Annotated in this window: 43 protein-coding genes (1 of these 43 running past the window's edge); 34 read left to right on the forward strand and 9 right to left on the reverse strand. The window is 32.6% G+C overall.

The annotated features are described in order from the left end of the window. The 5 genes in view from GWR14_RS22740 to GWR14_RS22760 are tightly spaced (at most 46 nt apart) and all read left to right on the forward strand, a layout consistent with a single transcriptional unit that may run on beyond the window. On the forward strand, window positions 1–182 hold the 3' portion of the coding sequence (locus GWR14_RS22740) for a porin family protein (RefSeq protein ID WP_163411436.1). It extends 460 nt beyond the left edge of the window; the window shows 182 of its 642 coding nt (coding positions 461–642); its start codon lies off the left edge, out of view; its stop codon occupies window positions 180–182. Window positions 183–221: 39 nt separating this feature from the next. Continuing rightward, on the forward strand, window positions 222–374 hold the full coding sequence (locus GWR14_RS22745) for a lmo0937 family membrane protein (protein ID WP_163411437.1): 153 nt from the start codon (window positions 222–224) through the stop codon (window positions 372–374). 46 nt (window positions 375–420) lie between these two features. After that, window positions 421–705 (forward strand): YtxH domain-containing protein, encoded by a 285-nt coding sequence (locus GWR14_RS22750; RefSeq protein WP_163411438.1) that lies wholly within the window; start codon window positions 421–423, stop codon window positions 703–705. Between the two features lie 33 nt (window positions 706–738). Next, complete coding sequence (locus tag GWR14_RS22755; protein WP_163411439.1) at window positions 739–1,104, forward strand: hypothetical protein; 366 nt, start codon at window positions 739–741, stop codon at window positions 1,102–1,104. 21 nt (window positions 1,105–1,125) lie between these two features. Then, window positions 1,126–1,497: a hypothetical protein gene (locus GWR14_RS22760; RefSeq protein ID WP_163411440.1), complete on the forward strand. Its 372-nt coding sequence runs from the start codon at window positions 1,126–1,128 to the stop codon at window positions 1,495–1,497. Window positions 1,498–1,904: 407 nt separating this feature from the next. Here the strand turns inward: GWR14_RS22760 and prfA are convergent, their stop codons facing one another. Beyond that, a complete protein-coding gene (gene prfA, locus GWR14_RS22765) occupies window positions 1,905–2,981 on the reverse strand; it encodes a peptide chain release factor 1 (RefSeq protein WP_163411441.1) in 1,077 nt (358 codons plus the stop codon). Window positions 2,982–3,270: 289 nt separating this feature from the next. Here prfA and GWR14_RS22770 point away from each other — a divergent pair, with 289 nt between their 5' ends. The 3 genes from GWR14_RS22770 (at window position 3,271) to GWR14_RS22780 (ending at window position 6,405) form a co-directional block, all read left to right on the forward strand. Next, complete coding sequence (locus GWR14_RS22770; protein WP_163411442.1) at window positions 3,271–4,278, forward strand: CBS domain-containing protein; 1,008 nt, start codon at window positions 3,271–3,273, stop codon at window positions 4,276–4,278. A gap of 182 nt (window positions 4,279–4,460) precedes the next feature. Next, window positions 4,461–5,039, forward strand: coding sequence for a DUF2272 domain-containing protein (locus tag GWR14_RS22775; RefSeq protein ID WP_163411443.1), 579 nt, complete (start codon window positions 4,461–4,463; stop codon window positions 5,037–5,039). Between the two features lie 211 nt (window positions 5,040–5,250). Continuing rightward, window positions 5,251–6,405: a hypothetical protein gene (locus GWR14_RS22780; RefSeq protein ID WP_163411444.1), complete on the forward strand. Its 1,155-nt coding sequence runs from the start codon at window positions 5,251–5,253 to the stop codon at window positions 6,403–6,405. Between the two features lie 99 nt (window positions 6,406–6,504). Here the strand turns inward: GWR14_RS22780 and GWR14_RS22785 are convergent, their stop codons facing one another. Continuing rightward, on the reverse strand, window positions 6,505–6,753 hold the full coding sequence (locus tag GWR14_RS22785) for a hypothetical protein (protein ID WP_163411445.1): 249 nt from the start codon (window positions 6,751–6,753) through the stop codon (window positions 6,505–6,507). Between the two features lie 323 nt (window positions 6,754–7,076). Here GWR14_RS22785 and GWR14_RS22790 point away from each other — a divergent pair, with 323 nt between their 5' ends. After that, window positions 7,077–8,045, forward strand: a complete 969-nt coding sequence (locus GWR14_RS22790; RefSeq protein WP_163411446.1) for a leucine-rich repeat domain-containing protein — start codon at window positions 7,077–7,079, stop codon at window positions 8,043–8,045. Between the two features lie 172 nt (window positions 8,046–8,217). Here the strand turns inward: GWR14_RS22790 and GWR14_RS23965 are convergent, their stop codons facing one another. Beyond that, on the reverse strand, window positions 8,218–8,379 hold the full coding sequence (locus tag GWR14_RS23965; RefSeq protein ID WP_317165172.1) for a DUF5995 family protein: 162 nt from the start codon (window positions 8,377–8,379) through the stop codon (window positions 8,218–8,220). Window positions 8,380–8,716: 337 nt separating this feature from the next. On the opposite strand from GWR14_RS23965, the gene GWR14_RS22795 reads away from it, so the two are divergent. The 5 genes from GWR14_RS22795 to GWR14_RS22815 all read left to right on the forward strand — a co-directional run bounded on the left by GWR14_RS22795 (window position 8,717) and on the right by GWR14_RS22815 (window position 12,706). Next, window positions 8,717–9,322, forward strand: coding sequence for a transcriptional regulator (locus tag GWR14_RS22795; protein ID WP_163411447.1), 606 nt, complete (start codon window positions 8,717–8,719; stop codon window positions 9,320–9,322). Further along, complete coding sequence (locus GWR14_RS22800; RefSeq protein ID WP_163411448.1) at window positions 9,310–10,023, forward strand: DUF3307 domain-containing protein; 714 nt, start codon at window positions 9,310–9,312, stop codon at window positions 10,021–10,023. The genes GWR14_RS22795 and GWR14_RS22800 overlap by 13 nt, the downstream gene beginning before the upstream one ends. 73 nt (window positions 10,024–10,096) lie before the next feature. After that, the gene (locus GWR14_RS22805) at window positions 10,097–10,441 is read left to right on the forward strand and encodes a hypothetical protein (RefSeq protein ID WP_163411449.1); all 345 of its coding nucleotides are present in this window, start codon (window positions 10,097–10,099) and stop codon (window positions 10,439–10,441) included. A gap of 25 nt (window positions 10,442–10,466) precedes the next feature. Further along, window positions 10,467–11,060, forward strand: coding sequence for a class I SAM-dependent DNA methyltransferase (locus GWR14_RS22810; protein WP_163411450.1), 594 nt, complete (start codon window positions 10,467–10,469; stop codon window positions 11,058–11,060). A 209-nt stretch (window positions 11,061–11,269) separates the two neighbouring features. Further along, window positions 11,270–12,706 carry a hypothetical protein gene (locus GWR14_RS22815; RefSeq protein ID WP_163411451.1) on the forward strand — a complete coding sequence of 479 codons (1,437 nt, stop codon included), beginning with the start codon at window positions 11,270–11,272 and terminating at the stop codon, window positions 12,704–12,706. 137 nt (window positions 12,707–12,843) lie between these two features. On the opposite strand, the gene GWR14_RS22820 is transcribed toward GWR14_RS22815, so the two are convergent. Further along, window positions 12,844–13,635, reverse strand: a complete 792-nt coding sequence (locus tag GWR14_RS22820) for a DUF5995 family protein (protein WP_163411452.1) — start codon at window positions 13,633–13,635, stop codon at window positions 12,844–12,846. Window positions 13,636–13,858: 223 nt separating this feature from the next. Between GWR14_RS22820 and GWR14_RS22825 the strand changes: the two genes are divergently transcribed. From GWR14_RS22825 to GWR14_RS22860, 8 genes are all read left to right on the forward strand, one after another. Next, window positions 13,859–14,977, forward strand: coding sequence for a T9SS type A sorting domain-containing protein (locus tag GWR14_RS22825; protein ID WP_163411453.1), 1,119 nt, complete (start codon window positions 13,859–13,861; stop codon window positions 14,975–14,977). 175 nt (window positions 14,978–15,152) lie between these two features. Continuing rightward, window positions 15,153–15,506 carry a hypothetical protein gene (locus tag GWR14_RS22830; protein ID WP_163411454.1) on the forward strand — a complete coding sequence of 118 codons (354 nt, stop codon included), beginning with the start codon at window positions 15,153–15,155 and terminating at the stop codon, window positions 15,504–15,506. A 43-nt stretch (window positions 15,507–15,549) separates the two neighbouring features. Then, on the forward strand, window positions 15,550–15,993 hold the full coding sequence (locus tag GWR14_RS22835; protein WP_163411455.1) for a helix-turn-helix domain-containing protein: 444 nt from the start codon (window positions 15,550–15,552) through the stop codon (window positions 15,991–15,993). A 92-nt stretch (window positions 15,994–16,085) separates the two neighbouring features. Next, window positions 16,086–16,646 carry a YbhB/YbcL family Raf kinase inhibitor-like protein gene (locus GWR14_RS22840; RefSeq protein ID WP_163411456.1) on the forward strand — a complete coding sequence of 187 codons (561 nt, stop codon included), beginning with the start codon at window positions 16,086–16,088 and terminating at the stop codon, window positions 16,644–16,646. A 153-nt stretch (window positions 16,647–16,799) separates the two neighbouring features. Further along, window positions 16,800–19,109 (forward strand): DNA topoisomerase 3, encoded by a 2,310-nt coding sequence (locus tag GWR14_RS22845; protein ID WP_163411457.1) that lies wholly within the window; start codon window positions 16,800–16,802, stop codon window positions 19,107–19,109. A 146-nt stretch (window positions 19,110–19,255) separates the two neighbouring features. After that, window positions 19,256–19,732: a DUF6265 family protein gene (locus tag GWR14_RS22850; protein ID WP_163411458.1), complete on the forward strand. Its 477-nt coding sequence runs from the start codon at window positions 19,256–19,258 to the stop codon at window positions 19,730–19,732. A gap of 4 nt (window positions 19,733–19,736) precedes the next feature. Beyond that, window positions 19,737–20,240, forward strand: coding sequence for a hypothetical protein (locus tag GWR14_RS22855; RefSeq protein ID WP_163411459.1), 504 nt, complete (start codon window positions 19,737–19,739; stop codon window positions 20,238–20,240). Between the two features lies 1 nt (window position 20,241). Then, on the forward strand, window positions 20,242–20,706 hold the full coding sequence (locus GWR14_RS22860; RefSeq protein ID WP_163411460.1) for a hypothetical protein: 465 nt from the start codon (window positions 20,242–20,244) through the stop codon (window positions 20,704–20,706). A gap of 58 nt (window positions 20,707–20,764) precedes the next feature. Here GWR14_RS22860 and GWR14_RS22865 read toward each other — a convergent pair whose 3' ends face one another. Further along, window positions 20,765–21,925, reverse strand: a complete 1,161-nt coding sequence (locus GWR14_RS22865) for an MFS transporter (protein WP_163411461.1) — start codon at window positions 21,923–21,925, stop codon at window positions 20,765–20,767. Window positions 21,926–22,204: 279 nt separating this feature from the next. Between GWR14_RS22865 and GWR14_RS22870 the strand changes: the two genes are divergently transcribed. The 3 genes from GWR14_RS22870 to GWR14_RS22885 all read left to right on the forward strand — a co-directional run bounded on the left by GWR14_RS22870 (window position 22,205) and on the right by GWR14_RS22885 (window position 28,661). Then, window positions 22,205–24,538 (forward strand): TonB-dependent receptor, encoded by a 2,334-nt coding sequence (locus tag GWR14_RS22870; RefSeq protein WP_163411462.1) that lies wholly within the window; start codon window positions 22,205–22,207, stop codon window positions 24,536–24,538. A gap of 87 nt (window positions 24,539–24,625) precedes the next feature. Continuing rightward, window positions 24,626–25,768, forward strand: coding sequence for a PepSY-associated TM helix domain-containing protein (locus GWR14_RS22875; protein WP_163411463.1), 1,143 nt, complete (start codon window positions 24,626–24,628; stop codon window positions 25,766–25,768). Between the two features lie 472 nt (window positions 25,769–26,240). After that, entirely contained in the window at window positions 26,241–28,661 is a 2,421-nt protein-coding gene (locus GWR14_RS22885; RefSeq protein WP_163411464.1) for a TonB-dependent receptor, read from the forward strand. A gap of 45 nt (window positions 28,662–28,706) precedes the next feature. Here the strand turns inward: GWR14_RS22885 and GWR14_RS22890 are convergent, their stop codons facing one another. Then, window positions 28,707–29,693, reverse strand: coding sequence for a helix-turn-helix transcriptional regulator (locus tag GWR14_RS22890; RefSeq protein ID WP_163411465.1), 987 nt, complete (start codon window positions 29,691–29,693; stop codon window positions 28,707–28,709). A gap of 195 nt (window positions 29,694–29,888) precedes the next feature. Here GWR14_RS22890 and GWR14_RS22895 point away from each other — a divergent pair, with 195 nt between their 5' ends. The 6 genes from GWR14_RS22895 to GWR14_RS22920 all read left to right on the forward strand — a co-directional run bounded on the left by GWR14_RS22895 (window position 29,889) and on the right by GWR14_RS22920 (window position 40,531). Next, entirely contained in the window at window positions 29,889–32,291 is a 2,403-nt protein-coding gene (locus GWR14_RS22895; RefSeq protein ID WP_163411466.1) for a TonB-dependent receptor, read from the forward strand. Between the two features lie 125 nt (window positions 32,292–32,416). Continuing rightward, on the forward strand, window positions 32,417–33,547 hold the full coding sequence (locus tag GWR14_RS22900; protein ID WP_163411467.1) for a PepSY-associated TM helix domain-containing protein: 1,131 nt from the start codon (window positions 32,417–32,419) through the stop codon (window positions 33,545–33,547). A 5-nt stretch (window positions 33,548–33,552) separates the two neighbouring features. Then, window positions 33,553–34,689 (forward strand): alpha/beta hydrolase, encoded by a 1,137-nt coding sequence (locus GWR14_RS22905; protein ID WP_163411468.1) that lies wholly within the window; start codon window positions 33,553–33,555, stop codon window positions 34,687–34,689. A gap of 176 nt (window positions 34,690–34,865) precedes the next feature. Then, window positions 34,866–37,235 (forward strand): TonB-dependent receptor, encoded by a 2,370-nt coding sequence (locus GWR14_RS22910; protein WP_163411469.1) that lies wholly within the window; start codon window positions 34,866–34,868, stop codon window positions 37,233–37,235. A 73-nt stretch (window positions 37,236–37,308) separates the two neighbouring features. Next, the gene (locus GWR14_RS22915) at window positions 37,309–38,034 is read left to right on the forward strand and encodes a hypothetical protein (protein ID WP_163411470.1); all 726 of its coding nucleotides are present in this window, start codon (window positions 37,309–37,311) and stop codon (window positions 38,032–38,034) included. Between the two features lie 220 nt (window positions 38,035–38,254). Beyond that, window positions 38,255–40,531 (forward strand): TonB-dependent siderophore receptor, encoded by a 2,277-nt coding sequence (locus GWR14_RS22920; RefSeq protein WP_163411471.1) that lies wholly within the window; start codon window positions 38,255–38,257, stop codon window positions 40,529–40,531. 23 nt (window positions 40,532–40,554) lie between these two features. On the opposite strand, the gene GWR14_RS22925 is transcribed toward GWR14_RS22920, so the two are convergent. After that, complete coding sequence (locus GWR14_RS22925) at window positions 40,555–40,710, reverse strand: hypothetical protein (RefSeq protein ID WP_163411472.1); 156 nt, start codon at window positions 40,708–40,710, stop codon at window positions 40,555–40,557. A 28-nt stretch (window positions 40,711–40,738) separates the two neighbouring features. Between GWR14_RS22925 and GWR14_RS22930 the strand changes: the two genes are divergently transcribed. Next, window positions 40,739–41,164, forward strand: coding sequence for an HIT family protein (locus tag GWR14_RS22930; protein WP_163411473.1), 426 nt, complete (start codon window positions 40,739–40,741; stop codon window positions 41,162–41,164). A 112-nt stretch (window positions 41,165–41,276) separates the two neighbouring features. After that, window positions 41,277–42,755: a tail fiber protein gene (locus GWR14_RS23970; RefSeq protein ID WP_246236375.1), complete on the forward strand. Its 1,479-nt coding sequence runs from the start codon at window positions 41,277–41,279 to the stop codon at window positions 42,753–42,755. 56 nt (window positions 42,756–42,811) lie between these two features. Here the strand turns inward: GWR14_RS23970 and GWR14_RS22940 are convergent, their stop codons facing one another. After that, window positions 42,812–44,584 carry a MutS-related protein gene (locus GWR14_RS22940; RefSeq protein ID WP_163411474.1) on the reverse strand — a complete coding sequence of 591 codons (1,773 nt, stop codon included), beginning with the start codon at window positions 44,582–44,584 and terminating at the stop codon, window positions 42,812–42,814. 69 nt (window positions 44,585–44,653) lie between these two features. Continuing rightward, complete coding sequence (locus GWR14_RS22945; protein WP_163411475.1) at window positions 44,654–45,487, reverse strand: universal stress protein; 834 nt, start codon at window positions 45,485–45,487, stop codon at window positions 44,654–44,656. Between the two features lie 184 nt (window positions 45,488–45,671). Here GWR14_RS22945 and mnmE point away from each other — a divergent pair, with 184 nt between their 5' ends. Continuing rightward, window positions 45,672–47,072, forward strand: coding sequence for a tRNA uridine-5-carboxymethylaminomethyl(34) synthesis GTPase MnmE (mnmE, locus tag GWR14_RS22950; protein ID WP_163411476.1), 1,401 nt, complete (start codon window positions 45,672–45,674; stop codon window positions 47,070–47,072). Window positions 47,073–47,671 lie beyond the last annotated feature (599 nt).

Below are 47,671 nucleotides of genomic sequence, written 5' to 3' on the forward strand. Positions count from 1 at the left end.
GATTTGATGCAGGACTTTCTGCAGGTATTGGAGTAGATTTCAATCCAATAAGTGTTGGTTTGCGTTATAATTACGGTTTGACTACTATTGGAAAAGAAAGAGAGATTGCCGGAACTTCATATACTTTTCCTGATGCAAAAAATAGTAACCTCTCGTTATATCTTTCTTATAAGTTAAACTAAGAAAACAAAATTAATTATTAACCATAAACAATTTAAATCATGTCAAATTTATTATACACAATCGCAGTAATATTAGTGATTCTTTGGGCATTAGGATTCTTTATGTACAGTGCAGGCAGCATTATTCATATCTTATTGGTAATTGCCATTATAGCTATTTTGTTCAGACTTATTAAAGGTCGGGAAATTTAAAATCAATTATTAAAACAATTATATATTAATCTTTAAATCAAATATTATGAAAACGAGCACCACAGTTTTAGGAATTTTAGGAGCTGCTGCGGCAGGAGCATTTTTAGGAGTATTATTTGCACCTGACAAAGGATCAAATACAAGAAAAAAAATCTCTGACAAATCAAAAGATTACACTGATAATCTAAAAAGCAAAGTAGACGGAATTTTAAGCACTATCACTTCTAACGGTAAAGATATTATCGAAGAAGGAAAAGCAAAATTCAATCAGGTTAAAGAAGACTTCAATGCTGTAAAAGATGAAGTAAAGACAGTAAAAACCAACTATTAAAAGTGCACTTCTTAAACCATAAACACCAATATCATGGAAACTAATGCAACAACAAACGAGAACCTGAATATGTATGAAAAAGCAGAAAACTATACTAAAACGAGTTTAGAACTGATTAAACTCAAAACAGTATCGGCAGCTGCAGATGTTCTATCAACATTAACTTCACGGATAGCGGTTGGCGCTGTTGTTGCATTTTTTATATTATTCCTGAATATCGGGCTCAGTTTATGGATCGGAAAGGAGCTCGGTGAGTATTACTACGGCTTTTTTGCAATTGCACTCCTTTATTTAATAGTCGCTATTGTATTGTACAAAACACAATACAAACTGATTAAAACACCTATCGGGAACATGATTGTTTCCAGTATACTAAAAGATTCTAAAAACCAGATTTAATAATTGATAAAGAAAACTGTTATGGAGACTATTTATACTTTTGATGCATTAAATCAAAGAATTCAGCTTTTAGAAAATCAACAAGACAAAGAATGGTGTGACATCAAAGATGAAATCGACGAAATTAAAGAAAACTTAAAACCGCTGAACCTCATTCGGAATACAGTTGAAGAAATCAATAAAACAGTAGGTTTTAAAAGTAATCTCGCTCAGTCTGCGATAAACATCGGAATAGGTTATCTGGCAAAAAAACTCGTCATAGGAAAAACAAATTCGACTTTTAAAAACATCCTCGGGTCTGTATTACAGGTTGCCGTAACCACTTTAATTTCAAAACCGTCTGAGCATGAAACTCAGACAAAACCATCAGAAGAAGAATTATACAAAGAGTAATTGTCTAACTAAATACAAAGTATTATGGAAAAGATAAACGAAATAATCATCAAAAATGGCGTATACATTTACTCAAATTTCTATAAATGTTTTGAATATACAAGAGTATTTCTCGGTATCTAACTTGTTTATACGTTCAGCTACAACAGACGGTTAAACAGTTAATACACACTATAAATCTAATTTTCAAAATTAGGGCCATAGAAGAAAGCAAAGTAAGCTACACAGGTTTACTTTGCTTTTTTTATTGTAAGATACTGAGATACTAGGGAGCTAAGATTCTGAGATTTCTCAACCGTATCTTTTCCTAAGTTCAAAACAACAAAAAAGCCGAACAATGTCCGGCTTAATTTTTTATAGAAGTCTAAGTAAAAAAACTTAGAACTTTAGCAACTTAGAATCTCAGATTAGTAAATCTCAGAAGCTTCCTTTAATTTCTCCATATTATTCACCAACTGAAGCTCTGCAACAATTTTCTGAATATCACCATTCATGATGTTTCCTAAATCGTAAAGTGTTAAACCAACTCTGTGGTCAGTCACACGGCCCTGCGCATAGTTATACGTGCGAATCTTAGCCGAACGGTCACCTGAACTTACCTGTGAACTACGTTTTGTAGCATCTTCTTCCTGTTTTTTCGCCAATTCCATTTCGTACAAACGGGAACGCAATACGATTAAGGCCTTATCTTTATTTTTATGCTGTGATTTCTGATCCTGACATTGCGCTACTAATCCGGTTGGAATGTGGGTTAGACGTACAGCCGATTTCGTAGTATTTACCGATTGTCCACCAGGTCCTGACGAACAGAAGAAATCTATACGAACATCATTCATATCGATCTGAACATCGAACTCTTCTGCTTCAGGCAAAACCATCACTGTAGCGGCAGATGTATGAACACGCCCCTGTGTTTCTGTCTGCGGAACACGCTGTACACGGTGAACGCCCGCTTCAAATTTTAACGTTCCGTATACATCTTCTCCTGAAACCTCAAAAATAACCTCTTTGAAACCTCCTGAAGTTCCTTCGTTCATATCTACAACAGAAGTTCTCCATCCCATGCTTTCACAATATTTGGTGTACATTCTGAACAAGTCACCTGCAAAAATACTCGCTTCATCTCCACCCGTTCCCGCGCGAATCTCCACCATTACGTTTTTAGCATCTTCAGGATCTTTCGGAATCAACATAAATTTGATTTCCTCCTCAAGCTGTGGCAAACGTTCTTTTGCTTCATCCAACTGCATTTTGGCCATTTCGGTCATATCTGCATCGCTTCCGTCAGCAATAATTTCGTTGGCTTCATCAATATTGGCCAAAACAAGAATGTATTCTTCTCTCTTTTCAACCAAAGCCTTAATACTTTTATATTCCTGATTAAGCTGTACATAACGTTTTTGATCCGCAATAACATCCGGCTGAATAATCAAATCCGAAATTTCATCAAAACGCTGCTTTACATATTGAAGTCTGTCTAACATTTTCTAGTTCCTTTTTATTGGACTGCAAAATTACAAAATTTTTATGGAAAATTCTATCATTAACTTTTTGTGTTTTTTGATAGTAAATTTAGATGGATTAGTATTAATGATTTATTTCATAAAACAATTTTGTTAACAATTTAATTTAAAAAAAACAGGTATTTCTACTTAGTTATTTGTTAAAACTAAAGACGAGGTTTGTTCTTATTCTAAATCATGCATGTACAAAACTTTAGAAAAAATATTATAAAGCAGGATGAGACTTTTAAAGTATTAAAATAAAATAAATATGCCTAGACAAGAATTTATCAATTTAGTTAACAAAGTTAAGAAAGAAGGCAAACCTGAAAAGCTGACGATACGTGATTTATTATGGAGATTTGGTAATTATGAAAAACGAACTAGCGGAAATGTTTGGCGCATTAATGAATATTTAAAAAAAGAAAAATTAATTATAGTTCCTAACTATCAAGGAGGTTGGGTTGATCAATACGTAGAGCTAAAAGAAATGGACAAAGCTCGAATAAAAAGTGGAAATGAGTCAGAAGAAGAAAAGTTTGATCCAATAAATCGACTTTCAGTTTTAAAAGCTGCATCACAGATTCCTGTATCAATTACAAGAGATGCAGATTTACAAAAAGCTTTTCATTTAATGTGGAAAAATGACTACTCCCAACTTCCTGTAATGAATAATGACAGAGAAATATTAGGAATAATTAGCTGGCAATCAATAGCAAAAGGCCTAATTACTAAGAAGGATTCAAATTGTGTCAAAGATTTTATGATAGACGAGTATAAAATTCTATCAGAAGATACTCCTTTATTTGAATCTATTAAAGAGGTAATAAAAACAGAGATGGTTTTTGTTAAAACTCGAGAAAATAAAATTAGGGGGCCAGTAACTCCATTTGATTTAAACGAAGAATTTCTGGAACAAATTGAGCCTTTCATTTTACTCGAACAAATTGAAAATTTTATTCGTCTAATATTACATAACAAAATTGTTTTACAAGATATACTTAAACTTCTTGTTATTTCTGATGTTTCTAGAAAAATAGAATCAATTAGTGATTTAACATTTGGCGAATATATTTTAATAATAGAAAACAATGAAAATTGGAATTCACTTGACCTGCCATTTATAAAAGCTGATTTTACAAATGAATTACATGAAATTAGAAAAATAAGAAATGGAGTAATGCATTTTCATCCAGATAAAATTTCAGATGCTGAATTAAATAACCTTAGAAGCATGTCAAAATTCTTAATGGATTACATCAAAAATTTTAACATCTAAAATATTTATTTAAAAGTTTCTGATATTCTTAAATCTAACTTCTATGTGGACAGTAAATATTTACAAATTCAAAGATTACAAATTTTGTCTATTATTATAAAAAGAGTAGTTAAAATTGAAACCAGTTCTCTAATCAAATAAAACATCCTCATAAAATTTTAAATAACTAAAAATATATAAAAATGGCAACAACATCTTTTGCAAAAAAACTAGTTGATATTACTCAACAACAATATTCGACATATAAAAATATGGATGAATCCGAAACCAAACTTTGTAAACAAATACAAAAATATTGGACTGAACTTGGATTTAATTTTACAAGTTGTGTTACTGTTCCTTGGTCAGCTGTTTTTGTTTCTTGGTGCATAAAACAAGCTGGAGCAACATCAATAGAATTTAAATTTGCACAAAGCCATTCAAAATTTGTAAATAAAGCTATTACAAATAAGTTACAAAATAGTGGTGTATTTAGAGGACATAGAATAAACGAATACCAACCAAAAATAGGAGATATTATTCATAACAATCGTAGCGGCAATACATATAACTACGATTATGCTATTAATCATGACAGTTACGAGTCTCATTCTGCAATAGTCATTGAAATTGGTGAAGATAATTCTGGTAAATATGCTTTGACAATTGGAGGCAATGAAGGTGATTCTATTAGAGTAAAGGAAATTCGTCTTGATAAAATGGGATTCATTAAACCACGCAATACCAATCCTTTTATATCTATTATTGAAAATTTGAAATAGAAGTAGACAAACAAAATAAACAACTCATATAAATAATTTAAGATTTTATTAAAAATTTACGCTTATGGATATGTAAAAATACTTAAGCAAAAAAACAAGTCCGCTACTTAATCAAATCTATCTGCTTACAATATCAGAGATGATAAATCCTTTTTATTAGGTTGAAGAACGAGTATATTAGACAACGTTACTATAAATTAAATAAATTAATATGCGGAAAATATTTAAATTTAAAGAAGTTATTGCAATAGTTTTAACAATTGTATCATCTATACTATTTTTTAAACCAGACAAATTGCAAATACTTAGCTTAAACAATGATTCACTTTTAGTTTATTCCGCACTATTAAATATAATCATATTAATAATTGCAATATTTTTATTTTCCTCAATTAGTAATGATTTCTATTTATTAAAAAGAAAACATGGAAAATTTAAAAAACCTGAATTAGAAGATTTGAAGAAGGTTAGTCAAATTCTTAAAATCTCTGAAAAAAAGTCTGAATATTTTGTCGAAAGAACAAGTGCCATAGTTGGTCAGTTAGTCAGTAACTTTACATTATTTCTTTGGCCATTAATAATTTTTTACACACTAAACATTATTAAAGATATATTGCATTTGACCCCCTCAGACGATTTCAAAAATTGTTCTTCTTATCTTGACTATATATACGGGCTTTCAATTGACAAAACGTCAAACGCTTTTTGGTATCTTACCATTAGCGCTTTGGCAAATATTTTTAATTTTATTTCTGGTATAGGTTTATGGGTAAGTTTTAGTATACTTTATCAAAAAACATTAGATTCTAACAATAAAAGTACTTTACATTTTGGAATTTATTATTTTCTTCTGACATTTTACATTTTATCATATATTATTTTGCTAGGCACTAAAATAGATTTTTTATCCATTAAATTGACCGTCTTAACACTAGACATGTTTTGCAGTATTTTTAATTGCGTAGCTATGATTTTATTTTTTAACAGATTAGTACAAATACTATATTTCTATCAAACAAATCTCAAAGAAAAATTATTGGATAAATTTTATTTTTTCATCGCAACTATTCTTTTTCCAATTTATGCTTGTTTCCAAATATTTTTTGGCGTTTTTGATCAACTTGTGTCTAATGAAACAAATTATTACGTTGCCGTTAAAGGAATTGTTTTTTTTGTCTGCTTTTTAGGTAAACTTTTCCTTGTTCTATTTTTATATTCTTTTATTCGTATTAAATGGATGCATGCTGCTATTTTAACATTAATAGCACATGAAGAAACACCGAATGAACTTGCAAAAAATCTATCGTCAATTTCCAATTCGATTGATATGATAAATGATGAAATTAAAAATCTCGATCAAAATTAAGGTTATTTATCGATTAGACGTCTTAAAACTAATTGATATGCTTTTTCACTAGTGCGAGCACTAAGCTATAAGTTCTCAAAATTCCGCTTGCGAGAGCTGCTATCTCGTAATTACATTAATATCTGTGTTTACGGTATGACTTGGCAAACTTGGCGCATCATGATGAAGCAAAAGAATACTTGCTTTTAGCAAATCTGAAACCATTAAGTTTAATTGGTTGTAACCAGATACTTTTAGTGTTACGTTAAACGAATTATCACTATTATGTGGTTTTAGCTTTTTAAGCTTTTTTGCGGCATACATTGATTGAAGAAATTCTGCTACTCGTTCTTTATGTTTTGTTTCCATAATATCCTTTTTTAGTTTATTTAGTCTTTTTATTCTAATTTTTCATAGAAACGAAATTACAAGTAATGGATAATTTTTAGAGGATTGTATACAATCGGTTGTATACAGCCGATATATAAATCTAAATAAATCCGGTAGCTTGAAATTTACTATCTGTGCTTGTAAAAGTGAGCCATAATGCAAATCTTAAAACAAAAACTACTAAACTTTTGTTTATATTTACAAGCAGGACAAACCAATCTTTGCGGGTATGGATTGCAAATCCATGCTATCGCTATCGTGGTTAGTTAAATAAAAATCATCTAACTTTCATAATTTAAATCATGCTGGTAATTCGATTATTTAAAAAAATAAGCCAAACCTTATTATTTAGTTTTATTGCAATTTTGAATTCAGGATATTCGCAGGCGCAGAATAATAAGCCCTCCTATTATTTTTACTCTCTTGAAGATGCTTTGAAATTTCCAGCAGATAGCGTACTTGGTATTACCCTTCATGGAAAAAAAATAGATAATTTCCCCAGAGAGGTTTTAAAATTTAAACATCTTAGGAGACTGGACTTAAGCAGCTGTGAATTAACTAGTGTTCCTCCTGAAATAGCTAATTTACAAGAGCTTACTGAACTTGATTTAAAAGACAATAAACTTTTATCTATTCCAAAAGAAATAGGACAATTGATAAATCTTGAATTATTATGGATAGCGGATAATAAAATTGAAAATATTCCTAAAGAAATCGGACAACTTACAAAACTCCAGGATTTGGGACTATATTATTGTAAAATTAAAAGGTTGCCTTCTGAAATTGGTAATCTAAAAAATCTCGAAAGGATTGATCTTATACATAACGGTTTAATAGAATTACCTAATGAAATTGGTAATCTTGTTAACCTAAAAGAGTTGTTATTAGATGAAAACAACATTTCGATACTTCCCAGGGAAATTGGTAATCTTAAAAAATTAGAACGATTAAATATAAAAAGTAATGTAATAAAATCATTACCTGCTGAAATTGGTGAATTGGAAAATTTAATATATTTATTTGCAAACAGAAATAGAATTATAAGTATCCCGCCTGAATTATCTAAACTTCAGAAAATTGAATATATAAATTTTGCATTTAACCAAATAACTACTTTACCAGAAGAATTGATACATTTAAATGTGTCAACTTTAACACGAATAGTTTTTGAAGGTAATCCTATTCAATCTATTCCGAAATCCATGTTTCCCTTTTTTGAGAAATACAATTATGCATATTCAGATAAAATTAGTGAATTAGCATCAAAATAATCATGTTGTATAATTAATCATTTAATCCGGATAGCCCGAATATAGCTTTAAGTTTCGATAACGCAGCTGCAAGTCCGCACTGCCAAATACAAATTTTTAAAAGACTTTGCGCCTTTGCTAAAACCGCCTACATATACAAACTTCTGATTTTTGCTATAATTATTTTTTAAATTTACACAACAACACACTCCATTCGCTCCTGTATACATGCTTCTCTTCCTTCTTCTGGCACTAGAACAAATTCATTCGCAAATTTCCAGGCATCATCTCTGGCAGTTTTCATACTAAAATCAATAAAGAAATTATCTATTTTACTCGTCAATTTTAAGATAATGGTAAGCGTTTACCAAATTTTGATCAGGCATTTTTCAACATGCCCTACGAGATTGCTGAGAATAATATTTCTATTTCAGAAGTTAATTTTCCAAAAAAACAAGTGCTTCTCACAATCTATCCAGCCACCTGAATTTTTACATTTCTCAAAATTGGTCGTTATAAGCCAATATTTAAAAATTGGCTTAAAAAAGCCTACTACCTTCTTTGTAACACTTTAAACAACTTGTATTTAAAGCATTATCTAAAAACATTAAATTGGTCAAAAAACGTCACTTAATAAAAAATGGCTTTTTTTGACCAATTTTAGATATATTTGTGTATAAAATTTTCCGAATATGATAGCAGTAATTACCGGTGATATAATAAACTCAAGAAAGGTAAATCCTGAAATATGGCTTCCTAAACTTAAAGAATACTTTTCAAAAATTATATTAGATTCTGAAAAGTGGGAAATATATAGAGGCGACAGCTTTCAAATTGAAGTCGAAATAGAAAAAGCTCTGGAAATTGCAATATCTATAAAAGCCTTAATAAAATCTAGTAATCAAATAGATGTAAGAATGTCAATTGGTCTGGGCGATAAAAATTTCAAAGGAAAAAAAATTACTGAATCTTATGGAACTGCCTATATAAACTCAGGAGAAAGTTTCGAAAAGATTAAAAATAATACATTAATCCTGCGAAGTCCATTTAGCGAATTTGACGATTACTTTAACCCAATACTGAAATTACTCAGTTTTATAAGTGATAACTGGAAACCTGTTACATCTGAAACTATATTTTACACCTTAACACACAGAGAACTTTTACAAAAAGAAATAGCCGAAAGACTGTCAAAAGACAAAACAACTATTAACAAAGCTTTAAAAAGAGGAGGCTACGATGAAATAATAGAAATAATAGATTTATACTCTCAAAAAATACAACAATGGTTGAATTAATATTAAAGATTACACTCGTACATCTGTTGGGCGATTTTGTTTTTCAAACCAACAAAATGGTAAATGACATTGAAAACAAAAAATTTGCATCAAAATATTTGTACCTGCATGTACTTATTCATTTAGCTCTAATCCTGCTGATTACGCAGTTTGAAAAAGGCTATATAATACCCGCAATAACACTGGCTTTTTCACACTTAATAATCGATATAACAACCAAAATATTGATTAAAAATAAAATCAGTAATATTAGCAATTTAATAATCGATCAGATGCTTCACGCTATAATGATAGCATTATTTGTCAAATATTTTTATGCCTATACTATAGATTTTAACCAAATTTTCAATTTTAAAAATTATCTGTTATTAATTGCATTGGTAAGCATAACGTTTGTATCTGCTATCATTATAAAAAGAATAATGGAAATCTTTAATTATCCTTTACCAAATAACGGAATCAAAGACGCTGGAAAATACATCGGAATGTTAGAAAGGTTATTCATTTTCATTTTTATAACAGCTTCTTTCTGGGAAGGTGTTGGATTCTTACTCGCAGCCAAATCAATTTTCAGATTTGGTGACTTAAAAGAAAATAAAGAAATCAGATTAACCGAATATATTTTAATCGGAACATTAATAAGTTTTGGTTTTGCAATATTTATAGCCAAAATATATCTAAAATTAAAAACTATCACATAATCTCCGTATTCAGCAATCCGTTCTTCAACATCGAGACATAATACTAGCTTACAAGAAAACAAAACCAACACAAATGAATAAATTTAACTTTGATAATAAAAAATTTGCCCTTATCCAAAATTCTGATAATGGAGAAGTAAATACAGAAACCATTTTTAATTATAAGCAGCAAGACAATCTTGTAACTGCTGAATATTTTGGAGGTACGATAAAATACGGAAAAATTATTGCTGATCTCAAAGATGATCAATTAAATATGCTTTATCAATGCTTAACAACAGACAATCAATTGAAAGCCGGTAAAGCATTAGCTCAAATTACACTGACCGAAAACGGCAAAATTAAATTGTCTTTAGATTGGGAGTGGCTGACAAACGGAAATGATAAAGGAAAATCTGAATACATAGAAATTGAATAAGTAAATTTTAAAGTTTTAAAAACCTTTGACAAATAAAGATTCATACAATAAAATTATTGACAGCTGGATTACTGCCCGAAACAATGCTATTGTAAACAAACCCATTATAGACTTTGCTGACTATATAAATTCTGAAGGAACCATCTTAGACATTGGATGCGGAACCGGATTGCCAATAGCCAAATATCTTTCTGAACGCAATTTTTCGATAACAGGAATAGATCAATCGGCTAAAATGATAGAAATGGCCAAATCTGCCGGGATTAAAAACGCTGTCTTTTCTACCTGCGATTTTTTTGATTTTGAATCAGATGAAAAGTTCAACGGAATTATAGCCTGGGACTCACTTTTTCATTTTCCAAAAGAGCGACAAAAAGAAATTTACAGCAAAGTATATCATTTATTAGCCCACGGAGGTTATTTCCTTTTTACCCACGGAAAAGAAGAAGATGAACATATTGACAGTATGTTTGGTGAACAATTTTATTACAGCTGTCTGTCTAAAGATTTTGTTCTCGGCTTAATGAAAGAATTTGGTTTTGAAATAGTTTATTCAATCGAAAATTTTGTTGAAGAAAAAGACCAGCGTGATTGGGTTGTACTGGCAAGAAAAAAGTAAAAAAAACACTACTGCTCTATTCCTGAAGCATAATTAGCTATAATCGTCTATTGAGTAATATTCCTAATAATTTATTAATACCCGTTTTTATTGTCTTCATACCTAAATATTGAAGCCTCAAGGCATTTTTTCTCTAGTTAGTTTCTTAATTGTTTAGTTTCATTTCTTCAAAAAAGATAATTACAAAAATTAACTAAAGAAACCGAATTATGAAAACTACAAAAAAGGTATTACTTTTAATCACACTAATCTCATTGTGTGCCTGTAAAAAGGATTCAAAAGGAGAAAAAGATACTTATACGAGTATCAAAAGTACCGCTTCTTCCGAGTGTTTAGCTCCAGCTAATTGGTTTACGATGGTAAATAACACACGCCAGACTCCTCCTCCAAATGAAGGACCAACAAGCGTATTTGCCAACAATGCAACAGTAACTAATTGTGACTTTCATCAATGGTCCTGGCAAAAATTTCTTTGGCTTACCAATGAGGTTAATGGAGTTCCATCGTTTATAACTACGCTGATTCAGGTGAATGCAGATGGTCAGAGATTAGATCCAAGTAATGGAATTGTTTTGACAGATACTGCTCAGGCAAGTTCTGCCTCTGATATTTTAAAAACACCTAATTATCCATCTGGAGTTCCTAAATCTACTACAGTGTATTATTCTATATTTATGGATAAACTGATGTATTCAACAATGCTAAAGTATGGTCCAATAGCAAAAAATGATCCTTCAAAAGTAAAAGACATAACCTTTCCTGTAGGCTCATTAGAACTTAAAACTTCCTGGATTGATGCGAGTGTTCTAAAAGATCCTTCTTCTTATTTTATTACTCAGGGAGTAATCAACGGAGTCAAAACCAAAGTGGCCCTTTTGGGTATGCATGTAGTCGGAGTGGTAGAAAATCATCCCGAATTTGTATGGGCTACTTTTGAACATGAAAATCTTGCTCCTGCTTATGACTGGTCTAAAGCTACACCAACAACTGATGCGCCTGTAACCAGTTCTGTAGATTATCCTTTTTTTAATAAAAGCAGCACTGCAACAGTTACGAATATAACTTCAAAAAACGGAATTTATACAGATGTCTTTTCTGTTTATAAATATGGGGTTCCGGTAGAAAAAGCAATGAAAGGCTCTCATAATGTTCAGCTTTATATGAAAACGAGTCAAAATGGATCGCAGAATTTTAATAATATTCGTACCATTAATGAAAGTGTTAAGAAACAGTTGAAAGGTATTTGGAACAATTATTTTTACAATGGTTCAATATGGATTAATACAGAAGGATACAATGGCACTCCGGCACAAGCTGCCTTATTAGACTCGTTAAGTGGTACTCTTTCAGAATCTACACCCGGAAAATTGACAAGAGGTTCCATTGCAGCCTATAATATTACCATGGAAACCTATGTTCAGGTAGGATTTGCCCCAAAATCAATACATCAGGTTACAGTCGATAGTCTAGTTAATTGCTTCTCATGTCATAATGCCTCTCACAGATCGAAACTTTCTCCCCTTTATATTAGTCATGTTTTTAATGGGTATGTAGGCAGCCTGAAAGGCTTAACCAGAAAGCAAATTAAACAGGAAAGTGTTAAGGAAATTATGGACGATTATAATTTGCGCCTAAAATTAAGATAGCAAGTCTCTTTATCTTTTAGTCTAAGGCAAAAATTATACATACAAAAAACCACAAGCTTCTGCTTGTGGTTTTTTATGCTTTATTTACCACCTAAAAATAGTTAAACAAGTGTTCATTTTTCATGTATCTTTTAAAACTAAATAGCAACACATTCAGCCTTTTTTTGTTCGACGATCTGCAAATCAATTATTTTTTGAGCAACATCTCCTTTTTCAAACAGGCGAATAAATTTGAAAACGGCACTCACAAAATATCCCGGGTTTGAGACCAAGCGTGCAATTTTAGTAATTTTTTCATCTCGCTCCTGTATACATGCTTCTCTTCCTTCTTCTGACACTAAAACAAATTCATTGGCAAATTTCCATGCACCATCTCTGGCAGTTTTCATACTAAAATCAATAAAGAAATTATCTATTTTACCTGTCAATTTTAATATAAAGGTAAGTGTTGGCCAAATTTTGATCAGGCATTTTTCAACATGCCCTACGAGATTGCTGAGAATAACATTTATTTGGTCAAAATCAGATTTTAAATCTTCAATATCTTCTATTGTACTGACTTCAGCTGAGGCTATGCCTAAATCCAGGTTCACATGTGCATTGATTCCGAGCAATAAATGCTGAAGCACTATTGGCCAAAAAGTTTCTGCCTGCTGAAAAGAAAATTCCCAACATGAAGATGCTTTTTCCTTAGCCTTATATTGGTAATACGCTTTCAAATACCTATTCGCAAAAATGACATCCAGTTTTTCCATTCGTTCCCCATTCTGAAAAGAACCATTTTGAATTCCTTCTTTTACTTTTATTGTAACTTCACGATAAAGAGCCGTAAACAAACCTATAGCGCTTTGTTCAAGTTTAGCAGTTTCTATTATTTCATCCAATAACTGAATGACCTCGTCTATAGTAGCAGCTTGTTTTATATTCATTTATAGTTGATTATAGTTAAAATTAACAAGAACGAATATAATTATTTTAATCTTTCAACAAACTATTTTCAAAGAATTATCCTGTTATTTTATTTTTCATTGATTCTCAGCAAACCTCCCCCTATTTTACTCATTCTTAAAAAATACTCCTTTTGGCGTATTTTTTAAAATATGTGGATTATCTAATTTTGAAGTTAATTTTAACTTTAAAAGCCTTTTATTTATGATAAAAAAATTACTCTTTACTCTTTTTAGTTTTGCGATTTTTTCAATTTCTTATTCGCAACAAGAAGCTACAGATTACATTTCTGGTCTAAGTGAACCCTCTGCAATTATTAACAAAGGAAATATACTCTATGCACAGGGACCTAAAAATCTATACGAAATAAATACTGCTTCTGGCTCTCCTACTGCAAATGTAATTTATACAGCTGCGGCAAACTTTTACATGACCAACCTTACCATTAGCGGTAATATTATTTATATCGCAGAAGAAAATTATGATGAAGTTGCTAATGTATCTTTTGGATGCAGGATCATATCTATTGATACTAACAATCCAGGTGCAGGTATTACTGTAATTTACTCTACTCCACAATATGTCTCATCATTGGCGATTACCGGATCTACGATTTATTTCACAGCAGAAACGGCTCCGGATGCGAATGATAATTTTACACTGCAGGTTCAAAAGATAGATCTTTTAAATCCAGTAGCCACAATTGTAAAAAATAGCGTAACTACAGATAACGATGCAAATGATTTGGCTATCTATGAAAATCATGTGTATATATCTGTTGGCGGCAAAGGGAAAATATATGTTTTTGATATCGCAGACCCTACAAATTTAGGGGATGACGATTTTAGTTTTAATAAAGGTATTTTTTTTAGTAACCAAAGGTTATTTATTACAGAGGGCAATTTAATCACAATGATGACAGCTAATTCCTCTAACAGAACCACAGTTGCCCAAAATACAACTTACAAGGACAACAATAACGGAACACCTTTTAATGCAAACTTTAGAGATGTGGTTTTGATTGGTGACAAGCTATACATGACCTTATTAAATCAGGGAAAAGTAGTTACCGTGCAGGATGCCACTTTATCTAACAAAGAATTCAATCAGGATTTAAAAGCTGTTTCAGTTTACAATTCAAAAACTGAACTTATTGTTTCGGGATTAGAAAACAATCATCAGGCTGACATCTATAATTTATCAGGACAACTATTAGCTACAAAACAAGTTTCTGCAAACGATAACTCAATTGACATAAGTTCATACAGCCATGGTGCTTATATAATTAAATTAGGCACTAAATCATTTAAATTTATTAAATAGTCTAAAGTAAAATACCAATTTCCACTTATTACAAAAGCTGCAAGAAAATATTTTTGCAGCTTTTGTATTTATAAAGAAAAAATCAATCTTTGCAAGCAGGATTACATCAGACAACATAAACTGATTAAACACACTCCTCATAAAGACTTTATACAATTTAAAGACTCACTACAAAATGGACATTCAACATATACCAAACGATTTAAATATTGATACAAAAAGTGAGGTTCAGATTTTCGACTATCAGGTATACAGCTCCTCAGTCAGGAATAAGGTCATGCTGAATAAGAATACTTTTAGCTTTTTACTCGAAGGCATAAAAGAAGTTTTTACACAGGAGAAAGCAACAACAATCAACAATGACGCATTTTTGTTGATCAAATCCGGGAATTGTTTAATGACTGAAAATCTTTCTGAAACCAACAGTTATCGAAGCATATTGCTGTTTTTTGATAATAATATGTTACTTAACTTTTTGCAAAAGAACAATCTTTTGATAGCTGATAATTCAAATTTTAAGTCTTTTTGAAATATTTGAATATGATGATTATATTCAGCACTTCGTAAACAGTTTGATTAAAATAAAAGAATATTCCGCTTCACTTCAGAAAAGTTTATTACAAACAAAACTGGAGGAAATACTAACCTATCTCGTTCATAAAAAAGGGACTCAGTTTTTAAATAATATTCTTACTCAGCAGAACAGTCAGATAAAACATTTTACAGATGTAATTGAAAGCAATAAACTGAACAATCTAACCGTGCAGGAACTTTCTTTTTTATGCAACATGAGCATTTCTACTTTCAAAAGAAATTTTGAGAACCATTACCAGACAAGCCCTATAAAATGGTTTCAGGAAAAAAGACTGGAATATTCGGCTTATCTGCTGACTAATAAGAAGAAACGTCCTGTTGATATTTATTTTGAAGTAGGCTTCGAAAGTTTATCCAGTTTCACTCAGGCTTTTAAAGTAAAATACAACATTACCCCAAAACAATTTCAACTGTCAAAATGAACTTTTAGAAACACTTTTAGAACTTTTTAGAATAACCCGAAAGCTTTCCTGCAAACTACCTTTACAGTCTATAAATCTTAAATAAATAAAAAATGAAAAAGATTAATTTACTGATAATGGTTTTCTTCTTATTTACATCAGGAACAATTATTGCCCAAAAAACATTTACGCTAAGCAGTAAAGATTTAGGCGGACAGGCTACAAAAACAGAAGAATTCGGAGGTTTTGGCTGTACGGGTAAAAACCAGTCTCCACAGCTATCATGGGCTAATGCGCCGGAAGGTACAAAAAGTTTTGCCGTTACAATGTATGATCCTGATGCGCCAACCGGCAGCGGTTGGTGGCATTGGGTCGTATTTGATATTCCGGCTACCAGCAATGAATTGGTTACAAACGCAGGGAATTTATCATTAAATCTAACACCAAAAGGAACTATTCAAAGTGTTACAAATTATGGTGTGGCAGGATATGGCGGGCCATGTCCTCCTGAAAATCACGGATCGCATCAGTATATCATTACCGTTTATGCTTTAAAAACTGCAAAATTAGGCACAGATGCCAATACAAATCCTGCAGTTGTCGGTTATAATTTATGGATGAATACTATTGCAAAAGCAAGTATTGTAACCTATTACCGAAGAGAAAAAAAATAAATCAATCCGAGAAACATCACCAATAAAGCCCTTCGTTCAACAACTGAAGGGCTTTGTTGATACTGAATAATACTGTAAGTCGTTTTAGCCTTAACAAAATTTCAATACCAATTTCTAAATTCCTAATTTCGCTTTCAAATAAGAAAGAAGAAAATGAAGGTCTGTATTGCCGAGAAACCAAGTGTAGCACGTGAAATTGCATCTGTTTTGGGTGCCAATACCAAACACGATGGCTATTACGAAGGAAATGGTTATGCAGTAACTTACACTTTTGGTCATTTATGTACCTTAAAAGAACCCAACGATTATAAACCACACTGGAAAAGCTGGGATTTGAACAATCTGCCAATGCTTCCAGAAAAGTTCGAAACCAAAGTCGTTCAGAATTCGGGAATCCAGAAACAGTTTAAAATTATTAAAAGTCTTTTCGATAAAGCCGAAGTTGTCATCAACTGCGGGGATGCCGGACAGGAAGGAGAACTAATTCAGCGCTGGGTGATGAACGAAGCGCATTATAAAGGCGAAATCCAACGTTTATGGATTTCGTCATTGACCACAGAAGCCATCAAAGAAGGTTTTGAGAACTTAAAACCTTCTGCTAATTACGATAATTTATTCTACGCCGGATTTTCCAGAGCAATTGGAGACTGGCTTTTGGGAATGAATGCCACTCGTTTGTATACTGTAAAACATGGTGGTTACAAACAGGTTTTATCTATCGGGCGTGTACAGACACCAACATTGGCAATGGTTGTAGATCGTTTTAGAGAAATCGAAAACTTTAAACCACAGCCTTATTGGGAACTGCAGACCTTATACAGAGAAACACTTTTTAGTTATGAAGAAGGCCGTTTTCTGAATAAAGAAGATGGAGAAATCCTGGCTGAAAAAGTAAAAGAAAGTGATTTCGAAATTGTTTCTGTCGATAAAAAAAACGGAAATGAATATGCTCCGAAACTGTTTGATTTAACGGGTCTGCAGGTTTACTGCAATCAAAAATTCGGGTTTTCGGCAGAAGAAACACTTAAAATTGCACAGACATTATATGAACAGAAAGCTATAACTTATCCTAGAGTTGATACAGCTTTTTTGCCCGGAGATATTTACCCGAAAGTACCCGGAATTTTGCAAAAATTAACGAATTATAGCCATCTGACAGAAACACTTTTAGGAAAGAAAATCAAGAAATCACCAAAGATTTTTAACGATAAAAAAGTAACCGATCACCATGCTATTATTCCAACGGGAATTGAAATCAATCTTCCGTACAATCAACAGCAGGTTTACGATATTATTACAAAACGTTTTATTGCTGTATTTTACGATGATTGTTTAGTAGCTAATACTACAGTAATCGGAAAAGCTGCTGAAGTTACTTTTAAAGCAACAGGAAAAGAAATCCTGAAAAAAGGTTTTCGTGTCGTTTTTGAAGATCCTAATACGAAAGAAAAAGAACCGGATTTACTGCCAAGTTTTGTGGTAGGCGAAAAAGGTCCGCATGAACCTTCATTTCTCCAAAAAGAAACCAAACCGCCCAATCAGTTTACCGAAGCAACTTTACTGCGTGCAATGGAAACCGCTGGAAAACAAGTTGACGACGAAGATTTACGTGAGCTGATGAAAGAAAACGGAATCGGTCGCCCGTCAACACGTGCGAATATTATTGAAACGCTTTTCAAACGTCAGTATATTGTCCGCAACAAAAAACAGGTTTTACCAACGATAACAGGGATTCAGTTGATTGATACGATTCAGAATGAATTGATAAAATCGGCTGAACTTACAGGTTCTTGGGAGAAACAGTTGAAAGATATTGAAAAAGGCACTTTTACCGCTGCTGCATTTATTAGAAATATGAAGCGCATGGTTGAAGCTTTGGTTACCGAAGTTCGAAGCGAAACGAAACGCGCTAATATTTCGCATGCCGCAACGATTCAGAAACCAATTGTAAAAGCAGAAAAAGAAAAAAAGAAAGTTTTCGGAATTACGGCAGAAACGTGTCCAAAGTGCCAAAAGGGAAATATTATTAAAGGTAAATCGGCTTTTGGATGCAGCGAATATAAATCAGGCTGTGATTTTGTGCTTCCGTTCGTTTTTCATGACAAAAAAATTACGGAAAGCCAATATTTGCGATTGGTTCAGAAAGGTTCTACAGTAAACATTAAAGGTTTTAAAACCGATTCCGGAATTGTTGAAGGTTTAATTCGTTTTGAAGAAAATTACAAACTGAAATTAGAGCCAAAGAAAACTGATAAAAAATCCGATCCAAAAGAAAATTCGGATGCATTAGTTTGTCCAAAATGTAAAAAAGGAACTATCTTAAAAGGTAAAACAGCTTACGGTTGTGCAGAATACAAATCAGGCTGTGATTTTAAAGTCACTTTTGATGAAGTAAGAGCAAAGCTAAAAGATCAAAAACCAACAAAGGAGCTTGTTTATTCAATTTTATGCAGTGAAAAGTAAGAAGCAAAATGTTAGATGTTAAAGAATACACATTTCACATTTCACATTTCACATTTCACATTTCACATTTCACATTTCACATTTCACAAATAAACAATTCTTTTCATACTTTAGTAGCAACATTACAAAACCAAAATCCCATAAATATGTTTCAGAAAATTACAATCATAGCACTTATAATAGCTTTCGTCTCCTGTCAGAAAAAAGAAACCGTTGAAAAAGACAAAATCAAAAAAGCAGACTGGTTAATCGGGAACTGGAAAAACACCTCTCCTGATGGTTTTTTAATCGAAAACTGGCAAAAATTAAACGACAGTACCTTTAGCGCTGCTTCTTATTTCATTAAAGGAAAAGATACTCTACATTTTGAAAATATTATTTTGGCTCAATTGGGCGAAACATTAACTTACAAAGCAACTGTAAAAGGTCAAAATGAGGATAAACCAGTTTTCTTCCCTTCAACTTCTGAAACAGACAAACAATTGATTTTTGAAAATCCAAAACACGATTATCCTCAAAAAATTACTTATACAAAAGGAGCTAATAATACTTTGACAGCTGAAATTTCTGGAAATTTGAATGGTAAGCAGACTACGGAAAGGTTTATTATGACGAAGAAGTAAAACAATGAGACAAAAGATCAATTATATTCAGATTATTTTTCATTTAATAGCGACCTACTTTTTAGTATTTTCTTTTCAGTCTTTTGCATGGATTCATGATGTAAAACTAATTAATCTGACAGAAACTTATGGTGCTGAGAACATTGTGACCAATCATGAAAAATATGGAATAGGTCTAGAAGAAATTGCTTTATTTACTTTTTGGCCAAGACTAGCCTGCTTAATAGGGATTCTATTTGCATTCCTACTATCCATTGCAATCTCAAAAATGAAAAAGTGGTCAATACTAAATAGTTTTGTGATTTTACTTATAAGTTATTTTTTATATAGATTTGATATTTTAAGCTGGAAGTATTCTAAATCATTTTTATCCGTTAACCGTTTTATTGATGATTATCAAACTATATTTATACTAAACGGCTCCTGCTTATTGATTATTGGTCTTGTCATTTTCTTTTCAAAATGGACGAATAGACTCATTCAAAATCAATATCAAGAGATAATTTAAAATGAAAAAATACTTTATTTTATTTTTAGTTTTGGCTGCCATTTTGAGCTGCGATATAAAATCTCAAAAGACTATAGAGAATATCCTAGATAATTTTTCATTTAATACAACACTTTCTAATAGTACGCAAATTGTTATAAAAGCTTACGATTCATCCGTAACATATAAAAGATCAGGAAGTATTGAGTTATTTAAACCTGTAAAAGTTTTTAAAACCAAAAATAATCAGCAAATAGACGATTTTGAAAATATTTTTGAAAATGCCGAAAAAACAGGTTATTGCTGTTGTCCAACAAGTTCTTATTCTGTTGATTTTTTAAATAAAGAAGAACTGCTTGGTTTATTTTATGTAGATACACTCCAATTTAAAGATAAAGTTCGAATTTATGAAGGTAGTTTTCAATATTCGTACATTATAGAAAAACAAAAATGGAAAGATTATTTAAATAAAATCGTTGAAAAATAAATTCAGAGACCTCTCGAAGTCTCAGCGGGGCTTTAATAAAAAATCTGAAGCTTAAAACCTACTCGTTCTCCCCAATCTTATTCACCATAAAAATCATCAGAATACCTAAAAACGCCATTACCAAAAACGCCCATTTCATACTCAGATATTCAGAGATAAAACCAACCATTGGCGGAACCAGAAGAAACCCAAGATAACCAATTGTAGAAATAGAAGTTAAGGCAGAGCCACTACTCAGGTTTGATGATCTTCCGGCGATACTAAAAACCAACGGAACTACACAGGAAACCCCTCCTCCTATTAAAACATAACCAAAAATAGTTGGATAAGCATACGGCAGGATAAAACAAATAGCGAAACCTACCGTAATCAGGATTCCGCTATAAAGCAAAATCTTTTTAGTTCCGAATTTCATTACGCCATAATCTCCAAATATACGTCCTAAAGTCACCGCTGTTGCAAAAAATACAAACGCAGCACTGGTTAATTTTGGGGAAGCTTTTAATATATTTTCAAAATAAATTCCACTCCAGTCATACATCGTATTTTCGCAAGCCATAGAAACGAAACAAATCAGGGCAAATTTTACCAGATTTTTTTCCGGCATCGAGAAGAACTTCTTTTTAACGGGAACCGGTTCGTTATGAATACTCAACGGGTAAAAACAAGCCGTCAGTGCCAGCATAAAAACACTTACTCCCAATAAATGATGAGATGGTGCAATATGCTGTGTTACCATTACGTAGCCTAAACCTGCTCCTGAAAAAACAGCAATACTCCAAACCGCATGAAAACGGGTTATGATTGATTTTGGGTATAATTTCTGCACTTCAAGGGATTGTGCGTTAATCGATAAATTGAAAATATTTCTGGAAGCTCCAAAAATTAAAAGTACAATAACCAGCTGCCATACAAAGGCAACTAATCCGGGTAAAGACAGTACAATATTAAACATTATAGCTCCCAAAAGCATGATGTAACGGCTGCTGTGTTTGTTTAATAATTTTCCGGTAAAAGGCATCGTCAGCATTAAACCAATCGGAAACGCAAATAAAACAGCTCCAAACTGGGCTTCGGATAAATGCAATTGTGCCTGAATATGCGGAATTCGGGATACCCAGGAAGAATATCCAAAACCTGAAAGGAAAAAAAAGACGGTATTAGCTATACGATAGCCTCTTGGAGTATTTTGAATTTTTTTGAAGAAAGGTAAAATCATTAAGTCATTTTTCAGATTGCAAAATTAAGGTATTTTCAACCAACATCCTTTCTTTTAACCTTTTTACATACAAAATTAGTATTTCAAAATTGTAAAGCTTTTTATGAGAACTTTTAAAGCTGAATTTTCTTAAAAAAAGTATATTTTTTGACAAATAAAGCTTTTTATGTGTAATGAATCTAAATAAAACTTGTTAAAGATATATTAATTTCTACATTTACACTGTTTTTATTAATTCTAAATAAAAATAAATTTCCTTAACCAAATTTAAAAATTATAATGAAGTATCTAAAACTGAAAACATTTCGTTTTCTATTTTCAATCAGTATGCTATTTTCAGCAATTAGCATGTTTTCACAACAAAACCACGGAAAGATAAAAGGAATCATTACCACATCTGACGGAGCTCCTGCTGCCGACGTAAATATCATCCTGAAAAAAACCAAATATGGTGCCGTAACCAATGATGAGGGTAATTTTGAGTTTAACAGAGTAGCTGCAAATACATATACGCTACAGGTTTCCTTAACAGGTTATGAAACTTTAGAGCAGGAAGTAAATGTTTCTGAAAATGAAACGACTACGCTTAATTTACAATTGAAAGTTTCAAATAAAGAATTACAGGAAGTTGTAATAAGCGGAAAAAAAAGCATTATGTCTAAAAAGACAGACTATGTTGCCAGAATGCCTCTCGCAAATCTTGAAAATCCTCAGGTTTACAGTGTGATTCATAAAGAACTATTATTGGAACAAGTAGCAGTAAATATCGAAACTGCTATTCGAAACAGCGCTGGTGCTGTGCCTGTAAGCTACCCTTCTGGTGGAATTGGAATCGGGTTCAGAGGTTTTACTGTTGGAGTTAATGCAAGAAATGGTATGGAAACCGTTACCGGACGTTCTTCTATTGATCTTTCAAACGTAGAACGAATTGAGGTTATGAAAGGCCCATCCGGAACTTTATTCGGTTCATCTGTATCTTCTTTTGGTGGTGTTGTAAACCTGGTAACAAAAAAACCTTTTGAAACTACAGCCTCAGAAGTAACTTACACTGGAGGAAGTTTTGGCTTAAACCGCCTTACAGCCGATGTAAATACTCCTTTAAACAAAGAAAAAACAGTACTATTCAGAATTAACCTTGCCGTAAATAACGAAAAAAGCTTTTTAGATTATGGTTTCAACAAGTCACTAGCTGTTGCTCCAAGTCTTACTTTTAAAGCAAACGACAAACTTACATTCAATTTTGATGCAGAATTGTATAATTCAAACAATACCAGACGAACATATAATACTTATGATGCAGCTTCTGGTATAAACAATCCGGAGCAATTAAAAATAGATTATAAAAAATCTATGTTCCATGATGACAATGATGCGAAAACTTCAGCAACCAAAATTTTTGCTCAGGCAGAATATGAAATCTCCGAAAACTGGAAATCTACCACGATATTTTCTTTCGTAGGTGAAGACGTAGAACGCAGTTATCAAAGCTACGCTAACTGGACCTCTCCAACTAATGCTTCCAGAAGAGTCGGGCTTTGGGGGCCGATCTTTAATAATTATACTAATTTGCAGGAAAACATCAATGGCCAGTTTTCTACCTGGATATTCAAACATAAATTTCTTGCAGGTATCAATTTAAGAAAATATGAATCTAACTTTTCAGGAGGAAGAACTGCTACAACCTATCTTGATAATATAGATGTAACTACCAACTTTGCCCCAATCAGAAGAAAAGCAGTAGATGCAGTATTAACGGTGACTACCTCTCCGGTTGGAGATCAGGAAACTTTTAGCGCCTATGTTTGTGATGTAATCAATTTTACTGACAGATTATCAGCTATGCTAAGTTTGCGTTTTGACAATTTTAACCGTGAGCAGGCAGGAACAACAACTGCATTTCACCAAAATGCTCTCTCTCCTAAATTTGGACTGGTATATGAAATTGTAAAAGATCAGGTTTCTATTTTTGGAAATTACATGAACGGATTCCAAAATTATGCTCCTGTAACACAGCCTTCAAGCGGTGAAATATTTGTATTAGACCCTGTATATGCCAATCAATATGAAGGAGGAATAAAAGCCGAAACTTTCAATAAAAAACTGAGTGCTACTGCCAGCTATTACAATATTACAATTGATAATGGTACCAGAACACTTGCAAATGGAGACAATATGCAGGATGTAAAACAGAAAAGCAAAGGAGTAGATTTTGAATTAATCGCCAAACCAATAAACGGATTAAGTATTATTGCGGGTTACGCATATAATGACAATCGCATTTTAAAAGCAACTAACACTGCACTTGAGGGAAATAAAGCAGCTAGTTCTCCTGAAAACGTAGTGAATTTTTGGACAACTTATACTTTTCAAAACAAATTTAAAGGATTAGGTGCCGGTTTGGGAGCTAATTATGTAGATGATAATTATTTCACCGTTGATAATACTTTTTACATGCCGTCTTACATGATCTACAATGCTACAGTATTTTACGATCAGCCAAATTGGAGAGTTGGTGTGAAACTAAACAATATAACCAACGAAAAATATTGGGATATTTGGGGAGCATCACAAGCACCAACAAATCTTTTGGTAAGTTTATCATTAAAATTTTAAAATTCCTTTAATTTAAAAACAAAACACCTCTATCTTTTAAGGAAAGAGGTGCTTTGTTTTTTTACCAACCTATTAGTTACTCAAATAATGTCATTTAAAAAACTCATACTTAAAATTCATTTATGGCTCGGTCTAAGTTCGGGAATAATAGTTGTTATACTTGGAATTACAGGCTGTTTATATGCTTTTGAAGAAGAACTAAGACCAATAATACACAGCTATTACTATGTAGATCAGGTAAAAAGTAAAAAGCTCCCGGTAAGCCAAATAATAATTATTGCAAAAGAAGCCAATAAAGCACATCCTGAACAGGTGATGTCTGGTTTTGATATGTTCAGGGACAAGAAACGAACAGCGGCTGTTTATTTTTATAAAGAGTTAGATGAAAAAGCATTTTGGTATTGGAATTTGAGATCAAGTACAAAAGTGTATGTAGACCCTTATACAGGTAAAGTAGAAGAAATAGAAAATCAAAACACAGAGTTTTTTGTTGTTGTAAGAATGTTACATCAATTCCTTTTTATGAGATATGAAATTGGAGATATCATTACAGGTACTGCAACTATCATATTCATCATCTCTCTCATAACAGGTTTAATTCTTTGGTGGCCAAAAAACAAAAGTGCCGCAAAACAACGCTTTTGGTTTCGCTGGAAAGATACAACGAAGTGGAAACGTAAAAATTACGATATTCATAACATAATGGGATTTTATTTTTTAATTTTTGCATTAATAATAGCACTTACAGGGCTAGTCTGGTCTTTTAAATGGTATGATAAAGGAATACAATGGGCTCTCAATGGAGGAAAAGACAGTAAAAAAGAAGTAATAGAATCTGATACTACACAATACACTGTACATAAGCCTATTGATCGAATATATGCCCAAATTAATCTATTACATCCTAAAGCGAAACGCCATTATATTTCTAATCCAACAGAAAATGATTCATTGGCACCTATTTATGCCTTTGCAGGATATGATAGCAGTTTTGATAATGTTTATATCAATTTTGATCAATATACCGGAAAACTCATCAAAACATCAACTTACCAGGATAAAGATACCGGACAAAAATTTAGAGCATTAAATTATGGAATTCACGTAGGCAGCATCCTTGGTTTTCCCGGTAAAATCCTGGCGTTTTTTGCCAGTCTTGTTTCAGCAAGCTTACCCATAACAGGATTCTTAATTTGGTGGGGACGCAGAAACAAAAAGCAAAAAAAATAATTTTACTCTTGATTTAGCTATAAAGTTTAGGGACTGTTTTAAATTTAAAAAACAGTCTCTTTTTTTGTTTGTATAGTTCTTCTATCATTTAGTATATAACCAATATGGCCAGCTAACAATTCCATCAAATACTCTTTTAGACGGAACAGTATTCTATGATCAGCTAAAATGGCGCTTAGGATTAAAAGTTAATAACCTGCTTAATGACGAAATGTGGGGAATCAACAATAATCCGTTAGCTCCAAGAAACGTTGCTGCTAACATAACACTAAAGTTTTAAGATTTTAAATATTCCTATATTTATACACTTCTATTTATTTATTTATTTATTTATTTATTTTTTTCTAAATAGAGGTGTTTTTTTGCAAACAATTCAATATTAAAGTAAAGAAGAAAATGATTTTCTTATTGTCTGAATAAAATTTTACATTTGCCTGTTTTCAATTCAAAGCAACTAATCTAACCAAATACCATGATCTTTTTTAATCTTCGAATGCAGCATTTTATTTATACAATTTGCTTGTTTTTAATTTCAGTTACAAATGTATTTTCCCAAAACAACGGTAAATTAAAAGGAATCATAACTACGTCTGAAGGTGATCCTGCTACTGGTGTGAATATCGTGCTTAAAGGCACAAAATATGAAACAATTACAAATGAAGAAGGTGCTTTTGAATTAAACAGAATAAAACCAAATAATTATATTTTACAAATCTCTTTGACCGGTTATGAAACTTTAGAACAAACTGTAAATGTTAGCAGTGGCGAAACAACTTCTCAAAATTTACAATTAAAAGTTTCTAATAAACAATTACAGGAAGTAACCATATATAATAACAACAAGGTAAAACTTTTCCCGAAACAAAGCACTTATGTTTCTAAAATGCCTCTGAAAAATATTGAAAATCCACAAGTATATAACGTAGTTACATCTGATTTATTAAAAGAACAGGCTATAACCAATTTTGAGGATGCTTTAACAAATGTTCCTGGAATTCATAAATTATGGGAATCTACAGGTGCTGCCGGTAATGGAGGGTCCTATTATACCTTACGTGGTTTTGAAACACAGGCAAAAATTGTAAATGGATTACCAGGATTGACAAACGGTAGCCTGGATCCTGCAAATATTGAACGAATTGAAGTTATAAAAGGACCATCAGGAACTTTATTTGGCAGTAGTCTTGTTTGTTATGGCGGATTTATAAATACCGTTACCAAAAAACCGTATTCGGGTTTTGGTGCAGAAGTCTCTTATCTTGCCGGAAGTTTCGGTCTTAACAGAGTTACTGCAGATGTAAATACTGCTGTAGATGAATCTGATAATGTTGCTATAAGAGTCAATGCAGCCTTTCAGACTGAAAACAGTTTTCAGGATGCAGGTTTTCGTACTTCTTATTTTTTGGCCCCTGTCCTATCCTACAAGGTCAACGAAAAATTATCTTTCCTCATTAATACCGAATTTATGCAGGAAGAAAAAACTACACCTACAATTTTATTTTTGGGAAGAAGCAAACCATTACAATTCAATAATCTTGACGAGTTAAATTATAATACAAAGTTATCTTTTACTATCAATGACTTATCCATAAAAAACCCGAAATACAATTTGCAGGCATTGATGAATTATAAAATATCAGATCAATGGACTTCGCAAACAGCATTATCCAGAGGATCTACAAAATCAAAAGGCTACTATTCTTATATTAATGATAATCAGAATGGAAATGGTGACTTTGGAATTATTATTACAAAAGAAGACTCTTTCACTACAACTACTGATATTCAGCAAAATTTTGTTGGTGATTTCAAAATTGGCAACATGCGAAACCGTATTGTGATCGGACTTGATTATTTTCAAAAAAACGTAATGTACGGAGGCACCGGATGGGTAGGAGTTTATAATGTTACCCCTCAGGGAGAAGTCAGACAGTATGATGAAAATAATCCAAATTATTTAACGCAGTCATCTGTTGATAAATTACTTTCGACTACAGACACCAGTAATTATAATTCGAGAAATAGTACCTATAGTGCTTATGCTTCTGACGTAATCAACATTCTTCCTAAATTGATTGCGATGGCAAGTTTACGTATTGACTATTTTGATAATGAAGCTGACATTACAAATGACAAGGATGACTATGATCAAACGGCATTATCTCCTAAATTTGGCTTATTATACCAGCCAATTGAAGATAAGCTGGCCTTATTTGCCAATTATATGAATGGTTTTAAAAACGTTACTCCAGGTAATAGCCCAACTGGAATTCAAAACTTCGAACCGGAGCATGCTAATCAATTAGAGTTTGGAATCAAGGCAAATCTTTTAAAAGATAAATTAAATGCAACGATAAGTTATTATGATATCAAAGTAGCTAATTTATTAACTGCTGATCCTTCTGATGTAACCAGAAGTTTACAAGGCGGTGAAGCTCAAAGCAAAGGTTTTGAATTTGATTTGAATGCTTCTCCGGCAAGAGGATTAAATATTATTGCCGGATACAGTTATAATGATAGTAAAGTAACTAAAGGAGATATAGGCAATGTATGGCTGGAAGAAGGCAAAAGACCTATGTGGTCAGGTCCGGAAAATTTAGTAAATCTTTGGGCCACCTATAAATTTAATAATGGAATACTAAAAGATTTTGGTTTAGGCTTTGGAGGAAATTATGCCAGCGAAAATGCAGTCGTAAATAGCGAGATTCTTGGCAAATTTGTATTGCCATCTTATACCGTGATAAATGGATCTGTATTTTATGGCTCAAACAAATTCAGGGCTGCTTTAAACATCAATAATATTGCAAACAAAGAATATTTTAATGGTGGATGGGCAACTGTAAATCCTCAAAAACCGAGAAATGTTGTGGCGAGTTTTACCTATAAATTCTAAAAAATGAATATCTTAAAAGGAACTAACGTAAAAAGTTAGTTCCTTTTAATTTTTAAGTTTACTTGGTAAATACCCCAAAGTCTTTTTGAAAGCTACTGTGAAATGGTGGGGATTTTTGTATCCTAATTCTTCTGATACAATACACACCGGCATTCCTTTTTCTATCAGCTGCTTGGCATATTCCATTCTGACATGAGTTAGATAATTGAAAACAGTTGTGTTAAAAACCATTTTAAAGTATTTTTTGATTTTAAAATTGTTCAGGCCAACCTGAGCAGCGATACTGGCCAGTGTATGTTTTTCCTTAAATTGTGTTTTTAAAATATTTTCCACTTCAAGAATTTTCAAATAATCGCAGGCACTTAATTCAATACTCAGTGGTGTATTTTCTTCCTCGTTGATTATGGTAAACAAATACGACAGAATCTCCACCATTTTTGATTCTAAAAAAGCCTTTTTAATCGCTCCTGAATAACTGCATTGCAAAATATCCTCAATTAAAGCATTCAGTTTGGGCGAAATACTTCTGCTCTTTTCCCACATTACATATTCTGTCTGATTCGCAATGGCTTCAGCCAATAATGGAATTGTTGTTTTTAAATTTGGATAAAATAACTTGTCCAGATATTCTGCTGTAAATGTAATTTCGAGTGTTCTCCTTCTTTTCGTTTTATAGTTCAAAACACCTTTAATTTTAGGCAAATAAAACAGGTTGTAATGCCCCTGTGGAATATAAATCCCTCTTTTCTCTGGATTTTCCGGGCAATATTCGTTATCGCCTTCCATTTCAATATGAAGTTTAACAAACGAAAAATCATGCTCTACTTCTATCGAATACGACTCATTCTCCATTGTTAAATCTCTGGCAACAACATGAATTCCGTTGAGCATAATATCGGTTACGATACCTTTTATGCCTTTGTTGTCAAAGTTTATTTTTTTCTCGATAAGGTCTTCTTTATTAAACTGAATAGGGTCATTTATTACAACTACTTCCTTTTTAAAAATGTCACTTCTCATCATTGTTTTCATCACCAAACTGTATTTATGCATTCAAGTAATTAATATTAAAACATCCTTTCAAAATCTTAACTCTTTGATTTTATAGCAGTTTTCACTTAATCCCTTTTGCGTTTATTTTAATCCTTATTGCGTTAATTATGTTTTTATTAACAAATTACTTTTGCGTAAAATTATCAATTTATAACTAATCTAAATAAGAATACTATGTTTTTTATGAAACCCAGACTGAAAAATTTGTTAACTAAACCCATTTATACAGCATTATTTTTCTGCTTTATAATTACCAACATTTACGCTCAGCAGAAAAACGGAAATATACTAGGAACTGTTATTACTTCTGATGACAAGTCCGGAGAGTCAGTAACTGTTCTCATTTCACAATTAAAAAAATCTGATATTACGGATGAAAACGGTGTTTTCCGTTTCAAAAATATTCCGGAAGGTAATTACGATCTACAGGTTAACGTAAAAGGCTATGAACCAATCACCAAAAACGTAACAGTATCTGCAGACCAAACGACCGAAGTTTCAATTCAGCTTAATTCTTCATTAAGAGAATTACAGGAAGTTGTGGTAGTTTCGGGTGCGAAAAAATTTGCTGAAAAGAAAAGTGAATATGTCGCAAGACTTCCAATCAGCAATCTTGAAAATCCGCAGGTTTATACGGTAGTGCCCAAAGAGCTTTTTCAGGAACAAATCGCCGTTGATTTTAGAAGTGCGCTTACCACAGCACCCGGATTAAGTAACGTTACCCAAAGTGTAGGTTCCGGAGGAGTTGGACTAAGTTTAAGAATGCGTGGTTTTAGCGGTGCATCTGCTGCAGGTTCTATCCGTAACGGAATGAGTACTAACTGGGTAACAATGACTGATCCAGCTAATTTAGAAAGTATCGAAGTTATCAAAGGACCATCTGCTACATTATTTGGTTCTCAGCTAACCACTTATGGAGGTCTTATAAACAGAGTTACCAAAAGACCTTTTGAAACTACAAAAGGAGAAGTAAGCTACACTACCGGAAGCTGGGCTTTGAGCCGAACAACTATTGATTTTAATACCGCAGTTAATGAAGATAAAACAATGCTTTTTAGAGTTAATGCAGCTTTAGACAATCAAAGAAACTGGCAGGATTATGGAAAAAGTAAGACCTTTTTTATAGCACCTTCGTTCACATACATCGCCAGCGACCGTCTGACTTTTGATGTTGATGTCGAAATGTACAGTGGAAGCCGTAATTCGAGTTACATAGGACTTGGAAATTTCACTCCAACTTCAACAGTAAAAAGTTTTGACGACATGAATTTTGATTTCAAAATATCATATACAACCGATGACTTGCAGTCTGAAGCTAAAACTACCAACGTTTTTGCCAGAGCAACCTATAAATTATCTGAACAATGGACTTCGCAAACTAATCTATCAAGTGCTTTCACCGATAATAAAGCAAACTATTTATTCCTGTTGATCAATAATAATCCGGATGCTGCAGCTCCACCTCTATTGCAGCGTCGTATAATGAATATTAACAGTACATTCAAAACAACAGAAGTTCAGCAAAACTTCATCGGAAATTTTAATATTGGAAGTATCAAAAACCGTTTATTACTCGGATTAGATTATACTACAATTGGTACTGTAGATAGCCGTTGGATGATCAATTCATACGATGCCGCTGTCGGAAATCCTTTAATCACAATTAATGAAGGACCAGGCTATGACAACTTTATCAATTATGAAAAATACAAACAATTGATTGCCGATCAGACAGAACCGTGGGTAATAAACAACAGAGATCTAAGAACTACAAGTGCTTATGTGTCGGATGTAATCAATTTTACAGATAAATTAATTGCTATGGCAAGTGTTCGCTATGATCATAATGAAGACAAAATTGCTAAACGTAATCAAAACTTTTTTTCACCAAAAATGGGTATTATTTATCAGGTTGTAAAAGATAAAGTTTCTCTTTTCGGTAACTATATGAACGGTTTTACTAATACAGGATTAGGAGAAACAGGCACGGGAGAGAAAATTGATTTTAAACCTGAAGAGGCAAATCAATTGGAAGGTGGAGTTAAATTAGAATTACTAGGCGGAAAATTAAACGGGACTTTAAGCTATTATGATATTAAAGTTAAAGATAAACTTCGTTGGGAAGGTTCAAATCAGATTCAGGATGGAACACAAAGCAGTAAGGGTTTTGAGGCGGATTTAATCGCTAATCCATTTAGAGGTTTCCACGTAATCATGGGATATGGATACAATGAAAGCGAATTTACATCAGGATCTGCAAAAGGTAAAGTACCTTACGGTGCACCGAAAAATGTGGCTAACCTTTGGATGAGCTATAAATTATTAGATGGAAAAGCAAAAGGTCTTGGATTTGGATTTGGAGGAAACACACAAAGTGACAGTTTTGCTAATGATACAAATACATTTACTGTAAATGGTTACACTGTAATGGATGCAACTGTTTTTTACGAAAAACCTAAATTCAGAATCGGTTTAAAAATAAATAACATTGCTAACAAAGAATACTGGACAAACGATTACTGGAGTACTATGATGCCTACAAGACAATTGGTTGCCAACTTTACTTTCAAATTTTAATTAATAGAGAATTAGTATATTTTTTTTTCCAGGCTAACAATGATTTATGTCTTTGTTAGCTTGGTTTTTATCATTTTGCAAACATGACAAATAATCCAAAAAAATCAATTCAAAATAAAAACTCCATGCAAAAAAACAAATGGAGCAAACTAAACCATTGGCTTCATTTATGGTTAGGGCTCTCTTCGGGAATTATTGTATTTATTGTATCCCTTACCGGTGTATTATTTATTTTTTGTGATGATATTATAGACGGATTGGCTTATGATTCTTTACACGTACAGGAGGTAAAAGAAAAAAAATTAACTCCCGAAGAAATTTTAAAATCTTTTAAGGAACAATTTCCTGACCGGAAAGCAAGTTATTTTATTACCTATCGGGATCCGGAAAGAACCATTAAACTGGCTTCCTCAACCAAAGAAAGGGATTTACAGTTCTCGTGGATCGATCCTTACACCGGAAAAGTTTTAACTTCCGGCAAGGCATATGATTTTTTCTACGTCATTGCACATATCCACAGTGGTCACATACCTTTTGGAGATACAGGCAATCTGATTGTAGAAATTTCGGTCTGGATTTTTTTGATTGAACTGATAACCGGACTTATATTGTGGTGGCCAAAAAAATGGAACAAATCGACCAGAAAACAAAGTTTTAGTATAAAATGGAAAGCGACTTTCAAAAGACTGAATTATGATTTACACAATGTGCCGGGTTTTTATAATTTATTGCCGGCATTATTAATAACCATTACAGGACTCATCATTGTCAATAAACCATTAGGAAATACTACTCAAAAAATATTCGGAGGTACTACAAAAGCATATTCTCAATTGCGTGATATCAAACCCGAATATGACAGTACCAAAACATTTGCTCCTGTAAGCCCTGTTATTGAAAAATTATTTGCAAAACAAAAAGAAGCCAAACAGGTCAAACTATCAGTTGCTTCAAAAGACAGTATCACAACTTTATATGCTGCAACTGGGAAAAATATTGGATTAAAAGGTATAGAAAATGGGAAAACTTTTGCCATAAACCGCTACACAGGACAAGAAATGGAAATCCCGGTAAAAATAATGAACGGTCTTGAAATTGATGACTGGACTATGAACCTTCATATAGGCTTCTGGGCCGGATGGCTCGGAAAAATACTCACTTTACTTGTAGGCCTGATTTGTATGTTCCTGCCTGTAACCGGTTTTTTAATTTGGTATGGAAGACGTAATAAAAAGAAAAAAGAACAATTAAATTAAACACAATGAAAAAAATCCTCCTGATACTTTTTGCCTTGCTTCAATATGCAAATTCCTTCTCTCAGGATAGCATTGTAATTGGCAGTAAACATCGTATTTTTTCTAAAGCATTAAACGAAGAACGTAACTTCTGGGTCTATCTTCCACCCGATTACAACTCTAAAAAATTTGCACCTGCTAAATATCCTGTGGTTTATTTACTGGATGCCGAAAGTAATTTTCATTCGTTTACGGGACTTCAGCAATCGTTGGCAAAAGGACCTTATGCCATGATTCCGCAAATGATTGTGGTCGGAATTACAAACACCAATCGCACGCTCGATCTGACTCCCACAGAAAGCAACCGTACGGCTTTTTATGATAAAACCAAGAAGTTTTTTAAACAAACAGGCGGGAATAAAAATTTTATAACCTTTTTAGAAACAGAATTACGCCCTTATATCAATTCGCATTACAGGACTTCAGACTACAATATTTTAAATGGTCATTCTTTTGGCGGGTTAACTGCAACCAATATTTTGCTTCATCATACAAAATTGTTTAACTCATATGTTATTATTGACCCGAGTCTTTGGTGGGATGATGAAATTATGATCAAAAAGGCGGACTCTATTTTTAATAAAAAAGATTTTGAACAAAGAAGTATTTATGTAGCAATGGCCAATAAAATCAGTATTCCGCAAGACACTACCACAGATATGGCAAGAGGCATCCGAAAATTTGAAAAATTATTGAAAGAAAAGAAACCTAAAAACTTGCGATGGAGTTTTAAATTTTATGAAAATGAAGACCACGGAACAATTCCAATTCCGGCTGAATATGATGGCTTGAGGTTTATTTTTAAAGAACATCTGGTTCAGGTAAAAGAAGCAGTGCAAAATCCTGGTCTTGTTGAAGAACAATATAAAAAGCTTTCAAAAGATACTGGTTTTATTTTCCTTCCAACAGAAAGTTACCTGGACTGGATGGGTAATTTTTGTCTTCAGAATGATAAAATAAACCAGGCAATTTCATTTTTTAAATTAACTGAAAAGTATTATCCGTTTAGCAAAAATGTTTATTTGTCATTAGAAGCAGCATATTTAAAGTTGAATAATAAATCACTGGCAGACAAAATGAGGAAAAAAGCAAATGAGCTTTAATTTAGCAAAATAATCTTTCAAAATTAAAACTGATCAGGTGTTAATTAATTTGGAAACAGATTAATAATAACTTTATCCATTTTTATTCTAAATAAAAATTGTTAAACAAATATTAAATTTTACATTTGCACTTTATTTTTATAAAGTCTAAATAACAAAAGTAAATTTAATCCTAAATGAATAAATTAAATTATCTATCAAAATTCTTATTCGTTTTTGCCATTTTATTGATGTCAATTACTACTTCTTTTGCCCAGGGCGGTACGATAAAAGGAACCATACAAACTAGCGATGATAAAGCTGCAGAAGGAGTTTCTGTTTCTGTAAAAGGGACTAACAAAACTACAATTGCAGATAACAACGGTGTATACGAAATTAAAAATGTTCCTGCAGGCACACAAACATTAGTGGTTACTCTGGTTGGTTATGATGACATCAACGAAGAAGTAACCATTACTGCCGGTGAAATTACTACTACTGATTTAAAACTAACTTTATCAAATACTGAGCTTAATCAGGTTGTGGTTTTGAGTAACAAGAGTGCTTCTAAAACCAACAGAATTTCATCATCACTTCGATTGCAGTCTGCCATAATCGAAATCCCGCAAAACATACAAGTTGTAACCGGAAAATTGATGCAGGATCAACAAATTTTTGATATGCTTGAAGGAGCTACCAGAAACGTAAGTGGTGTTACAAGAGTAGAGCACTGGGATAATTATGCAAACATTTTTATGAGAGGTAGCCGTGTAAATCCTTTTAGAAATGGAATGAATGTAAGTACTACCTGGGGACCATTAACTGAAGATATGAGCATGGTAGAACGTATAGAATTTGTAAAAGGGCCTGCAGGATTCATGTTATCAAACGGTAACGCAAGCGGACTGTATAATGTGGTAACTAAAAAACCAAGCGGACGTAACAAAGGAGAAGCTACTCTGACATTAGGAAGTTTTGATTTATACAGAGCTACTCTTGATTTGGATGGTAAACTATCAAAAGATGGTAAACTATTATACCGTATTAATGTAATGGGACAAGAAAAAGGCAGCCACCGTAAATTTGATTACAATAACCGCTACTCATTTGCACCTGTCTTAAAATACTTAGTTGACGATAAAACTGCGATTACTTTAGAATATACACACCAATTTTCTCAGGTAAATATGATTGGAACTAATTATGCTTTCTCTAAAAAAGGATATGCTGATTTACCAAGAAATTTTACTACAGGTGAGGCCAATTTTGATCCGACAAATATGAATGACAAAAGTCTTCTATTGATTTTGGATCATCAAATAAATGATAATTGGAAATTCACAGGACAAGGTGCTTACTTTCATTACACCCAGGTAGGAATGTCAATGTGGCCGGATGCTATTACAGGTCCTGATGAAAACATAATGACAAGACGCGTTTACATATCTGAAGATTATGCTGTAGCAAAAACAGGACAATTTTTTGTAAATGGTCAGGAAAAAACAGGTTCTGTTAACCACAAAATACTTGCCGGAATCGATTTAAGCGATAAAATCAATTACTATGACTGGACACAAAGTGCTTTATTAACAGACTTAGACATTTACAATCCTGTTTACGGAACTATGACGGCTGCAAATATGCCTGTATTTGACAGAAGCGTAGACATAAAAGTAAGAGGACTTCAATATAAAAATGCTTACAATGCATTTTATGTACAAGACGAACTTGGTTTTCTTGACAACGCTCTTCGTTTAACAGTTGCCGGTAGATACACTACCTTAAAAACGGCAAACGTATATTCTGGACAGTTCAAAGACAGTAAATTTACACCAAGACTTGGATTGAGCTGGTCAATTAATCAAAATACTTCTCTTTACGCTTTAAGAGACGAATCGTTTAATGAAAATTACGGAGTTGATTGGCAAGGCAATACTTTTGATCCGCAAACGGGTACAAATTATGAACTGGGTTTCAAAAAAGACTGGATGAATGGAAAATGGAATTCGACCTTTGCAATATATCAAATTACAAACAATAATATAATTGTTCCTGATACTGAACATATAGTAGGTGGACAACCAACGAGTAAACAAAGTGGACAATCAAAAGTGAAAGGTTTTGAGGCAGATATCAGAGGGGAAATTTTAAAAAACCTTGATGTTGTAATTAACTATGCTTTTACTGAAGGAAAAATCACCAAAGACAGTAATAATGATTTGGTTGGAGCTCAACTTTCCGGAACTGCAAAACATGTTCAAAATACCTGGTTAAACTACAAAATTGACAATGGTGCTCTAAATGGTATCGGACTTTCTTTAGGATACCAATATCAGGCAGACAGAAAGCCTTGGTTTGCTTCTAACGACGAAACACAATTACCGGATTATTTCCGTTTAGATGGTGGTGTAACTTATACTAAAAACAAAATAACATTCAATATTTTAGTAAACAATATTTTAGATAAATATTTGTTTTCCGGAGGATATTACACTTACAACCAAACTTATTACTGGCAATCAGAACCGGGAACAAACGTTCGTTTATCTGTTAGCTATAAATTCTAAATAATACACAAATCCCTTAAATTAATTTTTAAGGGATTTTATTATAAAAAAATAATTTTAAATCTTATTTATCATGAAATCAAACACTTTAAAAAAAATAGCCTTTGCTGTTCTAATGCTTGTCGCAAGCCCTGCCCTATTCGCTCATGCCTTATGGATTGAAACTAAAGCTAACGGTACAAAAGGCAAAGCTCAGGAAATATCAGTTTACTTTGGTGAATACTCAGATAATGATATTACTAAAGCAGATAAATGGTTTTCAGATTTAAAAGATTTTAGTTTAGTAGTTATTTCTCCATCAAAAAAAGAAACTAAGCTAACAGCAAAAGCCCTTGAAAATAAATACCAGGCCTTTTTTACGCCCGATGAAGAAGGTGTTTATACGATTGTAATGCACCATACAGTGAAGGATGTTTATGGCACAATGAAACTTGATTATAATTCAAGCGCTACTGTTACAGTTGGTACTGCCGCTGCAGGAAACGAAGCTACTGCTAATTCAAATGTTATTAGTTTATTTTCAAAAGATGTAACCAGTGCAAAACAAAAAAACAAAGTAACTGTAATTGCTTCATATGAAGGAAAAATTGCAAAAGAGCAAAAAATGAAAGTAATCGCTCCAAATGGCTGGGAAAAAGAATTGTGGAGCAATGAAAATGGCGAAATATCTTTTACACCAATCTGGTCTGGTAACTATATGGTAGAATTTGCCTACACTGAAAAAACAGCAGGTGAACACAACGGTAAAAAATATGATGAAGTCTGGAAAATGGCAACTTATTTAATTGCTGTAAAATAATTCGTTCATTTACTTTAAATTCTAAGCCTTGCTATTTGAGCAAGGCTTTTTTTATAACTATTTTTAACTGATTTAAATAAACAGAATTAAAATTTTAATCAAAAATTAAGTTTATTTTAATGTTTTTTTAATGTAGATAACCCTCTAAATATTTTGTTAAAGCATTAACCTGTCTCTATATTTGCAGAAAAATTATCTTTATTAAATCTAAATAAATAACATGAAGAATAAATTACTGCTGGTCTTATCATTTGTAAGTTTCATTTCCTTTAGCCAAAACAGAAAAGACTCAGACAACGATACTGCTTCGGCAATTAATGATACTGTAAAAAATAAAAAAGGCGAAGTTCTTAATGAAGTTAAAATTACAGCCAACAAACCCAAAAAACCAATTTCAGCAGCTCGTTCCGGAATTAAAGTTATGGATTTGCCTCAGAGTGTTCAGATTATTGGAACTGAGGTTATCGAACAGCAACAGGCTATTCGTTTGAGTGATGTTATCAAAAATGCCAATGGTGTTTATGTAGGTTCTGCCCGTGGTGGTGCACAGGAATCATTTTGGTCAAGAGGTTATTCAATGGATGCCAATAACATGTTTAAAAATGGTTTCCGTTATAATGCAGGTTCTATTCCAGATGTTGCAGGTTTAGAAAAGGTAGAATTTTTAAAAGGAGGTTCAGCATTATTATTCGGAAATGTAACACCTGGAGGAATTCTTAACCTGGTTACCAAAACTCCAAAGTTTACAGAAGGCGGAGAATTATCCATGCAAATGGGAAGCTATGCTTATTACAAACCTTCTATTGATTTTTATGGGCCTTTAAATAAATCAATTGCTTATCGTATTAATGCTTCTTACGAAAATTCGGAAAGCTTTAGAGATTATGTAAAAAATGATCGTATTTATTTTAATCCTTCCCTATTATTTAATCTTACTGAAAAAACTCAAATCACATTACAGGGAGATTATTTAAGTGCCGACTGGACACCTGATTTCGGAACCGGAATCGTTGGAAAAGAAATTTTAGATTTACCACGTAATCAGTTTTTTGGAGCGCTATGGTCAACAGGAAACACAAAATCTGCAAGTGCATCGTTATTGTTTAATCATAACTTCAATGATAATTGGAAATTAGGCTTCAATTCTTCTTTTCAAACATATAGAAGAACCCAAACATCAACTGCACAATTATCTAATTTAGTCTATTCTACAAACAGTACTACAGGCGCAACAGAAGTTTTGTGGAAAAGAGGCTTAACAAAAGCTGATGCCGGAGAAAATATATTTGCAGACCAATTGAACCTGCAAGGTATTTTTAACACAGGAAGAATAAAACATCAAATTTTTACCGGGGTTGACTACGAATACTCAATGGCACCAAGTTATACTTTTGGTTTCTTTAAGCCTGGGACACCTACAGTTCTTATAACGACAGAAGAAACAGCTGTAAATATATTAAACTATGACTATAGCACACAAAGCCTTAACGTTCCTTACAGCAACAGAATAACTCAATTGGCTACAACAGACGCAAAACGTTTTGGCGTTTTTGCACAAGATTTAATTTCTATTACAGACCACATAAAATTTTTAGGAGGAATCCGTTGGTCATGGCAGGAAAGTCAGGTTAGTACAACAAAAGTTGCAACTCCAACAACTGCAGCAAAAGTCTTAAACAGAGCTTTTTCTCCAAAAGCAGGATTGGTTGTTCAGCCCAATAAAGATATGTCAATCTTTGCCAGCTACTCAAATTCATTTACACCTAATACAGGAACAACTGTTGATTTAAAACCACTAAATCCATCTATAATTGATCAGTACGAAGTAGGTATCAAAAAAGACTTCTGGAAAGGGGATTTAAGTACCAACGTAACAATCTATATGATTGAAAACAACAATTTAGCACAAACCGCACAATATCAAGCTGATGGTGTTTCTGAAAACGTAAATACTAATTTAAAAGAATTAGTTGGAGCTACAAAAGGAAAAGGTATTGAAATCGATGTTACTGCAAGACCTGTAGATGGTTTAAACATTATAGCCGGATATAGTTTTAATGAAACTAAAGTTTCAAAATCATCCGGAACAAGCGGAAGTTTAGTTGTTGGTGATATCTTAGCAAGAACACCAAGACATACTGCAAATTTGAGTTTCTTCTACAAAATACCTGACGGAATATTAAAAGGATTTTCTTTTGGTGCAATTGGAAATTATATCGGAGACCGTACAGGAGGCTGGAATGACGATTACTTATGGACAGAAAACAAACCTTCAACTAATCCAAAAACATATACTGTAACAATCAGGGATCGTGATATTCCATTGGAAGGTTATACAACAATTGATGCTACTGTAGGTTACGAATGGAAAAAAATATCTCTTTTATGTAAATTATCTAATCTTACAGATGAGTTAAACTATACAGTACACGAGAATTATAGTACGAACCCTATTGCTCCTCGTCAGGTAATGGTGAGTTTAAAATACAAATTATAGCCTAAAATCAGGTTTTAGCTTTACTAAAAAACTTTTTCTGCCTCTTTCATTTTTGAAAAGCAGAAAAAGTTTTTCTTTTTTTTAATGTATCCCTCCCTCCTATTTAAATAATACAATCCATTTAAAATATCTTTTGCATAACTCGGTATTAAAGGTATTTTTGCAGAAAGTTCTTTCAATTATTATAAACCTTTAATTTAATAAAAAATGCCTAGCCCGGTTTCAGAATGCCTTTACTGTCAAAACAACGACACTTTACACCAATTAATGATAAAAGTTACAGATCTAAAAGTATCCCAGCTTTTCCTTTTTAAAGAACAATCATACGCAGGCCGCTTAAATGTTGTTTACAAAGATCATGCAGTTGAATTTTATGAATTAAGCGACGAACAGCGTAATTTATTCATGGAAGATGTCGCTACGGTAGCAAAAGCCATTGCAAAAGCCTTTAATCCTGATAAAATCAATTACGGGGCGTTTAGTGACACCCTATCGCATCTACACATGCATATTGTCCCAAAATACAAAGACGGTTACGGATTCGGAAGCGTTTTTGAAATGAACCCTCAAAAAACCTATTTATCTGATGCAGAATATAATGTTGTTATAGAAAAAATTAAATCGAATTTGTAATTCTGTTTAAAATTATATACAAAAATAATCATGTAATAATAGCCGTAATTTTTGAAAAAGAAATTTTGAAGACTTAAAAAATCACAAACAAATAATTTTAAATAAAAACGATATGTTAACCAGACTTACAATTTTATTATTTTTTATTTCAACTTCATTTATAAATGCCCAAATCTATACTCCAAGTGGTACACTGCAAGGTACGTCAACAAATAATAACGTGGGAATAGGAACCAATAACGCAACAACAAAACTTACAATTCAGGCAGGTCCAGACGGATATGCAACACCATTGAAAGCTATAAGTATTTTGGGACCAAACTCCCCGGCAAATGCAAATTCTGCTCAGGATTTAAGTTGGGATTTTGCTGCAGCAGGATCATCAGCTATAAGAAGCTACAGAGGAAGTGGTTTTGATACCTATTTACAATTTATGACTAACACCCAATTTGGGGGAAATGCACCACAAGTGCGAATGCATATTGGTGGAGACGGCAATGTAGGTATTGGAACTTCTACACCCGAAGCTAAATTACATGTAAAAGGAGATTTACAAAATAATGGAAATATACTTCTCGGTCATACAGGGGAAATTAATTACATATCTTCACGTGAAGTGGATCAAGTGTTAGGAATCAGAGGGTCAAATTTTATAAAATTTGCCACTTATAACGGCGATTGGAAAGATCGAATGATAATTAACAATATTGGAAATATAGGTATTGGAACCACAAATCCGAATACTAAATTACATATTATAGGTACTCAAACGATAGAAGACTCCACATCCCCAGCAATAAGTTTTACAGGAGGAGCTTCAAACGGGACAGTTGGTGCATTTGGAGATAATATAAGAATGATAAATTTCTCAGCTTTTGGAACAACAACTCTACAAGGCAATGGAAATATAGACATTAAAACAGAAGGCGGGTATAGCATAATATTTGGGACAGCAGCAATTGAAAGAATGAGGATTCTCTCAAACGGAAATGTTGGAATTGGGACTTCTACACCCGAAGCTAAATTACATGTCAAAGGAGATTTACAAAATAATGGAAATATACTTCTCGGTCATACAGGAGAAACTAATTACATATCTTCACGTGAAGTGGATCAAGTGTTAGGAATCAGAGGATCAAATTTTATAAAATTTTCCACTTATAACGGCGATTGGAAAGATCGAATGATAATTAACAATATTGGCAATATTGGAATTGGTACAACAATTCCAGATTCAAAACTGACAGTAGCCGGAAACATACATTCTCAGGAAGTAAAAGTTACTATGCAGGCAGGAACAGTACCCGATTATGTTTTTACCAAAGAGTATCAGTTAAAATCTTTAGACGAAGTAGAAGCTTACATCAAACAAAACAGTCATTTACCTGAAATCCCTTCGGCTAAGGAAATAGAAAAAAATGGTTTGATGCTTGCCGAAATGAATATGAGCCTACTAAAAAAAATTGAGGAATTAACACTTTATTCAATTGAGCAAAACAAAAAAATTGAAGCCCAATCGAAAGAAATTGAGACTTTAAAAGATTTGGTGTTGCGCCTAGCAAAAATTGAAAACGACCTAGCCAAAAAATAATTACCAATAAAAATAAATATGCAGCCTAATCATTTAGTTGTTTAGGCAGCATTTTTTTAAATAACTCCCATCTTTTGCATTAAGAATGTAGCACTTTTATTTTTACAGATTCCGTTGCGGAGTTTGTAATCAAAATGTAAATCATTGTCTTTTATTTCGACTTCAAAACACTGATTGGTTAAAATGTCAGGATATTCATTTGTGGTCAGGCAAACTTCAATATCATGTGTTGCGATAGCTCCAATTGCATTTTTAGCAATCACCTTTTTAACCACTTCAATTGTTCCGTTTCGCTTGTCATCAGAGTTGGTTCCTCTTAAAATTTCATCCAGTAAAACAAAAGCCGGTTTCTCTTCCAAAGCATCCATAATTTGTTTTAAACGTTTGATTTCTGCAAAAAAGTAGGACTCACTATCGGCTAAGGAATCTGACAATCGCATTGAAACTAAAACCGGAAGTGGGTGAATTTTAGCTTCTGAAGCACAGACTACTGATCCTATTCCGCCTAAAACCATATTTACACCCAGACTTCTTAAAAAAGTACTTTTTCCGGACATATTGGAACCTGTTAAAATCATAAACGATTTCGGATAAAAATGGGTATCGTTCCCAACTCTGCTCACCGGATTTAATAAGGGATGACTCAGATTTTTAAATCCTATTTTATACTCTGAATTGATTTCCGGAAACACAAAATCAGGATTATTGTAAGCCAGATTAGCCAGACTGTTTAAAGCTTCAAACTCACCGATTACGTCAATCCATTTTTCAAGCTGATCGGCATAATCTTCTTTCCACTTCAAAAGTGCTTTTAAAACATGAAGATTAAATAAAAAGCTTCCATTAAAGAGAATCGCTGTCACAAGATTACTAATCGTATCCATTCTGGAAAACAACTCCGAAAGCTGTTTTAAATGTGAACTGGCAGATGCTTTTTTAAAAGTAAGCTGTTGCTGTAAGTCAATTAATTTTTTAGACTCAAATTTTTCTAATTCAATCTTCTCAACTAATAAACCGTATTGTTTTATTATTTTATCAATATTATCTGCTTTGGCGATTTCAGACTGAATACGTTTTAATGCTCTTCCCAGAACGATTAGATTTCCTATAAAAGTATAAGTCAGATATGATAACAGGATTGTTTTTGAAGTAATAAAATAAGCTGCCAGAAAACCAAAAAACAATGTTGGCAAAACTATCGATAGTATATTTAAAACTTTAGGTAAAGAATTATTTCTAAATGATTTCCAATACATTAATGACTCATATGAATCTTTACTGTCATGACTGACAATCCCAAGCGCATTAAATTCCTGACGCCATTCTATTCTTGATGCAAGCTCTTTTATTGCTTCCTGATTTTCAAGAATAGTTTCATTAGAGTTCAAATTCAATAACTGATTTGCTAATGTTTTTTTTCCGATAAAAGTAGCTGTTCTGTTTAAATTCTGAAACAAGGAATGCTCTCCGAAGATATCCAAATCGTAAGCATACGGATGATGAAAATCGTTAAATTCAAAACCATTTTCAAAAGGAAGCTTTTCTCTTTTCAGAAAAGAAATTTCATTTTCATTGATTTTTAAAAGAGCCGTTAAAAGTTGTTTCTGAAAAGACAAACGCGAATGAACACGCATTAAAAAAATAAAACCAACAAAAAACAATAAAGCACCGATTAAATATAGAATCTTATCTGTTTTGATGTAATAAAACATCTGAAACAAAAAAACAAAAATACTTAAGAGCCTTAAAAGACTAATGCTGTTAAATTTTTTATTGGTTTTATTTAATGACTCAGTATAATAGGAAACCCTGTTTTGATAATAGTCCATCTCTGTAATTTAGTTGAACCACAAATATAGGTTTTACCATTACAAAAAGCATTTTTATTACTTTGGAAATTAATCTTCATGCATTACTAACACCGGAATAGAAACCTCTTTTGTAATTTTTTTGGTAAAGCTGGAATCAAGAAGGCTTTCAAAAAAAGATCTTTTGTGTGTAATCGTAGTCAGAATATCGATGTCTTTAAAAAGTATAAAGTCTAATATTGTTTCTTTGACATCATCACTTGGCAATACCAAAAATTCTACATTTTCGCTGGCAAACTCAGCTTCCCATTCCTTAATAGTCTGATGAGAAACATCAGAAACAGAGGTTTTAACATATAAGCTTCTAACTTTAGCATTCGTTTTTTTAGCTATTTTTAATACTTTCTTCAGTTCTTTTTTGTCTTTTTCACGATAACGGGTTGTAAAACCAATTACTTTTATCTTTTTGAATTTAGCATCAATCGGAACACATAATACAGGAACTTCAACCCCTGAAATTACAGAATTTGTATTAGAACCTGTAAAAAACTTCGTCCAGTCGGATACTCCATTTGTTCCCATAATTACAAAATCTATCTGATCTTCTTTGACAGCATTTTTTAGATTATAAAGCAGGTCACCATCCATCAGACGATGCCTGATTACGATTTCATCCAAATTACGTTCTGCTGCAATAGTTCTTAACTTTGGAATTTCATCTTTGAAAACTTCAAATTTGGCTAATTCTATTGAACTGTAAATTGCCGCATAATTTTCCGGAAAAAACTGACTGTCATACACAGGAATTTCAAAAGTATGCAGCAAAATAAGTTCTCCGTTGACAATTTTTGCAAATTCTAAAGCATGAACAAATGCATTTGTAGCTGCTTCAGAAAAATCGGTTGGGAATAATATCTTTTTCATTTCATCTCTGATTTATCAGGTTTGTTACTCAAATTTAGTCATTCTAAGCCCAAAACAACCTGATAATTATCAGTTATTTAACAGTTAATAATTTCTTAATCTATAAGATTTTACATGTCCGAATTAGCTTTTTCACAAAGCTGTTCCGTTCGTAAAATTGCGCCTTTTTTTATACCTTTGCCTTATGATAAATCAAGATTCTATAGTCGCTTTGGCTACTCCATCCGGAGCAGGAGCTATTGCCATAATTCGTATTTCAGGTGCTGAAGCTATCTCTATTGGAAATTCAGTTTTTAAATCCATAAAAAACAAAGATTTAACGAAGCAAAAAACACATACACTCCATTTAGGACATATTGTCGATAACGAAAAAACGCTTGATGAAGTTTTGATATCTGTTTTTAAAGGCCCAAATTCGTATACGGGCGAAGACACTATCGAAATATCCTGTCATGGTTCAACTTATATTCAACAGCAGATTATTCAGTTATTGTTACGAAAAGGATGTCGAATGGCTGATGCGGGAGAATTTACGCTAAGGGCTTTCCTAAACGGAAAACTGGATTTGTCGCAGGCAGAAGCCGTTGCCGATTTGATTTCTTCTGATAATGAAGCTTCCCACCAAATTGCGATGCAGCAAATGCGTGGCGGTTTTAGTAATGAAATTGCGAAATTGAGAGAGGAACTTTTAAACTTTGCTTCCTTAATTGAACTTGAACTTGATTTTGCAGAAGAAGATGTAGAATTTGCAGACCGTACACAATTTCATGAATTATTAAACCGAATTGAATTTGTATTAAAACGTTTAATAGATTCGTTTGCGGTTGGAAATGTCATTAAAAATGGTATTCCGGTTGCAATTGTCGGAGAGCCAAATGTTGGAAAATCAACCCTATTAAACGCCTTACTTAATGAAGAACGTGCAATAGTATCTGACATTGCCGGAACAACGCGAGATACCATTGAAGATGAACTGGTAATTGGCGGTGTTGGATTTAGATTCATAGATACTGCCGGAATCCGTGAGACTAAAGACGTGGTAGAAAGCATCGGAATCAAAAAGACTTTCGAAAAAATAGATCAGGCACAAGTTGTGATTTATTTATTTGACGGTTTAAAATTCAAAGCGTCCAGTTTAGAGTTTGTTTCTGAAATAGAGCAAATTAAAAATAAATATCCTTTAAAACCTTTAATTATAATTGTAAATAAAAAGGATATTTTGTCTGAAGAAGAAGTTTCTAATATTACTCATAAACTAAAAAATTTAAGCGCTAAACTTTTATTAATATCTGCAAAACACAAAATTGGCGTTGACGAAATGAAGAATGAATTATTATCATTTGTAAATACAGGAGCATTACGTAACAATGAAACTATCATCACAAACACAAGACATTATGATTCATTACTAAAAGCTTTGGATGAAATACAAAAAGTAAAATTTGGTCTTGAAACAAATCTTTCGAGCGACCTTATTGCACTGGATATTAAAGAAGCTTTGTATCAATTTGGACTTATCACAGGTCAGGTCTCTAATGACGAATTACTGGGTAATATATTTGCCAACTTTTGCATCGGGAAATAGAGAGACAAAATAAAAACAAACAAACGAGTTAAAGTATTGATAAGAAATATTTTAACTCGTTTTTTAATTTCGTTTTCTTTTGGATATTTGGTGATGTTTTGATTAAAATTGTACCTCATTTGTACCTCGAAAACACGAGGTACAAAAAATATTTTTTTTGACCAGATAATAGCACACATAGTCACAGTGGGACACTTAAAGTCACATTCTATGAGTTCAAACATTAAGATTAAAAGAATCTGTGAATTCTGTAAAAATGAATTTACAGCCCGCACCACAAAAATGCTCTATTGTTCTCTTAAATGCAGCAGCTGGGCCTTTGATATTCTACTTAATACAATAACTGTTAATTACCAGTCAATATTAAACTATTTTGATCAGAAGTACAAATGCTTCGGCAGAATCTTTTAATGCTAAAATAAAGGCTTTTAAAGCGCAGTTCAGAGAAGTTAGAAATATAGATTTCTTCTTATTCAGATTATCCAATCTTTTTGCCTAATCCCCAACTTTTGCACATGATCCTAAATGATTCGCTTTTTTTAGTGTAACATCTATCATAAGAAGTCATTATCATGGAAAGATCAAATCCATATTTCATA

Origin of the sequence: Flavobacterium ajazii, assembly GCF_010614725.1 — a bacterium.
Taxonomy (GTDB): Bacteria; Bacteroidota; Bacteroidia; order Flavobacteriales; family Flavobacteriaceae; genus Flavobacterium; species Flavobacterium ajazii.

Excerpts from the sequence above, each read along its gene's own strand:
- GWR14_RS22745 (WP_163411437.1), top strand. The coding sequence starts at position 222 with ATGTCAAATTTATTATACACAATCGCAGTAATATTAGTGATTCTTTGG.
- GWR14_RS22750 (WP_163411438.1), top strand. The coding sequence starts at position 421 with ATGAAAACGAGCACCACAGTTTTAGGAATTTTAGGAGCTGCTGCGGCA.
- GWR14_RS22755 (WP_163411439.1), top strand. The coding sequence starts at position 739 with ATGGAAACTAATGCAACAACAAACGAGAACCTGAATATGTATGAAAAA.
- GWR14_RS22760 (WP_163411440.1), top strand. The coding sequence starts at position 1,126 with ATGGAGACTATTTATACTTTTGATGCATTAAATCAAAGAATTCAGCTT.
- prfA (WP_163411441.1), bottom strand. The coding sequence starts at position 2,981 with ATGTTAGACAGACTTCAATATGTAAAGCAGCGTTTTGATGAAATTTCG.
- GWR14_RS22770 (WP_163411442.1), top strand. The coding sequence starts at position 3,271 with ATGCCTAGACAAGAATTTATCAATTTAGTTAACAAAGTTAAGAAAGAA.
- GWR14_RS22775 (WP_163411443.1), top strand. The coding sequence starts at position 4,461 with ATGGCAACAACATCTTTTGCAAAAAAACTAGTTGATATTACTCAACAA.
- GWR14_RS22780 (WP_163411444.1), top strand. The coding sequence starts at position 5,251 with ATGCGGAAAATATTTAAATTTAAAGAAGTTATTGCAATAGTTTTAACA.
- GWR14_RS22785 (WP_163411445.1), bottom strand. The coding sequence starts at position 6,753 with ATGGAAACAAAACATAAAGAACGAGTAGCAGAATTTCTTCAATCAATG.
- GWR14_RS22790 (WP_163411446.1), top strand. The coding sequence starts at position 7,077 with ATGCTGGTAATTCGATTATTTAAAAAAATAAGCCAAACCTTATTATTT.
- GWR14_RS22795 (WP_163411447.1), top strand. The coding sequence starts at position 8,717 with ATGATAGCAGTAATTACCGGTGATATAATAAACTCAAGAAAGGTAAAT.
- GWR14_RS22800 (WP_163411448.1), top strand. The coding sequence starts at position 9,310 with ATGGTTGAATTAATATTAAAGATTACACTCGTACATCTGTTGGGCGAT.
- GWR14_RS22805 (WP_163411449.1), top strand. The coding sequence starts at position 10,097 with ATGAATAAATTTAACTTTGATAATAAAAAATTTGCCCTTATCCAAAAT.
- GWR14_RS22815 (WP_163411451.1), top strand. The coding sequence starts at position 11,270 with ATGAAAACTACAAAAAAGGTATTACTTTTAATCACACTAATCTCATTG.
- GWR14_RS22820 (WP_163411452.1), bottom strand. The coding sequence starts at position 13,635 with ATGAATATAAAACAAGCTGCTACTATAGACGAGGTCATTCAGTTATTG.
- GWR14_RS22825 (WP_163411453.1), top strand. The coding sequence starts at position 13,859 with ATGATAAAAAAATTACTCTTTACTCTTTTTAGTTTTGCGATTTTTTCA.
- GWR14_RS22830 (WP_163411454.1), top strand. The coding sequence starts at position 15,153 with ATGGACATTCAACATATACCAAACGATTTAAATATTGATACAAAAAGT.
- GWR14_RS22840 (WP_163411456.1), top strand. The coding sequence starts at position 16,086 with ATGAAAAAGATTAATTTACTGATAATGGTTTTCTTCTTATTTACATCA.
- GWR14_RS22845 (WP_163411457.1), top strand. The coding sequence starts at position 16,800 with ATGAAGGTCTGTATTGCCGAGAAACCAAGTGTAGCACGTGAAATTGCA.
- GWR14_RS22850 (WP_163411458.1), top strand. The coding sequence starts at position 19,256 with ATGTTTCAGAAAATTACAATCATAGCACTTATAATAGCTTTCGTCTCC.
- GWR14_RS22855 (WP_163411459.1), top strand. The coding sequence starts at position 19,737 with ATGAGACAAAAGATCAATTATATTCAGATTATTTTTCATTTAATAGCG.
- GWR14_RS22860 (WP_163411460.1), top strand. The coding sequence starts at position 20,242 with ATGAAAAAATACTTTATTTTATTTTTAGTTTTGGCTGCCATTTTGAGC.
- GWR14_RS22865 (WP_163411461.1), bottom strand. The coding sequence starts at position 21,925 with ATGATTTTACCTTTCTTCAAAAAAATTCAAAATACTCCAAGAGGCTAT.
- GWR14_RS22870 (WP_163411462.1), top strand. The coding sequence starts at position 22,205 with ATGAAGTATCTAAAACTGAAAACATTTCGTTTTCTATTTTCAATCAGT.
- GWR14_RS22875 (WP_163411463.1), top strand. The coding sequence starts at position 24,626 with ATGTCATTTAAAAAACTCATACTTAAAATTCATTTATGGCTCGGTCTA.
- GWR14_RS22885 (WP_163411464.1), top strand. The coding sequence starts at position 26,241 with ATGATCTTTTTTAATCTTCGAATGCAGCATTTTATTTATACAATTTGC.
- GWR14_RS22890 (WP_163411465.1), bottom strand. The coding sequence starts at position 29,693 with ATGAAAACAATGATGAGAAGTGACATTTTTAAAAAGGAAGTAGTTGTA.
- GWR14_RS22895 (WP_163411466.1), top strand. The coding sequence starts at position 29,889 with ATGTTTTTTATGAAACCCAGACTGAAAAATTTGTTAACTAAACCCATT.
- GWR14_RS22900 (WP_163411467.1), top strand. The coding sequence starts at position 32,417 with ATGCAAAAAAACAAATGGAGCAAACTAAACCATTGGCTTCATTTATGG.
- GWR14_RS22905 (WP_163411468.1), top strand. The coding sequence starts at position 33,553 with ATGAAAAAAATCCTCCTGATACTTTTTGCCTTGCTTCAATATGCAAAT.
- GWR14_RS22910 (WP_163411469.1), top strand. The coding sequence starts at position 34,866 with ATGAATAAATTAAATTATCTATCAAAATTCTTATTCGTTTTTGCCATT.
- GWR14_RS22915 (WP_163411470.1), top strand. The coding sequence starts at position 37,309 with ATGAAATCAAACACTTTAAAAAAAATAGCCTTTGCTGTTCTAATGCTT.
- GWR14_RS22920 (WP_163411471.1), top strand. The coding sequence starts at position 38,255 with ATGAAGAATAAATTACTGCTGGTCTTATCATTTGTAAGTTTCATTTCC.
- GWR14_RS22930 (WP_163411473.1), top strand. The coding sequence starts at position 40,739 with ATGCCTAGCCCGGTTTCAGAATGCCTTTACTGTCAAAACAACGACACT.
- GWR14_RS23970 (WP_246236375.1), top strand. The coding sequence starts at position 41,277 with ATGTTAACCAGACTTACAATTTTATTATTTTTTATTTCAACTTCATTT.
- GWR14_RS22940 (WP_163411474.1), bottom strand. The coding sequence starts at position 44,584 with ATGGACTATTATCAAAACAGGGTTTCCTATTATACTGAGTCATTAAAT.
- GWR14_RS22945 (WP_163411475.1), bottom strand. The coding sequence starts at position 45,487 with ATGAAAAAGATATTATTCCCAACCGATTTTTCTGAAGCAGCTACAAAT.
- mnmE (WP_163411476.1), top strand. The coding sequence starts at position 45,672 with ATGATAAATCAAGATTCTATAGTCGCTTTGGCTACTCCATCCGGAGCA.